Annotated in this window: 33 protein-coding genes; 24 read left to right on the forward strand and 9 right to left on the reverse strand. The window is 46.1% G+C overall.

Annotated elements, in window-relative coordinates; translation table 11 throughout:
- The 9 genes from ABW391_RS17025 to ABW391_RS17065 all read left to right on the forward strand — a co-directional run.
- The coding region (locus ABW391_RS17025; RefSeq protein ID WP_353483101.1) for an ABC transporter permease at nucleotides 1-1328 on the forward strand (1328 nt) is incomplete at its 5' end.
- Between the two features lie 152 nt (nucleotides 1329-1480).
- The gene (locus tag ABW391_RS17030) at nucleotides 1481-4321 is read left to right on the forward strand and encodes a M16 family metallopeptidase (protein ID WP_353483102.1); all 2841 of its coding nucleotides are present in this window, start codon (nucleotides 1481-1483) and stop codon (nucleotides 4319-4321) included.
- Nucleotides 4322-4457: 136 nt separating this feature from the next.
- Complete coding sequence (locus tag ABW391_RS17035) at nucleotides 4458-4946, forward strand: TM2 domain-containing protein (RefSeq protein ID WP_353483103.1); 489 nt, start codon at nucleotides 4458-4460, stop codon at nucleotides 4944-4946.
- Nucleotides 4930-5253, forward strand: coding sequence for a DUF2752 domain-containing protein (locus ABW391_RS17040; protein WP_353483104.1), 324 nt, complete (start codon nucleotides 4930-4932; stop codon nucleotides 5251-5253). Before ABW391_RS17035 ends, ABW391_RS17040 begins: the two co-directional genes overlap by 17 nt.
- Before the next feature lie 190 nt (nucleotides 5254-5443).
- Complete coding sequence (locus tag ABW391_RS17045; protein ID WP_353483105.1) at nucleotides 5444-7078, forward strand: acyl-CoA carboxylase subunit beta; 1635 nt, start codon at nucleotides 5444-5446, stop codon at nucleotides 7076-7078.
- A gap of 13 nt (nucleotides 7079-7091) precedes the next feature.
- A complete protein-coding gene (locus tag ABW391_RS17050) occupies nucleotides 7092-8384 on the forward strand; it encodes a THUMP domain-containing protein (RefSeq protein ID WP_353483106.1) in 1293 nt (430 codons plus the stop codon).
- Nucleotides 8385-8425: 41 nt separating this feature from the next.
- Entirely contained in the window at nucleotides 8426-9379 is a 954-nt protein-coding gene (locus ABW391_RS17055; RefSeq protein WP_353483107.1) for an L-threonylcarbamoyladenylate synthase, read from the forward strand.
- Between the two features lie 67 nt (nucleotides 9380-9446).
- Nucleotides 9447-9980 carry a DUF2911 domain-containing protein gene (locus ABW391_RS17060; RefSeq protein ID WP_353483108.1) on the forward strand — a complete coding sequence of 178 codons (534 nt, stop codon included), beginning with the start codon at nucleotides 9447-9449 and terminating at the stop codon, nucleotides 9978-9980.
- A gap of 159 nt (nucleotides 9981-10139) precedes the next feature.
- Nucleotides 10140-10526, forward strand: a complete 387-nt coding sequence (locus ABW391_RS17065; RefSeq protein ID WP_353483109.1) for a hypothetical protein — start codon at nucleotides 10140-10142, stop codon at nucleotides 10524-10526.
- On the opposite strand, the gene ABW391_RS17070 is transcribed toward ABW391_RS17065, so the two are convergent.
- Entirely contained in the window at nucleotides 10523-11104 is a 582-nt protein-coding gene (locus ABW391_RS17070) for a hypothetical protein (protein WP_353483110.1), read from the reverse strand. The two genes, ABW391_RS17065 and ABW391_RS17070, sit on opposite strands and share 4 nt — an antisense overlap.
- A gap of 259 nt (nucleotides 11105-11363) precedes the next feature.
- Here ABW391_RS17070 and ABW391_RS17075 point away from each other — a divergent pair, with 259 nt between their 5' ends.
- The 3 genes from ABW391_RS17075 (at nucleotide 11364) to aac(6') (ending at nucleotide 19524) form a co-directional block, all read left to right on the forward strand.
- The gene (locus ABW391_RS17075) at nucleotides 11364-18311 is read left to right on the forward strand and encodes a T9SS type B sorting domain-containing protein (protein ID WP_353483111.1); all 6948 of its coding nucleotides are present in this window, start codon (nucleotides 11364-11366) and stop codon (nucleotides 18309-18311) included.
- 144 nt (nucleotides 18312-18455) lie between these two features.
- Nucleotides 18456-18890, forward strand: a complete 435-nt coding sequence (locus tag ABW391_RS17080; protein ID WP_353483112.1) for a RidA family protein — start codon at nucleotides 18456-18458, stop codon at nucleotides 18888-18890.
- A 190-nt stretch (nucleotides 18891-19080) separates the two neighbouring features.
- Complete coding sequence (gene aac(6'), locus ABW391_RS17085; protein WP_353483113.1) at nucleotides 19081-19524, forward strand: aminoglycoside 6'-N-acetyltransferase; 444 nt, start codon at nucleotides 19081-19083, stop codon at nucleotides 19522-19524.
- Between the two features lie 78 nt (nucleotides 19525-19602).
- On the opposite strand, the gene ABW391_RS17090 is transcribed toward aac(6'), so the two are convergent.
- Nucleotides 19603-21033, reverse strand: a complete 1431-nt coding sequence (locus tag ABW391_RS17090; protein WP_353483114.1) for an AAA family ATPase — start codon at nucleotides 21031-21033, stop codon at nucleotides 19603-19605.
- 316 nt (nucleotides 21034-21349) lie between these two features.
- Here ABW391_RS17090 and ABW391_RS17095 point away from each other — a divergent pair, with 316 nt between their 5' ends.
- The 4 genes from ABW391_RS17095 (at nucleotide 21350) to ABW391_RS17110 (ending at nucleotide 24108) form a co-directional block, all read left to right on the forward strand.
- Nucleotides 21350-21952, forward strand: a complete 603-nt coding sequence (locus ABW391_RS17095; protein ID WP_353483115.1) for a hypothetical protein — start codon at nucleotides 21350-21352, stop codon at nucleotides 21950-21952.
- Nucleotides 21953-22007: 55 nt separating this feature from the next.
- Entirely contained in the window at nucleotides 22008-22613 is a 606-nt protein-coding gene (locus ABW391_RS17100; RefSeq protein WP_353483116.1) for a hypothetical protein, read from the forward strand.
- Nucleotides 22614-22842: 229 nt separating this feature from the next.
- Nucleotides 22843-23154, forward strand: a complete 312-nt coding sequence (locus ABW391_RS17105) for a hypothetical protein (protein ID WP_353483117.1) — start codon at nucleotides 22843-22845, stop codon at nucleotides 23152-23154.
- A 171-nt stretch (nucleotides 23155-23325) separates the two neighbouring features.
- Nucleotides 23326-24108: a YEATS-associated helix-containing protein gene (locus ABW391_RS17110; protein ID WP_353483118.1), complete on the forward strand. Its 783-nt coding sequence runs from the start codon at nucleotides 23326-23328 to the stop codon at nucleotides 24106-24108.
- A gap of 183 nt (nucleotides 24109-24291) precedes the next feature.
- On the opposite strand, the gene ABW391_RS17115 is transcribed toward ABW391_RS17110, so the two are convergent.
- On the reverse strand, nucleotides 24292-24921 hold the full coding sequence (locus ABW391_RS17115) for a MarC family protein (RefSeq protein WP_353483119.1): 630 nt from the start codon (nucleotides 24919-24921) through the stop codon (nucleotides 24292-24294).
- A 703-nt stretch (nucleotides 24922-25624) separates the two neighbouring features.
- Entirely contained in the window at nucleotides 25625-26269 is a 645-nt protein-coding gene (locus tag ABW391_RS17120; RefSeq protein WP_353483120.1) for an HAD family hydrolase, read from the reverse strand.
- An 80-nt stretch (nucleotides 26270-26349) separates the two neighbouring features.
- On the opposite strand from ABW391_RS17120, the gene ABW391_RS17125 reads away from it, so the two are divergent.
- From ABW391_RS17125 to ABW391_RS17140, 4 genes are all read left to right on the forward strand, one after another.
- Nucleotides 26350-26901 (forward strand): hypothetical protein, encoded by a 552-nt coding sequence (locus tag ABW391_RS17125; protein WP_353483121.1) that lies wholly within the window; start codon nucleotides 26350-26352, stop codon nucleotides 26899-26901.
- Between the two features lie 82 nt (nucleotides 26902-26983).
- A complete protein-coding gene (locus ABW391_RS17130) occupies nucleotides 26984-27226 on the forward strand; it encodes a hypothetical protein (RefSeq protein ID WP_353483122.1) in 243 nt (80 codons plus the stop codon).
- Nucleotides 27227-27327: 101 nt separating this feature from the next.
- Nucleotides 27328-27474 (forward strand): Txe/YoeB family addiction module toxin, encoded by a 147-nt coding sequence (locus ABW391_RS29585; RefSeq protein ID WP_502916333.1) that lies wholly within the window; start codon nucleotides 27328-27330, stop codon nucleotides 27472-27474.
- A 113-nt stretch (nucleotides 27475-27587) separates the two neighbouring features.
- Complete coding sequence (locus tag ABW391_RS17140; RefSeq protein ID WP_353483123.1) at nucleotides 27588-28073, forward strand: CARDB domain-containing protein; 486 nt, start codon at nucleotides 27588-27590, stop codon at nucleotides 28071-28073.
- On the opposite strand, the gene ABW391_RS17145 is transcribed toward ABW391_RS17140, so the two are convergent.
- From ABW391_RS17145 to ABW391_RS17165, 5 genes are all read right to left on the reverse strand, one after another.
- Complete coding sequence (locus ABW391_RS17145; RefSeq protein WP_353483124.1) at nucleotides 28070-28771, reverse strand: SDR family NAD(P)-dependent oxidoreductase; 702 nt, start codon at nucleotides 28769-28771, stop codon at nucleotides 28070-28072. The genes ABW391_RS17140 and ABW391_RS17145 overlap by 4 nt on opposite strands.
- A 61-nt stretch (nucleotides 28772-28832) precedes the next feature.
- Entirely contained in the window at nucleotides 28833-29999 is a 1167-nt protein-coding gene (locus ABW391_RS17150; RefSeq protein WP_353483125.1) for a M50 family metallopeptidase, read from the reverse strand.
- A gap of 16 nt (nucleotides 30000-30015) precedes the next feature.
- Entirely contained in the window at nucleotides 30016-32493 is a 2478-nt protein-coding gene (locus tag ABW391_RS17155; RefSeq protein ID WP_353483126.1) for a T9SS type B sorting domain-containing protein, read from the reverse strand.
- A gap of 71 nt (nucleotides 32494-32564) precedes the next feature.
- Complete coding sequence (locus tag ABW391_RS17160; protein WP_353483127.1) at nucleotides 32565-35771, reverse strand: HYR domain-containing protein; 3207 nt, start codon at nucleotides 35769-35771, stop codon at nucleotides 32565-32567.
- Between the two features lie 318 nt (nucleotides 35772-36089).
- Entirely contained in the window at nucleotides 36090-36509 is a 420-nt protein-coding gene (locus ABW391_RS17165; RefSeq protein WP_353483128.1) for a helix-turn-helix domain-containing protein, read from the reverse strand.
- A gap of 68 nt (nucleotides 36510-36577) precedes the next feature.
- Here ABW391_RS17165 and ABW391_RS17170 point away from each other — a divergent pair, with 68 nt between their 5' ends.
- The 4 genes from ABW391_RS17170 to ABW391_RS17185 form a co-directional block, all read left to right on the forward strand.
- Nucleotides 36578-37477 (forward strand): dihydrodipicolinate synthase family protein, encoded by a 900-nt coding sequence (locus ABW391_RS17170; protein WP_353483129.1) that lies wholly within the window; start codon nucleotides 36578-36580, stop codon nucleotides 37475-37477.
- A complete protein-coding gene (locus ABW391_RS17175) occupies nucleotides 37449-38978 on the forward strand; it encodes an aldehyde dehydrogenase (NADP(+)) (RefSeq protein WP_353483130.1) in 1530 nt (509 codons plus the stop codon). The genes ABW391_RS17170 and ABW391_RS17175 overlap by 29 nt, the downstream gene beginning before the upstream one ends.
- Nucleotides 38979-39011: 33 nt before the next feature.
- On the forward strand, nucleotides 39012-40010 hold the full coding sequence (locus ABW391_RS17180) for a 4-hydroxyproline epimerase (protein WP_353483131.1): 999 nt from the start codon (nucleotides 39012-39014) through the stop codon (nucleotides 40008-40010).
- 22 nt (nucleotides 40011-40032) lie between these two features.
- On the forward strand, nucleotides 40033-40904 hold an 872-nt coding region (locus ABW391_RS17185; protein WP_353483132.1), incomplete at its 3' end, for an NAD(P)/FAD-dependent oxidoreductase.

A 40904-nucleotide genomic window follows, 5' to 3' on the forward strand; every position in this document is an offset into this window, starting at 1 on the left:
GGCGCAACGTCAACCCTGTCGATCTGCTGAACAATTCCTATGCCTGGATTTTTGCAGCAGCCGTATTGCTGGGCACGGCCATTTCGGGTGCATATGTAGCCTGGTTGCTTTCCGGTGTGCAGCCCATTCAAATGCTGGCCAAGCAGTGGAAAGGCACGCCGTCGCGCTTTAGCATGCGGAATGTGCTGGTGGTTACGCAGTTTTCGATCTCGATTCTGTTCATTTTGGGGACACTCATTTTGCAAACCCAGTTGACATTCATGCAAAACAAAAACCTGGGCATGAACCTGAATCAACTGCTGGTCATCCGCGGCCCGGAAGGCTCGGATGGGGACGAAAAAATCAAGCGGCTCAATGCCTTTCGCAACGAATTGGGCAAATTTTCTTGGGTGGAAGATTACTGTTTCACAGGCTGCTTGCCCGGAGGTACGTTTAGCCAAAATTTTAGTGCAGCTGGCTTTTATTCCAAGTTTTCAGATCCTGAAGCGAAAAAGAAGGGCTACGTGATGGCCATGATTGATCACTTGTTTCAACCAACTTACGAGATCCCATTTGCTGCAGGAGAAAATTTTTCTTCAGAAGACGCCCGGAATGGGTATACTCAAAGCAACAACATCATCCTCAACGAAACGGCAGCCCGGCAATTGGGTTTTGACCGCCCGGCTGAAGCGGCAGGACAGAACATCATCTGGGACGACCAATCGCTGCTGGTCAAAGGTGTACTCAAAGACTACCACCACCGTGGCTTGCAACAGGCCATTGATCCCATGATCTTTTTGCCTGCCAGCAATTCCGGCTTGATCAGTGCGCGCTTGAGTGCGCAGGATTTGCCAAAGCACCTGGGGCAGTTACAAAGTCTGTTTACCCAATTGTTTCCCGCAGAGCCTTACGACTACTACTTTGAACAAGAAGATTTTGACCGCCAATACACCGCTGAGCGTCGGCTGGGTCAAATTGCTAGCGCTTCAGCGATGATTGCCATTTTGCTTTCCTGCCTTGGCCTGTTGGGCTTGATCACGCATTCGATTGGCCGCCGCACCAAAGAAATCGGGATTCGCAAAGTCCTTGGCGCATCCGTGGCAAGTGTAACAGGATTGTTGACCCTGGATTTTTTGAAGTTGGTGGTAGTGGCCATTTTCATTGCCAGCCCGATTGCCTGGTACGTCATGCACCAATGGCTGGAGAATTTTGCTTACCACATCGGCATTGAATGGTGGATGTTTGTAGTGGCAGGCGTATTGGCGTTGTTGATCGCATTTTTGACGGTTTGTGTGCAAAGTATCAAAGCAGCTCTAGCCAATCCGGTGGAGGTTTTGAAGAGTGAATGAGTTGCGGTTTTTTGAACATTCAATTTATTTTTTTGATTAAATCTGGCTTTTTCTGGTTTTCAAGTTCCAAGAAACTTGAAATGGTGTACCTTTCTACCTATTCTTTTTTTAAAATCATCGACTTGATGAAGAGTCAAAACACACACCAACCAATGAAAAAAGCCAATTTAATCTGTCTGTGTAGCTTCTTGTTGCTCAGTTTCAGCGCATTTGGTCAAACCAAACTCGTTGAAAAGGTAGAACGCCGTGGAAGCGAGCTGCTGATTCCTTACCAAAAATTCGTGCTGCCCAATGGCCTCACCGTAATTGTACACGAAGACCATTCTGACCCAGTGGTACACGTGGATGTTACCTACCACGTGGGATCAGCGCGGGAAGAGATCGGTAAATCCGGTTTTGCTCACTTTTTTGAGCACATGATGTTTCAGGGCTCCGACAATATTGGTGATGAGCAGCATTTCAAGATGGTAACCGAAGCAGGTGGCACCCTCAACGGATCAACCAACCGCGATCGCACCAACTATTACGAAACCGTACCAAGCAATCAATTGGACGTGGCTCTTTGGCTGGAAGCCGACCGCATGGGCTTCTTGCTGGATGCCGTAACTCAAAAGAAATTCGAAATCCAGCGCGCTACCGTAAAAAATGAACGGGGTCAAAACTACGACAACCGCCCCTATGGTTTGGCAGGTGAAGTGACCAGCAAAAACCTTTACCCTTACGGTCACCCTTACTCCTGGCTGACCATCGGCTACATCGAAGACCTCAACCGCGTGGATGTCAATGACCTGAAGCGCTTCTTCCTGCGCTGGTATGGCCCCAACAACGCTACCCTGACCGTAGGTGGTGACGTTACGGCTGCTCAGGTAATTGCCCTGACCGAAAAGTATTTTGGCAGCATTCCACGAGGCCCCGAAGTGAGCAATATGCCCAAAATGATTCCGGCGCTGGATGGCGATCGCTATATTTCTTATGTGGACAATTACATCCGTTTTCCTCGCTTGCAAATGACCCTGCCCAGCGTACCCAATTATCACCCCGACAAAGCGGCGATGGATTGTTTGGCCTCGTTGATGGCCCAAGGCAAAAACACGGTTTTTCACCAGAATTTCATCAAAACCCAGAAAGCCCAACAAGCTACTGCGTTCAACCAAGGCACTGAGTTGAGTGGAGAATTTAGCATCGGAATTTTACCTACTCCAAGTTTGAGCCTGCCTGATGCCGAAGCCCTGGTGCGCAAATCCATCAGCGATTTTGAGGCTAAAGGCGTCAGCGATGAAGAAGTGGAGCGCTTCAAAGCCCAATACGAAGCCGGACGGATCAATGCCTTATCCAGTGTTGCAGGCAAAGTATCTCAGTTGGCTGCTTACCAAACCTTTACCGGCAATCCCAATATGTTTCCAGTAGAACTGGCTGCCGTACGCGCCTTGACCAAAGCCGACATTGTTCGCGTATTCAACCAGTATGTGAAAAACAAGCCTGTGGTGATCCTCAGTATTTTGCCCAAAACGGGTGAGGTGAAGCCTGCCGCCGCCGACAACTACAAAGTGGATGCGTCCAAATACGTTGCGCCTGCCGACCAGTACGCCGGATTGACTTACGTAAAAGCCAAAGACAATTTTGACCGCAGCAAAAAACCAACTTCCGGTACCAGTCCAGTCGTGTCTGTACCTACACTCTGGCGTTCGAAGCTGACCAATGGTATCCAGATCATCGGCACTCAAAATACTGAAATCCCTACCGTTACGCTATCAATCAGCATCAAAGGCGGACAAATGCTCGATCCGATTGATAAAGCTGGTTTGGCCAGTTTGTGCAGCCAAATGCTCCGCGAAGGCACCGACACCTACACCGCCGAAGCCTTTGAAGACGAGTTGCGCAACCTCGGCGCCAGCATCAATGTCAATGTCAGCGAGACCGCACTCACGTTTACGATGAATGCCCTGGTCAAAAACCTGGACAAAAGTATTGCGTTGTTGGAGCAACGTTTGTACCATTCCAAGTTCAAAGAAGAGGACTTCAACCGCATCAAACAGAATACCATCCGGGGCATCATCAACAACTCCACCCAGGCCGCCGCAGTAGCGGATATGGTTTTTCAAGGTTTGGTCTATGGCAAAAACGACTTCCGGGGCTTTGACATTGATGGAACCGAAGAAACGGTGGCTCGAATCACTCTCCTTGATATAGATCGTTATTACCTCAATTACCTCTCTGCTCCCTTGACCAATGTGGTGGTGGTTGGCGACATCAAACAGCAAGATATCTTGCCCAAATTGGCCTTTCTGAATAAGATGTCGACCAAAGTGGTGCCATTGCCCGTTATCCAGCCCGTTGCGAAGAGCAACAAGGCCAAAATTTACATCGTAGACCAGCCCAAAGCAGCCCAGTCTGAAATCCGCATCGGATATGCCGCTTTGCCTTTTGATGCCACGGGAGAGTTTTTCAAAGCGGGTCTGATGAACTACAATCTGGGTGGCTCTTTCAATAGCCGCATCAACCTCAATTTGCGCGAAGACAAAGGCTACACTTACGGCGCCCGCTCAGGATTTTCTGGCGACCTTTCCTGGGGAACTTACGTGGCCAGTGCCGGCGTAAAAGCCACGGCAACCGATAGCTCCGTGGTGGAATTCATGAAAGAAATCAATAAATTCCGCACTTCAGGGGTAACCGAAGCAGAGTTGACTTTTATGAAAAGTTCAATTGGCCAACGCGATGCCTTGCGTTACGAAACGGGTTTCCAAAAAGCAGGCTTTTTGAATCAGATCATCAAGTACAATTTGCCCGATGGATTTACCAAAAAGCAAACGGAAATCATCAAAAGTGTAACCAAGACCGACTTGAACGCATTAGCTAAAAAACTGCTCAAACCAGAATCAGCATTTATTCTGGTGGTTGGAGACAAAGCTTCGATCAAGCCTGGTTTGGAAAAACTGGGGTATGAAGTGGTTGAATTGGACAAAAAGGGCAGCCCCGTGGTTGTCAAACCCTAAGGGATGGAAACAAAAAAAATCACGGTTGCACGATGTAATTTTTTCTTTTCCACTAAAATATTTTTCCAAAAAAATATATTTTGCGGCAGAAATAACTGAGCGTTTATCTAAAATCACAAGTATTAAAACCAAAACCATGAAGAACATTTTTACCATCAGCTTAATCGCTGTTTTTGCTTTTCTATTCACAACAAATGCGCATGCTGTAATAGTTGGCAAGCAACAAATGTATGCACAGCAGCAAATCAAAGCACAGGGTTACGGAGATTTGTCAATCGATGAATTTCTGGCTTTGACGCCAAAAGCAGTCAAAGAGAAAACGGGCAAAGGTCTGGGCATTAAAGGAACCATTGCCTTGAAAATGGCGCAGAAGCAAGTCAAACATGCCCTGGAAAACCCAGATGCGCCTGCTGGCAAAGCCAAAAGTCAGATTGTTGCTTTGATTCTGGTTGCAGTACTGGGTGGTTTGGGTATCCACCGTTTCTACCTCGGCTACACTACCATTGGCATCATTCAAATTCTTACGCTTGGTGGCTGTGGTATTTGGGCACTGATCGACCTGATCCGCATCATTCTGGGAACACTGAAACCTGCCGACGGTAGCAACTATGACCCAGAACTCTAGTCAAATCTGGAAAAAAGGACTAATGTGGCTTCGTTTGGGGACGCTAATTGTGGTTCCCATCGTGTTGCTGATTCTTCCTGCCAGTTACTTTGACAAAGGAAGACCGATGTGTCTTTCGATTTTGTTATTCAACCAGGAATGTTATGGCTGCGGGATGACCCGTTCAATCATGCATTTGATCCACCTGGAGTGGGAAGATGCGCTTTATTACAACCCATTGGGGTTTGTGGTTTTTCCACTACTTGCTTTTGTGTGGTTGCGTTGGTTTTTGCAGGCGTATAAGGATTACCGCATCGCCACTGCTTAAACCATACACACTAAATCTATATGCAAAATCCCAGAGCTTGGAAAGTCAAGCTCTGGGATTTTTTGTTTTTATCCGTTGGGTTCTTTTGAACAATTCTCTCAATCTCACCGTTAAAAACGCCTGAAAAAGCTAACTTTGTCCTTTCAAACCCGCGGATTCAACCCAACTCAATCCACGTATACAGCCAGGTATGACCAAGAAAGAAATCGACCAAAACCTGAACGAAGACAGCATGAAGCTGCAACTCTCCCGATTGCAGTACCGTTTGGAAAAAATAAAGCTCGGTGGTGGGGAAAAACGCATTGCCCAGCAACACGCGCAAGGCAAAATGAGCGTGCGCGAGCGGGTGAGCTACCTCATCGATCCAGATAAACCTTTTTTGGAAATTGGTGCTTTAGCCGGATTTGAGATGTATACCAATGAAGGCGGATGCCCTGCCGGAGGGGTAGTAGTAGGGATTGGCTACGTGCGCGGCAGGCAGTGCGTAATTGTGGCCAATGATGCCACTGTAAAAGCGGGTGCCTGGTTTCCCATTACTGGCAAAAAAAACCTCCGTGCGCAAGAAATTGCCATGGAAAATAACCTGCCCATCATTTATTTGGTCGACAGTGCTGGCGTATTCCTACCCATGCAGGATGAGATTTTTCCCGACAAAGAGCATTTCGGGCGCATGTTTCGCAACAATGCCAAGATGTCGAGTATGGGCATTCCCCAAATCGCAGCCATCATGGGCAGTTGTGTAGCAGGCGGGGCCTACTTGCCCATCATGTCAGATGAAGCCTTGATTGTAGAGGGAACTGGATCGATTTTTTTGGCTGGGCCATACCTGGTGAAAGCCGCCATTGGTGAAGACGTAGACAAAGAGACCCTCGGTGGCGCTACTACCCAAAGCGAAATATCCGGGGTGACGGATTACAAAGTGCCCAATGATCAGGTTTGCCTGGATACCATCAAGGATTTGGTGGACAAAATGGGACATTTCTCCAAAGCTGGTTTCGATCGTGCAGAACCAGGTGTCCCGGCGGTGGATCAGGAACAACTGCTGCGGCTTTTCCCTAGCGAAGCATCCAAGCCCTACTCCACGCTAGAGGTTTTGCACTGCCTGGTGGACGATTCCAAACTCACCCAATACAAAGAAAATTACGGCAAAACCATCATTTGTGCTTATGCGCGCATCGATGGTTGGGCAGTAGGCATCGTCGCCAACAACCGCGAAGTGGTGCGCAACGCCAAGGGTGAAATGCAATTTGGTGGGGTCATTTATTCCGACTCTGCCGACAAAGCCACTCGATTTATCCTGAATTGCAACCAGAAAAAAATACCTTTGGTGTTTTTGCACGATGTGACTGGTTTCATGGTGGGTTCGCGCTCCGAGCATGGGGGCATCATCAAGGATGGCGCCAAGATGGTCAACGCAGTGGCCAACTCGACCGTACCTAAGTTTAGCATCGTAATGGGCAATTCCTATGGCGCAGGCAACTACGCCATGTGTGGTAAAGCCTACGACCCCAGGTTGATTGTGGCCTGGCCTACGGCAAAAATTGCCGTGATGGGCGGTACCCAAGCAGCCAAAACCCTGATGCAAATCCAGGTAGCTTCACTTAAAGCCAAAGGGGAAGAACTGGACGAAGAAAAAGAACAACAATTGTTCAACGAGATCAAAGACAAGTACGACCAGCAAACTTCACCCTACTACGCTGCTGCCCGCCTTTGGGTAGACGCCATCATCAATCCGCTCGAAACCCGCAAGGTAATTTCGATGGGCATTGAAGCGGCCAATAATGCGCAGGTAGAGAAGTTTAATGTAGGCGTGATTCAAAGTTAGAAACGATAAAGAAATGAAATTCGTTGCAAAAACCCTCGCCGGACTTGAGCCCGTGCTGATCGAAGAATTAAAAATCCTGGGGGCAGACAATATCCTGCCAGGAAAGCGGGCTGTGTTTTATGAGGGCGAAATAGAGTTGCTGTACCAGAGCAATCTGGAATTGCGCACCGCATTGCGCATCCTGGTGCCCATCAGCGAGTTTAAAGTGCGCAATGAAGACGACCTATACAATAAAATCAGTAAAATCGATTGGTCGGAATACATGACGGTTGATGATACCCTGGCCGTAGATGCCGTGACCAGCTCGGAAGTAATCCGCCATTCCAAATTTGCGGCATTGCGCACCAAAGATGCCATCGTGGATCAATTCCGCAAGAAATTTGGCCGCAGGCCCGATGTCAATACCGAGTTTCCTACCCTGCGGCTCAACCTGCACATTGGGAATGACGATGTTACCCTGGCGTTGGACAGCAGTGGAGAGTCCCTCCACAAACGCGGTTATCGGGTAGACAGTGTAGAAGCGCCCATCAATGAAGTCCTTGCAGCCGGCATGATCTTGCTGTCTGGTTGGGAATGCGACTGTGATTTCATCGACCCCATGTGTGGTTCCGGCACCTTACCCATCGAAGCAGCGCTGCTGGCTTACAATATCCCCCCGCAAATCAATCGCCAAAGCTTTGGTTTCATGCGTTGGGAGAATTTTGACAAAAAGCTCTGGGAAAAGATACGCAATGAAGCCATCTTGTCTCAAGTGGTTTTTCAACACAAAATCCTGGCTTCAGATGTCGATTTCAGGGCGGTAACCAGTACGGGCTACAACATCGAAAAAGCAGGACTGGAAGGCAAAATTGAAGTGCGCCGGGAACGTTTTGAAAACGTTATCCCGCCTTCTGATACCGGGCTGCTGGTGACCAATCCACCCTACGACGAGCGTATGGAACTCGAAGACGTGCAGGCTTTTTACAAAGGGCTGGGCGATGTACTCAAAAAGAACTGGGCTGGTCATTCGGCCTGGTTGATCAGCTCCAATATGGACGCTGTAAAAACGGTAGGACTAAAGCCTTCCCGGAGAATCCCGCTGTTCAACGGCAAATTGGAGTGCAGGTTTTTGCGGTACGACATGTATTCGGGTAGCAAACGCCCCAAGGAGGAAAACAGCGAATTAAAGGAAGAAACCCGCGAGATACCGGAAAAACCCCTTGAGATTCAAGCAGAAATCAGTGCGTTAAAAGCAGAACCTGAGGAAATTCAGGAAGAAAAACCAGTGATCAAAACGGAGAAAGGCATAAGCGATGATGATTGGTAGTTGATGAAATTTTTCAACGTTCAGGAATCTCTTAGATAACCATGATAGGCAACGACATAGCCCATGCGGCAGCTTTATTACAGCAAGGCGAAGTGATTGGTATTCCTACCGAAACGGTTTATGGGCTGGCAGGCAATGCCCTGGATGAAGCAACCGTTGCCAAAATTTTTTCTATCAAACAAAGACCTTTTTTTGATCCCCTCATCGTGCATGTGGCCAATGTAAATCAGCTTGAAAACTGGGTTAAAAATATTCCCAAATCCGCTCGACAATTGGCTGAAAAATTTATGCCTGGCGCATTGACGCTTCTTTTAGAAAAAAAATCAGCCATCCCGGATCTGGTCACCGCAGGTTCAAAGTTAGTCGCCATGCGCATTCCGGCGCACCCAATGGCCCAAGCCTTGCTCGACATGCTGCCTTTTCCACTGGCAGCCCCCAGTGCCAATCCATTTGGGTACATCAGTCCAACCAGCGCGGCGCATGTAGCCCACCAACTGGGAGACAGCATTCCTTATATTCTGGATGGAGGCTTGTGCGCAATTGGCCTCGAAAGCACCATTGTTGGTTTTCCAGAGGGTAAAGCAACGATATTTCGCAAAGGAGGAATTGCCGTCGAAGCCATAGAGGAAGTGATCGGCGAGGCATTGGTGCAATCGCACTCGAGTTCCAACCCACAAGCTCCAGGGATGCTCAAAAGCCATTATGCGCCAAGAATTCCTTTGATACTGGGAAAATTGGAAGAACTCGTACCACAATACCACAATAAGCGCGTAGGTATACTCAGTTTTCAAGAAAAATTTGCCGAAATACCCTCTGAACGCCAGTTTGCTTTATCTTCGTCAGGAGATTATACTGAAGCAGCGCGCAATCTTTTTTCGGCCATGCGCTATTTAGACCGGCAACCTATTGACTTCATTATAGCAGAGTTATTGCCAGAAAAGGATCTTGGGCGGGCCATTAACGACCGATTGAGGCGAGCTTCAGTGATCAAATAATCAACCAACTGTGGACAAGCTCTGTTACATCAATTTATTCACAGACTGTTTAAAAAACCAAATCAGTATGCGTTTCAACAAAATCATGATGGCTTTAACGATGGTGTTGGCCATTTTTGCATCTGCCGCACTTCAGGCGCAAGACAACAAGGCACAACGACCAAGCCCACCAAAGACGGCAATACGGGAGTTGGACTCCCTCAAAATCAACATTGCCTACAGCGCACCTTCGGTCAAAGGCAGAACCATTTGGGGTGCACTTGAGCCTTATGGCAAAGTGTGGCGCACCGGTGCCAATGAAGCAACCACTTTTGAAATCAACAAAGCAGTACTCGTTGAAGGTCAAAAACTTGCGGCAGGTAAGTACGCACTTTTCACCATACCTGGTGAAAAAGAATGGACGGTTATTTTCAACAAGGAGTCCAATCAATGGGGTGCTTACAGCTACAAAAAAGAGATGGATGCCCTGCGGATTGTAGTTAAGCCTGGAAAAACCAAATTATTGGTAGAACAATTGGCCATCGACATCTCTGAAAAAGGACTAGTTACTGTAGCTTGGGAAAATGTACAAATCGGCTTTAGCGTAAAAGAAGCGAAGTAAAGACCGGTTATCAATCCGTTTTGGATCTGAGATTTTGGGCAAAGTCACCAACTTTTTTCACTTCAGTCAGTAATCAATTCAGTGACTTTATCCAAAATCTCAAGTCCAAAATCTGAAATCATTTTATTTTTGCCCCAGTTTAATTAATACGCACACTCCATGAAACTTTTGATTACCTCTACACTCTTTCTTTCTCTGTTCTCACTGGGCCTCAATAGCTGTGCAAACGAACCAAAAATCGCGCAATCCGATCTTTTGGGACGCTGGGAGATTAAGGAGGCCTACCGCAATGAAAAAAATGCAGAAGACGACATGCAAGGCCTGTTTTTTGAGTTTTTTGGCGATGGCAAAATGCTGACCAACATGTCAAGTTCTACTACCGAAGCACAGTTTGAGCTAAAGAAGCAAACCATTTTTCAGCGGGGTGGAGAAATGGATGCCGATTATCAAATCGCTAGCCTAACCGATACCAGCATGGTATTGGTAACCGTTTTGCGCGACTACAATTTCCGCTTTGTGCTTAAGAAAAGCATTCAAATGAATTAAAAATGCCAATTGAGTCCAAAGCGTACACTAAGCGGAGATTGAGCGGTGTATGGACTTGGATTGATGTTGTACAGTGCAAGAATTTCACTTTGCAACGCCCCTGAACCTCCTTGGAGTAGTCCAATTCCAATGTTTACATTGTCCGCATTGAAGCGTTGTACCAAAAAGCCGTTAGAAGTATAATACGGCACTGCCAGATTCTGGTATTCGTATTCTGCGTGAGCAAAAAATTGCCGCACAAATTTGTAGCGGGCAAATAAACCAGCTGACCAGGAAATGGGTTGCACGCGAATGACCTGATTGGTAAATGGATCCCGCGAGCTGTAATAACTATAAATAAAGCCCGCTCTTGGCCCCACAGACAATTCCGGCGTAATTTTATATCCTACCATTGGACTAACGCCAAACTGGATTAAAGTTTGGTTCCCAAATCCAAACCCCAAAGGCACATTCCCTCCATACCAAATTCGATAATTTTGGCTGTTGTTGCTGCTTTCAGTTTTTCGGATCAAGCTTTGGGTATTGGCATCGATACTCCACCAACCAATAAAAACGAGAATTAGAATGACTTGTCGCATTGTTGTAGATGCTGTTGATTGTATGAATATTGAATTATACGCCACAAATATACGCGCTCTTTTTTGCCAGTGTTGAAACAATGATTTTTTTGCCAGCCGCCTTACCGAAATATGCTAACTTTGGAGTAACAAATACCGGGACACTGTAAAGCTTCGTTCAATGTATCGGTGTTGTCCCCTAAATCTGGCAACCGAAAATCCTCGTTCAAAGAATCGCATTCATACGACCATTTTACCTTCTATTATCGATTTTCGTTACATGAAGCATTGCATTACCATATTGTCTATTTTGTTGTGTGGTTGGCTCAGGGGGCAAAATTGTCCGTTAGATGCTCCACTTCCCATCCCTGCCAATGATTCAACTACATATAATTTTGCCGTATTCGATGTAATCAACAACAATCTTGCTGCGGCGGGGCAAGGGGTGTGTGGAGTGCAAATGCGCTTCAGGCACAACTCAATCACCGATTTTGAAGTTTGGCTTATTTCTCCTGCCGGTACACAAGTTCAATTGATCGGCCCCAATGCCACAGTATCGCCAGCAACTTTAGGAGGTAGCTGGAACGTAACTTTTGTAAGATGTCTCGGTACTTCCCCCATGCCTCAAGTCCCCTATCAACCCCGTTGGAACAACAGTACCAATCCTTTTGGGGCAACCGGGATTACGGGATCTTACTGGCCATATTTGGGATGTTTGGAAGAATTCAACAATGGTCCGGTAAACGGCACCTGGAAACTAAAACTAAAAACCCTCAGCAATACCCAAATCAGAGGCAGTTTGTTGGCGTTAGACATTCAATTTTGCGATAAAAGGGGTCAAAAATGTTGCTTTGCTGATGCTGGAACATTAACTGGGCCAAATGCCATTGCAGCATGTCAAGCCGATTCCGACCTCAAGTTCACAACAGGACCAACTTACAGTGGGGTCAAACCCGATTCTATCAAATATGCCTATAAATACGCCATAGGTCGAGATCAGGTATTGATGGGATATACCAATTCTCCTGATCTACGGCGTATGCCTGCTGGCAATTATCAAGTGTGCGGATTGTCTTTTCTGCGCAAAGATACCAGCCTTTTTCCTGCCCCAAACAATATCCTCCGACTGGATACCTTGCGCAACCAACTGAGCGGAGATACGCCGCCTTTTTGTGGCGAATTGACCAACAACTGCATCAACGTGGCAATTGCCCCGCGACCCGACTCAACTGTGTTGCCCCTTAAAATCATTTGTGAGGGTGACTCGATCGTCATTTCAGATCAGGTTATCAAGCAAAGTGGTCGGTATCCCGTTACCTTCAATCAGCCGGGTCGATGTGACAGTTTGGTTATCGTCAATGTGCTGGTTCAAAAAACATTAAAAATCACGCTTAATGATACGATTTGCAGCGGCGACTCTCTCGTTGTTGGCACCAAGCGCTACAAAACCAGCGGTTTTTATACCGATATCTTAAAATCCCGTAGCGGGTGCGACAGCATTGTTTCCCTCAATTTAAAGGTGTTGCCCCCCATTCCGGTAAAAGATACGACCATTGAAATTTGTTCTGGTCGCTCGGTGGTGGTAGGTGGCCAACGTTTTAGCGCAATGGGAAAGTATACTATTCCACTTGTTTCCAAAAGTGGTTGCGATAGTTTGATTCGGCTAACTTTGTCGGTCATTGAGCCGCAGTCTGTTATCACCGCAACCGACACCGTACTCACTTGCGCACGCAATCAAATAATATTGGATGGTACCAAATCTCTACCTTCCGGAAAAATCATTTACCGCTGGGAAGACAATATGGGCAATCCCATTGGAGACAGTACTCATTTTGTGGTAAAAAAAGCCGACACTTATTACCTCCAGGTGGTATCGGCTAAAAGTTTGTGTGCCCGAAGAAGCCGAATCATCATCCAGGCAGACACCACCAGACCCATCATCAATATTGGAGGTCTGGATACCCTGGATTGCAATACGCCACGCATCACCCTCAATGCCAGCAACAGCACCAATTTGGGCAATCCAACTTATGCCTGGACTACCAGTGGAAACGGCAGGATTCAAGGCTCAAGCAATCAATCCAGTATTGTTGTTAGCGGCGCTGGAGTTTACAACCTGAGCATTACCAACAATCGCAATGGATGTAGTTCTACGGGTATTGCTCAAATCCAAAAAGATACCCTTGTTCCTCTGGCCAAAGCCAGTGCAACCGACACCCTCACCTGCACCACCAAAAGCGTTGATTTGAGCAGAGTAGGATCCAGTCAAGGGCCTGCTTTCCGTTACTTATGGCGGAGTTTGAATGGACGGCCAGTAATTAACCCCAGCACCCTCCAGGCCCGTGTTCAAAATCCCGGGCTTTACGAATTGGCTGTTACCAATACAGTTAACCACTGTGTAAATTTTGATACCATCAATGTTGTTGCAGATACCACCTTGTTGAGCGTTTCTATTGATCCAACCCGGAATCTGGATTGCGCAACCCGCTCAGTTGTTTTAACTGGAAGGCCAAGTTCCACTATCAATTCGGTACGCTACAATTGGACCAGCTCCAATGGGGGCAATATTACCAGCGCAACCAACCTTCCGACGATCACGGTGAACCGGGCAGGTAGGTACTTATTGGAAATTACAGATCAAGTAAATGGCTGTACCAGCAATGCAGAAGTGACGGTAAAAGACAGCAGCAACGTCGTTCGTGCAATCATTGCTACTCCGGCTTCCCTCTCTTGCAAACAGCCGCAAACCACCTTGAATGGGGCGGGGTCGCAAGGAGGCAATAGTCTTGTGTTCAAATGGAAAACCTCCGACGGGCGAATCCTTGGAGCAATCAATCAAATGAGCATCACGGTTGCAGCCGGTGGAACCTACCAATTGATTGTACGCGATAGCATCACCCAATGCAGTGATTCTGCAAGTGTATTGGTGAATGCCAATATTAATTTGCCCATTGCCAATGCCGGACTTGCTCAAGAGTTGTCGTGCAGCAAGCCATCGGTTACTTTAAGTGGACAAGGATCAGCAAGCGGCAATATTATTCGGTATTTATGGAAAGGGGCCTGCCCAATTGCCGATTCAACGGCGCTGAGCATCCGAGTCAACTGTGAAGGAAGGTATATTTTACAAGTCATTGATACCTTGCGGGGTTGTATTGGTACCGATACGGTGTTGGTCACTAGAAATCCGTTGTCTCCCAATGCAAAGGTTGCAGCCAATACCGCCAACATCAATTGTACGGCTGGTGAAGCGGTTTTATCCGCACGAGGTTCTTCTGGTGGTCAAATTCGCTGGTTTTTTCAAAACATAGAGATAGGGATTGACACGCAAGTTCAAATTCGAGCACCAGGAAACTATTTATTGGTGGTAGAAAACACCAGCCTTGGTTGTGCAGACTCAGCAACGGTGACGGTATCAAAATCCTGTAAGCCAACAGCCCTGATTGCCACAAGCAATACCACCATTTCTTGCCTTCAAGAAATCATTCCGCTAGATGGCAGTGGATCGACTTTAAATGCCTCCATCCGCTACCGCTGGATCAGCCCTGGCCCAGGTTGCATTATCGGCGATTCAACACTAGCAAAAATAAGTGTCAAATGCCCCGGTACCTACCAATTGATCGTAGACAACCTCAGCGTGAATGAACAAGATACCGCTTTAGTCTCCATTACTACCAATAAAACCTTTCCTGTAGCCCTGATCGCCCCTGTAGATACCTTGACTTGCACCAAGCCAACGGTAGTGTTGAATGGAACTGGTTCTACTCAAGGCACAAACATTCAATACACCTGGCTCAACAACCTCGGTCAAACCGTTGGCCGAACAGCGCAAATAAACGTCAATACCTCCGGTGTATACGCACTGGAAGTGCTGGATACGCTCAACGGTTGCTTTGCCCAAACCGAAGCGGTGGTAGTAAAAGATAGCATTTTTCCTGAAATCAACTTTAGTTCGCCCAATTTCCCTTGCAACCGCGATACGTTCAACATTCGGGCAACGGTACTTCCAACAAACAGGAACTATCAATTCCGCTGGATCGGTACAGGATTAACCGGGAGTACGGATACCACGGCGGCCAGAGTTACGGCAGCAGGTTCTTATGTTTTTTCTGCGACCGATTTGAGCAGCAACTGTACCGTAACAGATACCTTGGATGTGGTTCAACAAGTGGATTGTTTGCCCTGCGTACGCGCTACCTCCACCAATGTCAACCTTACTTGCAACCAAACCCAATTGACGTTGCCAGTAGTCTTCTGTCGACCTTGTATGGGCTGCACCATTCGCTGGAGCAGCAAGGATGGCAATTTCTTGTCTCGTACCGATACCTTGACCCCCATTGTGAATCGGCCTGGAACTTATACCTTAACCGTCAGTGATTCCAGTACCCGTCCAATTATCCTAATTGTAGAAGTTCGTGCTGATCAGCAGTTGCCCATTCTGCCCATTGGTTTTGACTCAAGTTTGACTTGCGCCATCAAACGCATCGCTTTACCCAATCCAGATTCCTCCAGACTCAATCCAGTAGTCTGGAATTGGGAAACGGCAGATGGCCTTTTGGAACCCGATACGCTTCCTGGGCACTTCAATGCTGCGCGAATTGGCACTTACAAATTGATTGGAAGAAATGTACAAACCAATTGCGAAAGCTTTATTTCGGTGCGCATTGGATTGGACACTTTGTCTCCTAGAGCAGAAGCTGGAGCAGATCAGATCCTGGATTGCAACAACCAAAGACTAACCCTCAACGGCAATGGATCAGCACTTGGCCCGGGCATCAGCTATCTTTGGACCGCTCTGGACAATGGGCGAATTCTTGCGGGAGAAAATTCGGTCAACCCTGTTGTAGATGCTCAGGGGCGCTACGTCATTCGCGTAGAAGATGGACGCAACAATTGTTTCCGCACCGATACCTTGCGGGTCATCCCGGATGCAACACTGCCTGCGATCGCTCCGATCGCTCCACCAAGTCTCAATTGCCGGGACAGTGTGCTGACGCTATCCGGAAATATGCCAAGCAACGGGACTTTTACCGCCCAATGGTGCACATTTGATAGTAAGAAGAATACAATAGCCTGTTTTGCACAGCAAAATTTGCGCGTGAACCGAGGTGGCTTATACAGCTATCAGTTGACCGATACCCGCAACAATTGCCTCAATCGCATCTTTGTAGAAGTTAAAGAAAACTACCTTCTCCCCGCTATTGATGCCGGAGCAAGGGACACCCTAAGCTGTTCGGCAGTTAACCTGCGTCTTCGTGGTAAAAATTTGCGCCAAAGTGATCAATTGAGCTTTTCGTGGCGCGGCAACCGCAACCAATCCATTCAGGAAGACTCTACCCTAAGCCCCCTTATCATCAGCGGTGGTTGGTACACCCTGAAAGCCCAAAATCGAACCAATTTCTGTACCAATATCGATAGCGTATTTGTTGTGACGGATCTGGGAAGGCCGCGGGTATTTGCTGGCCGTGATACTTTTTTGAACTGTGTTCCACTACAAATCAGCCTCCAAGGAAATTTCAGTTCTCCCAATGGAGAGACCCTGGAAGCCCGTTGGACAGCCAATGGGGGGCGCATCACCAGCGGCCAAAACACGGCCAACCCACAAGTAGACCAACCCGGTGTGTATCAATTGATGGTTAGAAATACGGTCAACAATTGCCTGGCAGTGGATGAAGTTTTGGTTGGAGATCAAACCCTGAAACCAAAGGCTCAGATTGCAGGACCTTCGGCGCTTTCTTGTAAAATTGCTCAAATAACCTTGTCGGGAAAAGCCTCTTCCAATCCTTTCAATCGAACTTTGCGGTACTTCTGGACTCCCGTGAACGCTGGGCGCATCATCGGCAGCCCCGCCAATGATTCGATGGTTACAGCCAGAGCAGGATTGTACCGCTTGATTGTAACCGACCCGCTCAGTGGTTGTCAGGATTCTACCGACTACAGTGTGCAGTCTGATATCAACTTACCACGCATTGGCATTTCTCCGCCTGCAACCTTGAGCTGTAGCCGCCAACAAGTTCGCATTGATGCTGGCGAAAGTGCCACCGGCGTAATATACCGCTATACCTGGACAGGGCCGAATGGTCAACCGTTGAGCGACACCACTCGAACGCCTTCGGTGAGTTTGCCTGGAATTTACCGTTTAACCGTACGCAATCTAGAAAGTGGTTGTGTGGCGGTAGATTCCACTGGGGTACAAGAAGATTATGTTTTGCCCAAAATTCGCTTGCGTGCCTTGGATGTTTTGGATTGTGCCACCCCTAACATCGAATTGGAAGCCGGTACTTCACAAGGCAACAATTTGAGTTTCCGCTGGTCGGCCACGCAGCCGGGTATTGTCAGCAATCCCAATGAAGCGCTGATTCGGGTAAACGCCCCTGGGTATTACCGCCTGATCTTGACCGATGGCCTCAATGGATGCAGCAGTACAGATAGTTTGTTGGTCAATGCAGCAGCAAAAGCCATCGATTCTGTACTTTATGTGGTACGCCAACCCGGCTGCGGAACCAACCTGGCCGGAGAGGTAAGCGTAAGTAGCATCATTGGAGGTACAGGGCCTTACAAGGTGTTTTTGAACAACATTGTTCCCGAAGGCAACAATGTATTCCGCAACTTACGCGCAGGCAGTTATACCCTCAAAGTTCAAGACGCCGGAGGTTGCCAATGGAGCGCCCCCATATTACTACAAGAAGCCACCAAACCAAGTATTGAACTGGGTCCTGATCGAGAAATCAAGCTAGGAGACAGCGTCAGTATAACCCCCATCATCAGCCGCGACAGCATCGTCGCTTTGGACTGGGCTACGGGACTCACGCCAAACAAGCCCAATAGCCGCACCCAAGTGCTGAAGCCCAATGCTTCCACCACCGTACAAGTCACCATTCGTGCAGCCAACGGCTGTACCGCCAGCGATTTTCTCAACATCAGGGTCATTCGGGAGCTGCCCCTTTTTGTGCCCAACGGGTTTTCCCCGAATGGAGATGGCGTAAATGACCTGCTCAATGTATTTGCTGGGCCACAGGTGGCAAAGGTCAAATTCTTCCGCATCTACGATCGTTGGGGCACGCAAGTTTTCGGATTGCAAGAATTCAAACCCAATGAAGCCCTGTTGGGTTGGGATGGTACCATCGGAGGAAAATTGCTCAACAGTGCCGTTTTTACCTGGTACGCGGAGGTAGAAATGGCGGATGGAAAGCTGGAGTTGATCAAGGGAGATGTGACGTTGATGCGGTGAAAGGGTTAGGGGTTAGTCCTCGTTACTGCTCCGATGCGGAAGCTACTGGATTTATTCATTGCCCATCATAATCTACATACTCGGCGGCTTAGTGTTGGCGATAAACTTACAGATCACCTGTTTTTATCAGATAAAACAAAAGAAATGAAAATCTTACTGTTTCTGTTTTTTGCTTTAATTAGCGCTCATGGCTATTCCCAAAACAATACCATAAAGAAAGAAAAATGGCATTGGGATAGCCCCTCCAAACAGGACACTAGCGCCGGATATGTCCAAGTACTGAAAGTGGATAACATTCTGTACATTTCTGGAGCCGTGACAACTGAAGTTACACCAAAAGGAATACTTCAAGTTTATCAGGCTTTGGAAAAATCGTTAATGAGCTTTGGCGCAACTTTTCAAAATGTGGTAAAAGAAAATTTATATACCACAGACATTGAAGCGATGAAGAAATACAACTCGACAAGAAAATCTTTTTACAATGGAGATTTTCCTGCGGCGACTTGGATCCAAGTATCAAGACTTTACATGAGTGAGGCAAAATTAGAGGTCGAATTAATTGCACATCTGCCGAAATAATAAAGCACTACTTGCATCAAACGATTAAGGTCTAATAATCATTCCAGGAAAGAAAGCCTGCCACCAACAACTAAGTCTTCGTTCGGTATGCAATGCCCGGAATGAAGGCAGCGTTGAGCTGCGGCGTATTGGTGGCCATTCTCAATGCCCTGCAAACTATTTCGAATAAAAATTCTACAAAACATATTTGATGGACACAATTGTAGAAATCAATGAAAATACCATTCAGAATGCTGCTGAACTTTCAACAGAACTTTGGCCGGACAGCAGCCTTACCGAGATGACTGCTCACTATGAAGGAGTGTTGAATGCAAGTCTAGCTACTTGCTTTCTTTTACAAAATGAATCGGGCTATTTTGGTTTTATTGAATTAAGTGTCCGGAATGATTATGTTGAAGGGGTGGAAGAATCACCTGTTGCATACATAGAAGGCCTTTTTGTAAACCCAAGATACCGTCATAAGGGTTCAGGACGACGCTTACTAAAATATGCTGAAGACTGGGCTCGAACCAAAGGATTTAAACAACTCTGTTCAGACACGGAATTAGAAAATAGCCCAAGTATCGAATTCCATACTTCGTCTGGCTTCATTGAAGTATCACGGATAGTTTGCTTTGTTAAAGACATTGACTGAACAAGTTAAAATGTCCCCGACAAAACAGTTTCTAAAATGAGATTTGACCGCAAATGTACTGACATTGGACTTTATCATTTACCGAAACAAGCCCTCCATCGTAACAACCTGGTCAACATTGTTTATTTTATTGGCATTTTCTACCACGCTAAACGTTGTGATAAGCGTGGTGAATAAGTGTTTTTTTGTGCCAGAATGGTACCTAAAAATTTGTTTCTTTAGGTTGATATTGTCCACATCCTTTTTAGTCAAATTATAATCACTTTCACTGAATTTGATTTCACAAATATTCATGGAGTTGTCGTTTCGATCAATGATCAAATCTATCTGTGTACCAGCATAACCATCTTTAGGCAAAGTAAAAAATGAGGACGCAGTAGAGTACATTCCTTTGATACTAAGGCTCTCTCTTATCTGGTCAATGTGATAAAGACAGATATTTTCATACGCATAACCGCTCCATGCTTTCCATTTTGGCAACTCGCTAAGCCGGGTAAAATCAACGTGGGCGTTTTCTCCTAGGGGCTCTAAAAAATTAAGGTAAAAAAGAGAATAAGCATCTGTCAATCGATAAAGGCTTTCCCTACTTTTTTTACCATGACTGTTGTAAATCCCGATAAAACACGATTGGGAAAGTTCCTTCAACATTTCGGTCAGCATACCACCATTTTTAAACCCTGTGGCTTCTATCAGTTGGGTACGGGTAAGCCCCATTTTTTTTTGCGCCAAAGCCTTTACTATGGCTATATAATTTTCGGCATTGTCAAATAGAGAAGCGAAAAGGCGGTCAAACTCATACCTCAAATAACCATCAGATTCAAAGCATACATTTTGGATGTTTTGGGCTGCGGAAAGCCCCGGTTTAATCTGGTCCAAATACATTGGAACGCCCCCCATGGTCATATAAATTTGAACAATTTGGTAACGATTGAGCTTGATCTGACGAGATTGTAAAAATGTCTCTGTCTCTGCCAATGAGAAAGGATACAAGTAAATGAGTTTTGTAACTCGATTGTGCAATCCACCTCGGTCATTGATCACTTTACCGATCATCCAGGAAGCAGCTGAACCACAAATGACTATCACAACGCGCTGTTTGGTCGCCCAACTGTTCCAAAACCAACTCAAACCTTTAAGAAAATCTGAACGCTTAGTCCCAAGCCATGGCAATTCATCAAAAAAAATAACTTTCTTTTCTTTAAAATTGGCTTTTTCAATGGCTTGACTCAATGTAAAAAAAGCGTCTAACCACGATTCTGGCTTATTGGGAACTGGATACACAGGAAAGTATTTTGCCAACTGCACCCAGAATAGATGCAATTGCTCTTTTTGAGTGGCAAACTGCACGCCGGTAAGTTCAAAAACCAATTGTTTTTCGTACACATTCCCAATCAAAAACGTTTTGCCTATCCGCCTTCTGCCAACTACCGCCACCATTTCGGGCTTATCAGAAGCTATTGCTGCCTCCAATTCAGCGATTTGTTTTTGCCTTCCAATGATCTTTTCCATACTTATTCCGCTTTATCTCTACAAATTTACATAGATAAAGCGGAATAGCAAGTTATAATCCGCTTTATCTATGTAAATTTATACAGATAAAGCAGGTTATAATCATTGGCGTAGTGCACATTTTGTATTGTTACTAAAGTCACGAAGCAGAGTATTTTCGATCAATCTATTCATTACCAGTTTGATAAGATTTGAAATTGTGGGTACTTGGAGATTTGGTACTCCTGGTTTATCTTTACTATGTGGACACGAGAAGTACTCATATATCCGTGTTAGCGACTATATTTTGACCGACCTCAAACGAGACAATTAAAGAATGAAACTATTGGACTTTTTCAAACTATTTCGACAAAGGATTACTTTAAAAAAAGAAGTTAAGGCTGACAGCTATTTACCTTTATTTTGGGAGGACGACTATTGTCAAATTGAAATTGTTCCGTTTGAAAATAAGGAATACATTTTAAAGACCATTGGACAAATAAGCGACCTTGCAAATAAATCAAGAACTGATTTCGGATATACAGAGACGTTTGGAAGAGGACAAATGCCTACAAATACTTTTTCCAAAGAAATTAGAATAGACTATTTTGAGAAACAATTGACAGGTTTTGAATTTGAAAAGGCAAAAAACATAAACTATGACAGCCATAAAATCCTTAACTGTGAACTTGGAACGACCAAAGCGTTTGGCTTCTCAAACTTCATTATCTTTTTTGACACGGAAGACGAGTTTGTAAAAAATATTTGGTTGTCAATAAGTTTAATTGTTTCAGTTAGACAACATGACTTTATAAAATCAGCCTTGTATTGTTTAGGTGAAGAATGTGAAATGGTTTTGATTGACTGGAATAGTTTGGAATTATTCGACTTGAGAGACAGAACACAAATAGACAAATATTTAAATGACTACTGGAAATAATACAGCAGCTAACAGGCGTTTGGCAAAACGTTAAAGATAAGCTTAAAAGACAACAGTGCAAGAACAAAACAACATAACAACGACTGACAGAAAACTTGTTACAACCAAGACAGTTTTTACGGTGACTATTATAGTTACCGTTTTGACAATTGTAAGCATTTGGCTTTTTGGTCTTGGACAACACCGAACAATATTTGAAAACTCGTTGCTTTCGACAAGTATTTTATCAATCGCGTTTTTTCTCTTCCTTACAATTGGACTTTACAAGGGGATAAAACTTAAAGACGACATTGGCAAACTCACAGACAAACTGAGACCATCAAAAATTCCAAATCTTGCGGAAGCGGGACAAGGAGCAGACTTCATTCACGTTGGTGACGGAATTGAAGGTTTTATTCTAAGCATTGTTCTGTGGGTAGTTGCGACTATTTTAATAGGACTTTTTCTTTGGGTATTTGGTGCTGTCTTGTGGACAGGAATAATTGTTTTTATAGCAATGCTATACTGGATTTTCTTTCGTGCGTTAAGACTGGTTTTCAAAAACTCTAACAAATGTAAAGGCAACTTGGCGAAAAGTATTGCTTACGGATTGGGCTATACGACCCTTTATAACTTTTGGATTTATGGGATTATCTTGGCGACACATTATTTAATCAAATGACAGCACAACTTCAACGAAAGACAAGAAAGCCTGCCACCAACAACTAAGCCTTCGTTCGGCATGCAACGCCAAGAATGAAGGCTCTGATGAAAGGAACCTTTGGTAGCGATTACCGTGGAGGATTGCTGAGCTATTGTTCGAAATCCAAATCCCTTTTTTATCCGTAGGTATGCCTATAAGCGGATGCTAGAGCACCGTACCTATTCCACATCATTTCATCCACACCTACATGAAAACATTATTTCTGCTGCTTAGCCTGAACTTAGCATTCGCGGTTTCCAAATTCGATGGCGTTCCGTTTACCTTAAAAAACACTTCTTTGGTTTCCATCCCTTTGGAAATACCAGGAGTGATGAATCCCAACCTCAATCCTTTGTCTACCAGTGGCGTTACGCTAGATATTGGGCAAAAAGTTTTTTTTAAATACAAAAAGAAGCGCTTTTTGCTGTTGGAAGTAAACAGCGATTTAAAGGGGCAGACCTTGGACGTCCCTATGTTAATTCGCGAGCGGAAGAAGGTATTGAAATTGAGTGAGGAATAAATAACACAACGATTGGAATGGGGTCAGGTTTGTTGGTAACCTGACTCCCTTCACAATTATGGCTGTAAAACAAGCCCGCTGGCGCATGTCTTACACCAGCAGTCGATGTGACCCTGATAGGCAAAAATTTTGGGATTAATTGCTATTTTGTCCTCGCTTAAAACCCAAAAGATGCCAGACTCACTTTCCAACATCACCAACAACACTCAAAACTTGCCAGCAAGTACGCCAGCCATCGACTTGTATTACATCACTACACTCCTGGTGATCATGCTTTTGACGGGGCTGCTGGGTGGTTACGCCAATTTCCTCAATTCCCCTAAGGAAGAGCGAAGTTTGATGCGCAGTTTGATGATGGGCATCGTTGCCACCATTGCCATTCCACTCTTTCTTAAAGTAGTTGATAGCAATATCCTGAATCAGACGCAAGCGGACGTCATCAATTATTTTGTATACGCGGGTTGTTGTGTGCTGGCCGCTTTTTATTCTGCTCGTTTTTTGGAAGGACTCTCCAGTCGGGTTTTGCAAAACTTACAAGACAAAGTGGACCGTACCAATGAAGTTGTCCAAGAAAACACTTCCAAATTGGAGGAAAATACCGATAAACTCAATCAGACCGCTGAGAAGACCGACATGATCATGGACAATCAATTGCCTACCACTACCGATATTCCAGATCAAATTCCTGAACTTGCAAATGAAGGGTTGAATACGCGATCCTTAGAAAATCTGGAGAATGACAATACGAGATCTTTTAACCCACAACAAATGGTACTGGACGTTTTTCTCAGATCCAAAACGATGTTTCAAACCCTGGATTCGATCAGCAAGAGTAGTGGATTAACGCCCACTGCGGTGGTTCAACTGTTGATTGAATTGGAGCAAGCGGGTAAAATCAGAAAAATTGAACACCGAGGTCAAGACATCTACACTGTTGACCGGAGTAATTTCTAGCCTTACTAAGAGCATGTCTAAATATTTTTGTTTTAAGCGAAAATGAGGCCGATTTGGAGTGAATGAGGCACGAAAAGCGGAGTGTAGCAGCGCTACATGAGCATTTTCGGAACGAAATTCACTCCAAATCAGGCCATTTGCAGCAAAACAAAAAATTTTAGACATGCTCTAACATCTCAAAATCTACTTCAATCCCTGGATCAATTGCATGATGCCAATAATGATGTATTGAACGCCCAAGGACATGACAATAAAGCCCATAATCCGCGAGAGTGCTTTCAATCCAGCTTCTCCCAAAATGCGGTAGAGGTAACGTGCTGAGCGCAAAATCAAATAAACCAAAATGCCCAAAAATACGATCACTGCCGCGATGGTCAAGTGTGCTTCCCAACTTGGTTTTTCGTTGTATTGGGTAATCAAGTACGAGATAGACCCCGGGCCAGAAAGCAAGGGCATGGCCAGCGGTGTAAAGGAAATGTCTTCTTTCTGCAAAGCTTCTTCTTCAACCTCTTTATTGATGGCACGGTTTTCTGCAAACTTTCCATTGATCAAACCGTAGCCTGAGCTCAGGATCATCATTCCACCAGCTATACGCATGGCGCTAATGTGAATGCCAAAAAAAGCCAAAATTTGAGTGCCCGCCAGGAAAAAGCCCAACAAGATTAAAGTAAAGTAAATGCCTGTGCTGCGTGCAGTCTGGTTGCGCTCAGTTACGGTATAGTCTGGCGTCATGGCAATGAATACGGGAACTGCGCCCAAGGGATTCACCACCGAGAACAGTGCTCCCAATACTGCAAAAAATAGCTCAATCATGGCAGCTTGAATTTTGAGTTGAATGTACTCAGAAAACTGGGATAAACTGAATAAGTGGTTGAACCACTTAAGACAAAAAAAGGGAAGCCGAGTGGCTTCCCTTAAAAACACCTAAAACCCATATTCATATCATGAAAACCTAATCTTTCGAAGCACCTCTTGTCAGAATGAAATGAGGTGTTGAAATCTTTATCTTGAGGTTTTGAGGGTTGTAAAGAAAGGGGAGTTTTCCACTCCCCCTCAAAAAACACCTAAAACCCATATTACAAATTCGTCGAGTTTTCTCCAGGGTTTGAAACAGGGGGAACGAATTCCCCCACCAAGCACTAAAACCCTATCTCATGAAAAAACTCATATTTACCCTTAAGCAAATCAAGTCTTTACTTGTATTTTGCTTCTGTTCTTTTGACGCAAACTTCAATCAAAGTCACTTTTCTGAATGTTTTTTTTCGCTTTAGAAAAATTTACATCTAGCCTCTTTCTGACCAGATTCATTCAAGATGTGCAACCTCTTTCAGACGAACCCTTTCTGAAAAGTCACGTGAAGGACGAAATTATTTTCGTATTAATGAACTTGAGGAAAATTATTTCGACGACCTGCATTTAAACATTAAAAACCCGCATTTATTCAGGGAATTTTGGTTGCTTATCTTTGATACTTACAAGCTTTATAAATCGATTAGTACAAAAAGATGTTAATGCACTAGCTCAACAAGTCGTCTAACTGATGGTAATGGTCAATAAACCGGAGTACATTGGGGAATTGAGCAAATTCATCGCGGGTGTGTGAGCTGGTTACAACTACCACCGGACAGCCAGCTCGGCGCGCAGTTTCCACTCCCGTTGGGGAGTCTTCAAAGACGATGCATTCTTCAACAGGGACGCCCAATCCTTCCGCTACCATTTGAAACACCTGCGGGTCGGGTTTACCTCTGGTAACCATTCCTGCGTGTACTACGGTGGGAAAGAAATTCCGCAAGCCATAAATATTGTCGAGTACAAAATTGACATTTTCTGCGGGAGCTGCCGTACCGACCCCCATGGGGATGCCTTTTGATTTTGCTTTATGCAGAAAATCGCTCAATCCATCGATGAGCTTCAATTCGGAGATAAAGACTTTGCGGTAAGCGTTTTCTTTTTCCCAGGCAATTCTTTTAAAGTCTTCCGATGTAAACCGATCACCAAACAAGCGCGCCAGAATCTCCTCGTTTTTGCCATGAATGGTCTGCCTCACCTCTTCCAGTTCCATCGGCAAACCCAAATCTGCCAATTTTATTTGCCAGGCGCGGTGGTGAACCATCATGTTGTCGACCATCGTACCGTCCATATCAAAAATGAATGCTGCCATCTTTTTTGTTTTTTGCGGCACAAATATCTTTATTTTGGACACATTATTATCAAGTGTATCTTTAACAAATACCTAAAACCATGTTAAACAAACTGCAAAAATGGGCCACCGGCCGCAATGTTCTTGTGTTGATCATTCTGGATGTGCTTTTTATGGTGGGCGTAATGCCTTACATGCAATTGTTGATGGCACTTGCTACCAATCAGCATCCACAGCCCATCGACCTTTGTATACCTACCTGGACGCCAGCTCAGGGCTTTGCATTGATTGAATCGTATGGTGATGCCGGAAGAGCTATGTACCGCAATATTGAACTTACCGCAGACACCGTTTATCCACTCGTTTACGGATTTGCATTTGCTCTGCTGATCACTTTTTTAATCCGCAAAATTGCTCCCAGCAACAAATGGATGCCCTATCTGGCTTTGCTTCCGTTGTTGGGAATGTTGTTTGATTATTTAGAGAACATTTCCATCCTCATCTTATTGAGTTATTACCCTCAAAAAATTGTAGGGGTAGCCTATTTTGGGGGAGTTGCAACTTTTTGCAAATGGGTCTTCTTGTTTTCAGGATTGGGCATTGTTCTCGTTGGATTAATTGCGTGGGCTGTAAGTGGGTTAAGAAAGCGTTGATCCTCCTAAAAATCGGAATATTAAAATGAGTCTTGGAACTTTCTTTTCTGTATTTTTGTAAGCGTAAAATAAAACGTCATCAATGACTATAGATGCAAAAAAATTGTTTCTGATCAGACGCCTGATGGACATCAGCAATGAAGCCGTATTGGATAAAATTGAAGCAATTGTTGATGCAAACCCAATTGGCAACTTATTGCAAGATGTAGAGCGTATTGAAAATGGCAATACAGCTGATTTCAAAACATTTGCCAATACCGAAGATTTGGTAGCATTTTTAGGTGTAACGTGGACTCCAGCCGATGAACATTCAGATAAGCCCTAATGCTCTAGATCATCTCAGAGATTGGGCAGATAATAACCCAAGGACTTTGAGCAAAATTCTCGACCTCATCGAATACATTCGTCGAGATACCATACACTGGTATTGGTCAACCTGAACCGCTTCGTCACGAATTAGAAGGATATTGGTCCCGACGAATCAACAAGGAACATCGCCTCGTTTACAAATTAGACGATACTGCTGAATTGATTGTTATTGTTTCCTGTAAAGGTCACTATGATGATCTATGATTAAGTGGTTCTTCTTCATTCCCCTATTTTGGGTATTTTTCGAGACTCCTCTTTTCTGAGGATGTTTTTGATGGCCAAAGAGTTGACCTTTAATCCATCAAAAACAATCTGCCATGCGAACCTTTTCCACCTTGATCATCCTGTTTTTTTGTAGCCTAGCTACCGCCCAAATCAATCCAGCTTTAAAATCCAATGAGCTTAAAATTCGGGAAGACTTGAGGCTCAAGTCGGAACTTAATTTTAATGGCGAAGCCCAATTGGTAAGCAGCACAGCTCCACGCGTTGTGCAAGTCATTGTACGCAACACCGGGGCGGTTAATGCCGGAAATTTTGTACTGGAAGTCACCTACAATTGGCGCGTCGACCACGAATCCTTTTCTGCACAAAGCATCAAAAAGACACAAACCATATACACTTTAGCAGCAGGTCAACAGACTCAAGTCACCTTCACACTACCTGACAACCTGATTCGGAGCAATCGCCCGTATGGATCTGCCAATGTGAACCTTTCGTTCAAAATAGATTCCACCAATGCAGTTGCCGAAATGCAGGAGAACAACAATAACCTAAGTTTCAGCCTTCCAATTCTGAACAATTAAACCCGTACCGAACTCATGCCACCATCTGCATGAATGATTTGTCCGGTAATCCAGGCGGCATCTGGAGAGAGCAAAAAATTGGCCAGTGCTGCAATTTCGGAGGCTGTACCTACTTTTTTGAGCGGATGACGATTGGCAGCCGCTTCCCGTTTTTCATCGCTGTTCAACAAACGCGTGGCAAGCGGTGTATCTGTCAAGGAAGGTGCGATGCAATTGACCCGAATACCCGGTGCGAGTTCTGCCGCCAAAGAACGGGTCAAGCCTTCTACGGCACCTTTGGCAGCGGCGATTCCACTATGAAAAGGCATGCCCTGCCCAACCGCCACAGTGCTGAATAGCACAATGCTGCTACCTGGGTTTTTCTTCAAAGCTTTGAGTCCGGCTTGAATGCTTTTTACGGCCCCAATCAAATTGATCTCCAGTTCATCGCGAAAAGCGGCAGGATTCAAACTGACAAAAGCCCGCAAATTGATGCTGCCTGGGCAGTACACCAAACCATCCAAATTTTCAGGAATGAATTCCGCTGGAATCTCCTCTTTGCTGATGTCTAGCGCATGATGAGTTACGCCTTGAATTGCGGCCAAGTCACCAAGGGTGCGAGAAATTACAGTGACTTGATTGCCTTCTTCAGCAAGTTTACGGGTTAGTTCCAACCCAATTCCGTGGCTTCCGCCTACGACAAGGTAGTGTTTTGACATGGCTCAATGCATTTGCTGAGCCTAACAAAGGGGACACCCATTTGTTCAGTTCAGGCTTGCGTTATTCGGCCATCTCCTGTTCTAAGTCTTTAAATTGTTGGAAATAGAATTGATCGCCGTACTTGGTACGTTTGGCAGGAAGCGCTGCCAGCCCTTGTTGCAAGTATGCTTTGGCCTCGGCTTCATTGCCTTCAATCCAGCAGAGCGCGGTTTTGGTCAATAAGGCATGGGCATCTTTGGCAGCTTGACCCAGTTTTCCGGCTTTATTCCAGGCACTGCGGGCTTTGAGTGGGTCTTTGGCCAAGCGGGCATAAGCATAAGCGACATCCTTGAGCAGTTCTACTTGAAAAGCAAGAGGTTGTTCTGCTATGAGGGGCTCCATATCATAGATGGCTGCCAGTGCTTGCTCATTTTCTCCCCGATCCAGGTGATAATAATAGGCCAAAGAATATGCAAAAGATTGCATCAATTCGGATTGATCCGATTTAATCAGCTCAATTTGAGCCAAATTCATTTCTCCAAAGGGCTGATTGGTATAGCTTTGTGCCAGCAATTCCAACATGGCTTGCTCAATTTCTGCCGCTTTACCGCCACCAACCAAGCGAAAAAAGCGCACCCGATCGGTAAAAAAAGCTCCAGTGCGACTGGGTATAGTGGTAACCAAAAACAAGAGAAAAGACGTCAACCCAAAAACCAACAAGAAAGTAAAGAGAATGCGCAACAGCGCAGATGAATCCGGGGTCAACTGCGCAATGCCCCATATAGCTGGAAGTCCAACCAAAACAGCGCCAAGCAAGCTCGTTATCGGCCCTGCAATGACAATTGCAGCTAGTTTTCGACGCAGGTCGGGTGATTTTTGAGTGGGCAAGGTTGCAGCTACACCTCCAAACAGATTGGCGTCACGGTTGAAATACCATTCAATTTGGTCATTCAGGGGATTCCGGCGTACCCCCAGAAAGCCAGCAACATACAAATGGAAAGTAAAACCTTGTGCCAGTCCGGTCATCAAGTGCCCTAATTCGTGCGCAGCAAGCGCTGCCCAAAGGCCAACCAATAAGAAAACAATTTTAAGGGGCAGCTCCCACCAAATATCAGCTGAGCCACTCAGATTTTTTGCGATAAAATCGGGCATCCAATTGATGGCCGTATATCCCAGGCCAAACCCCAGTGCAGCTCCATCTAAAGTGCCCAGCAGTATCGTAACGGTCTTATTTCTTTTCTTGGACATAAAACTGAAAAAAAACTTACTTCAGCAAAATAGCTTCGCCGCTGAAGGATTGCAAGGTTTTACTGTCAATCTCCAACTCCGCAATCCACACAAAAGCACCTGGAGGAACTACTTTCCCGGCATAAGTGCCATCCCAACCGATGCTCGCATCATTCAATTCGCCATTGGTGGCTTCGAACACTAGGGTACCCCAGCGGTCAAAAATACGAAAATAGGTCACTTTCAAATTCTTTTTGCCAGCCAAGAAGAAGCGGTCATTTTTATTGTCGCCGTTGGGAGAGAACGCGGTAGGTGCATAAACCTGGTTTTCTTGCACTACAAAAACTTGGAATTCTGCCTGAGATTTGCAACCATTGGTACTTTCTACCAAAGCCTGATAAACGGTACTCTTGCTTGGATTTACCTGAATATTCATACAGCCCTTGCAAGGTGCCAATCCAGTGCCTTGCCAGGAAATCGAAGCCAGATTACTTGAATCGCCCAATTGAGCTGTCAGCAGGAGGGAATCCCCAGGGTTGATTTCGTTGCGGGGAGCGTTGATTTTTACCTCAATTGGAACAGAGGGATTGATGGTCAAGGAAGTATCTCCCTCGCAACCTGCCGCATCCTGTATTTTTAGCTGGTATTTGCCCGGAACGAGATCTGCATAATTGCGCTTGCTGGAAAAAGTACCACCTCCCAGTGAAAAAGTATAGGGGGCAACGCCACCACTTACGCCATCTATGCTTATGCTGCCCTTGCTATCTGGCGCACAGGGTGGCTGTTTCACATTGAGGCGCAAAAATTTGGGGCCGTCGGTATTGCCTCCCAATCTTAATGAATCACGGGAGGTACAGCCATTGCCCTGATTTTCCAGTAAGATTCGATACAGTCCAGGGGTATCTACCTGAACAATATTGGTATTGCCGCTAATGCCATTGCCCGACCAGGTATACAATACTCCCGGTGTAGCATCCACGGCCAGTTGGGCAGTGGGATTGGCGCAAGAAAATGGCGCTACAACTCGAATGACTCCTGCAGGCCCAACCGTATCGGCAATCACCGAGGTACTCAGTCGCAATTGACACCCATTGATGGTATCCAGGGCGATAAAATTATAAAGTCCGCCCTTACCGACCGTAGTGGCAATGGTGCGAGACAAGGTATCCTTGAGGGTAGCACTCAACCAGTAGCCTCTGGCACGGGGAGTTCCCAGGGTGGCGGCTAGCACAGCAGACTTATTTACACAAGTGATGGTGCTGGGAGTTCCCAAATTGGCAGTAGGCACTGCAAGATCAGACACAATATTGGTGTCTCTGATCGTAGTACAAGCACTTTTGAGGTTGCGAACGATAATTTGGTACGCTCCTGGAGTACTGATTCTCAGAAAAGAATCCTGACTGACAATGGCTCCGGTGCTGTTGCGCCAGGTGAAAGCCAAATTGCGCAGATTGCTGCGTGCATTCAACTGAACGGATTTGGATACACAATTCAATCTTCCAAGTCCAGCCAAACGGATGCTGGGCAAAATGGTATCTGCATTGATTTTTACTTGTGCGGTGCTTTGGCAGCCGTTGCGTGGCCTTATGACCAGCAATTGGTATATACCTGGAGTTTTTACCCGAGAAATTGGATCGGGGAGGGTATCGTTTTTAGGTGTAATCCAAAAATAATTCAAGGTATTGTCTACTGGAGAAAAACGCAATTGAGACTGTCGAAGCAAACAGTTGATGGAATCTGCACTTATCGTGGGAGCAGTCGGTTTTGCTTGATCAAATCCAATCACTACATCCAGTGGCTTAGAAGCACAAATATCGGTGGTCGCTACGATCTGGTAACGTCCCGGTATAAAGGCCGTATCTCTGGCCAACGTGGAAGTGAATCCATTTGGCCCCGACCAGGCATAAGTAGCTGTAGAATCAGAGGCTCTGGCGTTGAGAAAAACATAGGGTTCTACACAAGTAATGGTATCTGTGGGTGCTGTAACCGTTGGTACGGCGATAACTCTAATGCTGTTGCCAATCAAAGGAGGAGTGAACTCTCGAATGTCGGTGCCAGCTTGATTGAATTGGGCTACTACCGGAGCCGTCTGATCGCGGGGATTGGTCACAAAACCCAGTACCGCCGGGTTTCCGGGCTGCTGGGCGATCAGGCGAATGATAAAAATTTGGGTGGTATCTGGTAAGGAACTGAAAGTGCCATCTGACTTAAACCAGGCAACGTTGACGCGTGTGCCGGTTACTGGGGCCTCAAAATCAAATTCAGTATTGGGGAAAACGTTGTTCAGGATGTTCAAAAAGCGGAATTGGCCTCTGGCCCAACTGACTGCAAACTGAAAGCCTGCCACCCGTTTGAAATGAACCGTCCGTACGGGGATGTCGATGGTGTCTCCTACGCAGACTTTGCGGGAAGTCAGAATAAAACTGGTAGAATCACTTGCTCCTTGAGCAAATGCAATATGGTGGCCAAAAACCAGAAACAAGGCCAAAAAAGCAGTTGCGTAAAATTTCCACATACGGTATAAATATGATTTCAGAGACCAGCTTTCACCTTGCGGCAAAAGCTGATCTCTGAAATTTCAACGGTTTATTTCACCAAAATAACCTTATCCGTCATCACGCCATAAGCGGTCAGGATTCGATAATGGTAAACGCCGTTTTGGCCCAGGGTGTTGCCATTGATCGTCCATTCCTGAACACCAGCTGACAAAGTACGGGCTTCGCGGTATACTTCCCGACCAGCTGCATCGACAATCGACAAAGTGGTGCGGGCTTCAATTGGCAACTTGAAGCGAATCAAAGCTTGATCCTTGAATGGGTTGGGTTGTACGCCCAAGGCTTTGATGGCCTGGCGGTTTTTCAAATCCACTTTCAGGTTCTCCTCAGTAAAGCGCGCTTTGAGCTGTTGCGCTTGTCCCGCCTGGTTTACGGCAATGCCGCTCAGCTTGTCCTGATTCAACCACATCGCTGCGGCCAATTCACTGGCTTTGAGCGCATTGAAGGTTACTTTGAACAAAACTGGATTGCTCACGCCCCGGAGTTCAGCACCGGTTTGGTACCAAAGCGTTGGAAGGTGGCCTTCAGCAACTGTATTCAAGTTGAATGCGTTGCGGTCGATACCACTTACTTCACCTGCTTCAATTCCAACGAACTCAAGCGTTTCCCGATCAAATCCCAGATCAAACTGATAACCTGCAAATTTCTGTAAATCCTTGGCACGAACCTCAACTACGAGTTTTTCGCCATAATCAAAGGCGCGGTTAGCAATCAGGATTTCCATGGTCTCATCTGCCCGCAATTGTACATTGGTGCTTAGGTTGACGTCACCCACTTTGATACCAATGAAGTTGGCACCCAAACTGTCTTTCTTCAAGCTTTTGAATAAAAGAGAATCAGGGAATGGAACCGATAGAGGGTTGGTCTTCTTGACATCTGGAAACTTGAAGCCTTCTGGAACAAAACGCCAGGATGTATTGTCCGGGAATTTCAGCAAAGCACCCAGGATCAGGCGGCGGATATTCAGAATGTCAGCTACAGTGATCGAACCGGAACGGTTTACGTCGGCAGCAATCCACTGATAAGGGGTACGGAAGGTATCTTTGGCCAAAATATGGCGTTGGATCAATACCACGTCAAGAATGTTTACCCCTCCAGCATGGTTAGAATCCAGAGATGGGCGTACAATATGGTCTTTGTTGTAAGCCAGGTTCTTGAATTCGTACTCTCCAGTTGGTCCGGTAATCACTGGCTTCAGGGTATCTGGCTTGATTTTCACCGTCACAAACTTAACCGGCACTTTATTCTCGCGGAAGATTTTACCTGCAATTGTCACTGGTTTTGGCGGACACGCCTTTCCATCAATCGTGGTAGGTACAATCTCCTTCAAGTTCGTTTTGGTGGCAATGATATCCGATGGTTTGTTCTTGAACTGGATCGGAATACAATCCCCTCCTGCTTTGGTGGCCTTGATGCGCAAGATCAGGATTGTAGTACTGTCTTTCAAAGTTACCCCGTTTGATTGTGCATCAAACCAGTTGACTGTGCGAATGTTCGGAGCAAAAGCAAAATTGTCCAAGCCTTTCAAGGCCGAAGTATCCGCGCCAAAGCCAACAATGGTAGCTTGTCCAACTGGAACTACAAGAGAGAATTGAAAGCCCTGTACACCCTTGAATTTTTTCACTTTCACCGGCACATTGATGGTGCTATCGGTAAACGTGACTGAAGTACTATCGATGTAAAAGGTCAAGGAGTCGGTGGTTTCCACTACAACATTGAACGAACAGGAATCAATGGCCTTTTTTGAAGTAGTATCAGTGATGATGTACCGAACTTTGGTAGTTCCCAATGCGAAGGTATCTCCAGGCATTTTGTTGCTGGTGATTTTCACTTTGCCACAACGGTCGTCAGAAGTAGGTTTGTCCCAGCTCACAATCGACTTGGTTTGGCCAAAAGGAATTACCTTTTTGATGTCGGTGGGGCAAGCTGCAAATTTTGGCTTCAGCGTGTCCACTTGCAACACAATCTTGGTGCGGGTTGGGTTGATACAGTCTTTAGCGGAGTCAATCGCTTCCACGTAGAAAGTATCTACCTTGGCTGGTTTGAAGCTGGTAGTGTCTTTAGCCAAAGGCGTACCTCCAGTTGGAACATCGTACCAGTTGGCGGAAATGCCCTTTCCTACCGTCACTTTCAGGGTTGGCAACGCAGCTCCCGCACAGGTTTTCACTACATCTGATGCAGTTTTTGCGGCAGGTGGGTAGGCACCAATATTTACTTCTTTGGTACTGGCACATTTCCCACTGGTTGAATCCCTTACGGTTACGGTATACTTACCAGGGCCGAGACGAACAGTATCGGTGGTAGCACCAGTGCTCCATGAATAGCTGGTACCACCACTAGCTTTGATCAAAGTGGTTTTTCCAGCACATACACTGGTGTCACCAGTGATGGTAATAGGAATCTTTTTCACGGCCAAAGCCAATTGTACCATACTGTCGCAGCCACCGGCTGTTTTCAGGTTTACGACGTAAGTACCAGCTTGACGGTATTCGTTTTCACCAACTTTGAAAATCTGTCCTTCGCAAATGGTTGTATTGATCAACGTATCGCGTTTGCCTTTGGCGGGGATCGAGGTTACAATCAGGATACTGTCACAGCCATTCTTGCGGGTCAGGCGGGTAGTATCTGTTTTTGTAGTTGTAGCTGTGCAACTCGACACCGTTTTTCTGATCAGGGTATCTTTGCAGGTCAAGATTTGAACCGAACCGGCAGTGCCTTTGAAGGCGCGTTTAAAACCCTTCGGTCCAGTAACTTCTGCTTTTACGATTGAGTCCCGGAATGAGATAGCAGACTTTCCTTGCTTCACTGGAGTAAAACAAAGTTGGTACAGCCGCTTCCCATTGGCAATGGTCAGTCCTTTAGCGCTTTCGTTTTTAGAATACACCAAAGAAACCAGACCGCCAGGTTTGGTACTGAAATCATCCAACGTAACCTTTTTCAGGTTACTCGTGTCCAGTTTAATGCGCTTAAGCTTAATGATCGAGGTGTCAAAAAACACCGTGTACTGTAATGCTGCAATGGAATCAAATTTTGACGCAGTGACATCCACACAAATCAGGGTATCGGTCAACTTCCCTTTCACATCAGCGATACAAATCGGAAAAGAGGTAGAATCGCAACCGAGCATAAAAAAGCTCAAATAGCTCGGTGGCCTTGTCATTTGGTTTTTGGGGCCATCCAGGGCAGACAACTGCCAGCATAGCATGCTGGATAGCAGAAAAAATAGAATTTTTCGCATATTTCAATGGTTTTTTGCAAAAATGGAAACGTAAAGTGCTGAAACCTAAACATGATTTAGGCAAACAGTATTGAACATGTTTACGTGTCGTGGAAAATAATCGACTGGAAATTGATTAACGCAGAAAAATTAATTTCCGATTTTGGGTTTTGAATAGGAAGACGAACGGTTCAATTCAAGTGAGCTTCCAATTCAAAAGCCTCTAAAAAATCGGGAAGTAATTTTTTGCGTCATAATAGTGTAAGGTAGGCTGGAATGAATGGTAAACGCAGCCCCTTAGCCGAAAAGTATCCGGGTAGAGCAACAATTTTCACAAAATCACCCCTGTTTCCCCTTGCGCCAATCATTGGGGCGTTGCCCCATAACGCGCTTAAATGTGCGGTTAAAATGCGGAATATTATTAAAACCAGTGGAATACGCTATATCAGAAATTGACTTTTCAAGGTCTTCCTTTAAAGTTCGGCAAGCTGCATTTATTCTGATTTCATTCAAAAAAACCGTGAAAGTTTTTCGGGTGTGCTTTTTAAAATACCGACAAAATGCCGGAAAACTCAAGTGCACCAATCCCGCCAATTGATCCAAGGCAATGTCTTCAGCATAGTGGTTGAGCAAAAATTGATATACGGTACTCATGCGCTGACCTTCTTGCGCTGAAATGGAAAAATGAGTTTGTTGACTCAAAAAAAACGGCGCACAATCGCTACTCAAGGTTTCCAAAAGGGTTAAAAAAAGTGCCACTCGTTTTACATTCGACGCAGACTGCATTTCCTGCAAAAAATGGATTATTTTTGTAAAAAAATAGCAACATGAAAGCATTTGAATGGAAAGGCGTTTTCCCGGCGCTGACCACCAAATTTGATAGTCAGGAAGAACTTGATTTGCCCGAGTTTGCCAAAAATCTGCAAGCTCAATTGGATGGAGGAATCCATGGCATCATTCTGGGAGGCTCACTCGGCGAGGCCAGTACCATCACCGAAGCAGAAAAAGAAACCTTGGTGAAATTCTCCCAGGAAAAACTGGAAGGCAAAATTCCGGTTATCCTCAATATTGCTGAGGGATCAACCCGGGAAGCAACCCGTCAGGCTAAATTGGCCCAAGAATGGGGCGCAGATGGCCTGATGCTGTTGCCACCGATGCGCTACAAAGCCGACGACCGCGAAACCACAGCGTTTTTCAAAGCGGTAGCGCAATCTACCGAGCTACCCATCATGTTGTACAACAATCCAGTGGATTACAAAATTGAAATCACCCTGGACATGTTTGAATCTTTGATTGAAGAAAAGAACATCACCGCCGTCAAGGAATCTACCCGCGATGTATCCAATGTGACCCGTTTGGTCAACCGCTTTGGCGATCGCCTCAAAATTCTATGTGGGGTAGATACCCTGGCACTGGAAGAATTGGTATTGGGTGCCGATGGCTGGGTAGCAGGTTTGGTTTGTGCATTTCCTGCCGAAACGGTAGCCATTTACCAATTGGTAAAAGCGGGCAAAATTGCCGAAGCGCTGACCATTTACCGCTGGTTTTTGCCTTTGCTCGAACTGGATCTTCATCCAAAATTGGTGCAATACATCAAACTGGCCGAACAGGAAGCAGGCATTGGTTCAGAATATGTACGTGCCCCTCGTCTGGCCCTCGAAGGCGCAGAAAGAACCCGCATTTTGAAGATCATTCAGGATGGAATTGCAAAAAGACCTAAATTGTAGCGACAAAATTGCTCAACAAAACCTTTTCATTCCTCAAATTTCAACTGCCATTATGATCGATCAAATCATGCAACAGGCTGCTGCGGCCTTTCCTGAATACCGCCGTCTAGATGCGGATGCCCGTGCTACTTTTTTAGAGCGCATTGCCACCGAAATCGAAGCCCTGGGCGATGCCTTGATTCATACGGCCATGGCCGAATCGAACCTTCCTGAAGCCCGCTTGCAAGGAGAACGTGGCCGCACCGCCAATCAGCTTCGCTTGTTCGCCAATTTGGTACGCGAAGGTTCCTGGGTGGAAGCCGTGATTGATACCGCCTTACCAGAAAGGGTTCCGGCGCGTCCTGATTTGCGCAAGATGTTGAGTCCATTGGGCCCGGTAGTTGTATTTGGCGCCAGCAATTTTCCTCTGGCATTTTCAACTGCTGGAGGCGATACCGCATCAGCACTGGCTGCTGGTTGTACGGTGGTGATCAAAGGCCATCCGGGTCATCCCAAAACTTCGGCAATGGTTTTTGGAGCAATACAATCGGCAATTGCTGCCTGTGGTTTGCCAGAATTTACCGTGCAGCATGTTGAAGGAACAGATTTTGCCCTAGGCAAAGCCCTGGTACAGCACCCCGCAATCAAAGCAGTGGGTTTTACTGGTTCATATGCTGGTGGGACGGCCTTGGTCGAATACGCCCGCGAACGCAAACAACCCATTCCGGTTTTTGCCGAAATGGGGAGCATCAACCCGGTCATCCTGTTGCCAGAAATATTGGCCGCTCAACCTGAAGCGCTTGCCAAGCAACTGGCGGGGTCTTTTACCCTGGGCATGGGTCAGTTTTGCACCAAACCCGGCTTGATTTTGGCGCTGGAAAGTGAGGAATTGGACATTTTCCTGAAAGCAATTGGTCACGAAGTTCCTGCCCTACCTACCATGCCAATGTTGCACGGCGGGATTCATGCGGCCTATACCAAAAACCTGCACCTTGCGCTAGAGCAGCCAGGATTGGGGGTTTTGGGCAAAACGGAAAAAGAAGCAGAAGGCATCGTCCCCACGGCAACGGTTGCGCTGGTAGATGGCGATACGTTCCTGGCCAATCCACTGCTCCATCAGGAAGTATTCGGCCCCTATGCCTTGATCGTAAAATGCACATCTAAAGCACAACTGGCAAACATACTTCAGCACTTGGAAGGCCAATTGACCCTGACCTTTATGGCTACTGAAGCAGAAGCAATCGTGCATGCCGATTTGGTTGAATTGGGACAGGATCTTGCCGGAAGAGTGATTTTCAACGGAGTACCTACGGGTGTAGAAGTTGTCGCTTCCATGCAGCACGGTGGCCCCTACCCTGCTACCACCGATAGTCGCTTTACCTCGGTAGGTTCGGATGGCATCAAGCGCTGGGCACGGCCAATTTGTTTTCAGAATTATCCAGCCCAACTCCTGCCCGCAGAACTCCAAAATGAAAATCCAGGAAACATCTGGCGATTGGTAGACGGCAGCTTCACCAAGTAATGGGCCAATCTCATAACTCATAACTCATAACTCTTGAAGACTTTTTTTTGCATCGATGCACATACTTGCGGAAATCCGGTTCGGCTGGTAGCAGGTGGCGGCCCCATCCTGGAAGGCAAGGACATGAGCGAAAAACGCCAGCATTTCCTGGCAGAATACGACTGGATCCGCAAGGGGTTGATGTTTGAACCTCGGGGGCACGACATGATGAGTGGGAGCATCTTGTATCCACCGCATGATCCACAAAATGATGTGGCTGTGCTGTTTATCGAAACCAGCGGCTGCTTGCCCATGTGTGGTCACGGCACCATCGGCACCATAACCATTGCGTTGGAGCATGGCCTGATCAGCCCCAAAGTACCGGGCAAAGTCAGAATGGAAGCGCCCGCAGGTCTGGTCGAAATCAGTTACCAACAAGAAGGCAAAAAGGTAAAAAGTGTCCGCCTGACCAACGTAAAATCTTACCTCGCTGCTGAAAAACTGCCTGTAGAATGCCCCGGTTTGGGGCCAATCACGGTGGATGTTGCATACGGAGGCAATTTTTACGCCATCGTGGATGTACAGGAAAACTTCCCGGGGCTTGAACACTATACCGCGGATCAATTGATAGCCTGGGCGCGTGAATTGCGCAAACGCATCAATGCGCAATATGCATTTGTGCATCCAGAAAATCCGACCATCAACGGCTGTAGCCACATTCAATGGACAGGAATTACCATTGATCCAAAAGCTACTGCCCGCAATGCTGTCTTTTATGGCGACAAGGCCATCGACCGTTCGCCTTGCGGTACGGGCACTTCCGCGCGAATGGCGCAGTGGTATGCCCAGGGCAAACTGAAAGCTGGCGATGAGTTTGTACACGAAAGCATCATCGGATCTCAGTTTATTGGGCGCATCGAGGAAGAAACAACCCTGGATGGCAAACCAGCCATTCGCCCCAGCATCGAAGGCTGGGCGCGGGTTTATGGGTACAATACCATCAGCATTGACCCAGAAGACGACCCATATGCGTATGGGTTTCAAGTGATTTAGGGAATGAAATTATAACTGGTACATGAAAAGAGCAATCATCATTGGCGGCGGTATCATCGGCTTGAGTTCAGCATACTACCTGAGTAAGTCGGGTTGGGACATCACCGTCATCGACAAAGGTACTCGCCGCAACAACTGTTCTACAGGCAATGCAGGCTACATTTGCCCCAGCCATTTTGTGCCTTTGGCTGCCCCGGGAATTGTGGCCCAAGGATTCAAGTGGATGCTGGATTCGCGCAGCCCTTTTTATGTGCAGCCCAGACTTAGTTGGCCCCTGATTCAGTGGGGGCTCCATTTCATGCGCAGCGCCACCGCCAAGCATGTGGATGCATCAGCCCGTCCCTTGCGCAACATTTCGCTGTACAGCATGGCCTGTTATGAAGCGATGAAAAGAGACCCTGGATTTGATTTCTTTTACGCCCATGAAGGCATGTTGGAAGCCGTGCAAACGCCAGAAAATGCCCACCACGCCAAAGAAACGGCCCACATTGCCAAAGATTTGGGACTGGATGCGCAATGGCTGGACAAAGAAGCCGTACAAGCCCTTGAACCAGATGTAGACATGAACATCCAGGGGGCAGTTTGGTACAAGTGTGATGCCCATTGCGACCCGGAAAGACTGGTGCAAAACCTGGAGCAATACCTGATCAACCGTGGAGCAAAACTACTGGACAATACCGAAGTGACTGGTTTTGGCAAACAAGATGGCAAAATCAGGCAAGTACAAACACCTAATGGCGATTTTGAAGCCGACCTGATCGTACTGGCCACCGGCTCCTGGAGCAGGGAAATGGCGGCCAAATTGGGATTGAGTATGCCACTGGTGGCTGGACGAGGCTATTCCTTTTCGACCGAAGGCACGGATTTCCCCCTCAAGCGTCCGATGATTCTCAC

This window comes from Haliscomenobacter sp. (genome assembly GCF_040403615.1).
In the GTDB taxonomy this organism is placed as follows: domain Bacteria; phylum Bacteroidota; class Bacteroidia; order Chitinophagales; family Saprospiraceae; genus Haliscomenobacter.

Coding starts and splice junctions, on each gene's coding strand:
- ABW391_RS17030 (WP_353483102.1), top strand. CDS start 1,481: ATGAAAAAAGCCAATTTAATCTGTCTGTGTAGCTTCTTGTTGCTCAGT.
- ABW391_RS17035 (WP_353483103.1), top strand. CDS start 4,458: ATGAAGAACATTTTTACCATCAGCTTAATCGCTGTTTTTGCTTTTCTA.
- ABW391_RS17040 (WP_353483104.1), top strand. CDS start 4,930: ATGACCCAGAACTCTAGTCAAATCTGGAAAAAAGGACTAATGTGGCTT.
- ABW391_RS17045 (WP_353483105.1), top strand. CDS start 5,444: ATGACCAAGAAAGAAATCGACCAAAACCTGAACGAAGACAGCATGAAG.
- ABW391_RS17050 (WP_353483106.1), top strand. CDS start 7,092: ATGAAATTCGTTGCAAAAACCCTCGCCGGACTTGAGCCCGTGCTGATC.
- ABW391_RS17055 (WP_353483107.1), top strand. CDS start 8,426: ATGATAGGCAACGACATAGCCCATGCGGCAGCTTTATTACAGCAAGGC.
- ABW391_RS17060 (WP_353483108.1), top strand. CDS start 9,447: ATGCGTTTCAACAAAATCATGATGGCTTTAACGATGGTGTTGGCCATT.
- ABW391_RS17065 (WP_353483109.1), top strand. CDS start 10,140: ATGAAACTTTTGATTACCTCTACACTCTTTCTTTCTCTGTTCTCACTG.
- ABW391_RS17070 (WP_353483110.1), bottom strand. CDS start 11,104: ATGCGACAAGTCATTCTAATTCTCGTTTTTATTGGTTGGTGGAGTATC.
- ABW391_RS17075 (WP_353483111.1), top strand. CDS start 11,364: ATGAAGCATTGCATTACCATATTGTCTATTTTGTTGTGTGGTTGGCTC.
- ABW391_RS17080 (WP_353483112.1), top strand. CDS start 18,456: ATGAAAATCTTACTGTTTCTGTTTTTTGCTTTAATTAGCGCTCATGGC.
- ABW391_RS17090 (WP_353483114.1), bottom strand. CDS start 21,033: ATGGAAAAGATCATTGGAAGGCAAAAACAAATCGCTGAATTGGAGGCA.
- ABW391_RS17095 (WP_353483115.1), top strand. CDS start 21,350: ATGAAACTATTGGACTTTTTCAAACTATTTCGACAAAGGATTACTTTA.
- ABW391_RS17105 (WP_353483117.1), top strand. CDS start 22,843: ATGAAAACATTATTTCTGCTGCTTAGCCTGAACTTAGCATTCGCGGTT.
- ABW391_RS17110 (WP_353483118.1), top strand. CDS start 23,326: ATGCCAGACTCACTTTCCAACATCACCAACAACACTCAAAACTTGCCA.
- ABW391_RS17115 (WP_353483119.1), bottom strand. CDS start 24,921: ATGATTGAGCTATTTTTTGCAGTATTGGGAGCACTGTTCTCGGTGGTG.
- ABW391_RS17120 (WP_353483120.1), bottom strand. CDS start 26,269: ATGGCAGCATTCATTTTTGATATGGACGGTACGATGGTCGACAACATG.
- ABW391_RS17125 (WP_353483121.1), top strand. CDS start 26,350: ATGTTAAACAAACTGCAAAAATGGGCCACCGGCCGCAATGTTCTTGTG.
- ABW391_RS17130 (WP_353483122.1), top strand. CDS start 26,984: ATGACTATAGATGCAAAAAAATTGTTTCTGATCAGACGCCTGATGGAC.
- ABW391_RS17140 (WP_353483123.1), top strand. CDS start 27,588: ATGCGAACCTTTTCCACCTTGATCATCCTGTTTTTTTGTAGCCTAGCT.
- ABW391_RS17145 (WP_353483124.1), bottom strand. CDS start 28,771: ATGTCAAAACACTACCTTGTCGTAGGCGGAAGCCACGGAATTGGGTTG.
- ABW391_RS17150 (WP_353483125.1), bottom strand. CDS start 29,999: ATGTCCAAGAAAAGAAATAAGACCGTTACGATACTGCTGGGCACTTTA.
- ABW391_RS17155 (WP_353483126.1), bottom strand. CDS start 32,493: ATGTGGAAATTTTACGCAACTGCTTTTTTGGCCTTGTTTCTGGTTTTT.
- ABW391_RS17160 (WP_353483127.1), bottom strand. CDS start 35,771: ATGCGAAAAATTCTATTTTTTCTGCTATCCAGCATGCTATGCTGGCAG.
- ABW391_RS17170 (WP_353483129.1), top strand. CDS start 36,578: ATGAAAGCATTTGAATGGAAAGGCGTTTTCCCGGCGCTGACCACCAAA.
- ABW391_RS17175 (WP_353483130.1), top strand. CDS start 37,449: ATGGAATTGCAAAAAGACCTAAATTGTAGCGACAAAATTGCTCAACAA.